We start from the raw sequence: 57,671 nt of genomic DNA, 5'->3' as shown, positions 1-57,671 counted from the left end.
TGCTGTCGGGCAACAGCCACGCGCGCGCCTATGCGCGCGCGATCGGCACCGAGGCGGGACTCGTCGGGCCGGATCGCGCACAATTTCCGTTCGTCGACATCAAGACCGGGCAGCGCTGGCAGATCGATCTCGGCGATGGCCGATGGCCGACCTGGGTGCTCGACGAGAGCCGCCGCGTGCCCGACACCGGCCTCACCGATTATCTCAAGCTGGCGCCGCTGGTCTGGGCGTCGGAGGAGACGCTGGTCAGCAAGTCCATCCCGACCGAAGGCATCCTCTACCAGCGCCTTGTGCAGCCGCTGCTGCTCGCGGCGCTCAACGTCGATCCGCCCGAGGGATCGGCCGGGCTTGCCGGTGCGATCGTGCGCGAGACGCTGCTTGCGGGCGGGCAGGCCTGCCGTCCCCTGATCGCGCGCGACGGTCTCAGCGCCGTGCTGATCGAGCCGGCGGTGAAGTTCTTGGCTGAGCGTGGCCACACCGTTCAGCTCGGCCATGAGCTGCGTTCGTTCGTCAACACCGACGGCAAGGTGACCGCGCTGAACTTCGGCGGCGAGGATGTGATCCAGCTCGGTGCAGGTGACGTGATCGTGATGGCAGTGCCGCCGCGCGCGGCCGCGAGCCTGCTGCCGGGCCTGAAGACGCCGACCGAATTCCGCGCCATCGTGAATGCGCATTTCCGTTTTGAGCCGCCGCCGGGCTCGGCGCCGATCCTCGGCGTGATCGGCGGCGTCGTGGAATGGCTGTTCGCGTTCCCGAACCGGCTCTCGGTGACCATCAGCAACGGCGACCGTCTCGTCGACATGCCGCGCGAGGAACTCGCGCAGGCGATCTGGAGCGACGTCTGCAAGGCCGGCGGGGTTTCCGGCGAATTGCCTCCTTGGCAGATCGTGCGTGAGCGCCGTGCCACATTTGCGGCGACGCCCGCTCAGAATGCCTTGCGTCCGGGGCCGGTCACCGCGCTGAAAAACCTGTTCCTCGCCGGCGACTGGACTGCTACGGGATTGCCGGCAACCATCGAGGGATCGGTCCGGTCGGGTGACCGCGCCGCCGATCTGGTTCTGGCCGCCAAAGGATCCTGAAAAGCGGCCCTGACGGGCAATGTCCCGGTCAACTTTCAATCGACTATCGGAGCAATCGAGCGACATGGATTCCGTGAACGCGACCAGCCGCGAAGCTTTGGAATCGAGCATTGCGTCGGCGACGCAAGGCGTCCTCGGCTTCCAGCAATCCGACGGCCATTGGGTGTTCGAGCTCGAGGCCGACTGCACGATTCCGGCCGAGTACATCCTGCTGCGCCATTATCTCGCCGAGCCCGTCGACACCGTGCTCGAGGCCAAGATCGGCAATTATCTGCGTCGCGTGCAGGGCGCCCATGGTGGCTGGCCGCTCGTGCATGACGGCGAGTTCGACATGAGCGCCAGCGTGAAGGCGTACTTCGCGCTGAAGATGATCGGCGACTCCGTCGACGCCCCGCACATGGTGCGCGCGCGCGAGGCGATCCACGCCCGCGGCGGCGCGGTCAACAGCAACGTCTTCACCCGCTTCCTGCTCGCGACCTTCGGCGTCGTGAGCTGGCGCGCGGTGCCGGTGCTGCCGATCGAGATCGTGCTGCTGCCGTTCTGGTCGCCGTTCCATCTCAACAAGATCTCCTACTGGGCGCGCACCACCATGGTGCCGCTGATGGTGATCGCCGCGCTGAAGCCGCGCGCGAGGAATCCGAAGGGCGTCGGCATCGACGAATTGTTCCTGCAGGATCCGCGCTCGATCGGCATGACCGCGAAGGCGCCGCATCAGAGCATGGCCTGGTTCCTGCTGTTCCGTTCGCTCGATGCGATCCTGCGCGTGATCGAGCCGCTGTTTCCGAAGAGCCTACGCAAGCGCGCGATCGACGCGGCGCTCGCCTTCACCGAGGAGCGCCTCAACGGCGAGGACGGCATGGGCGCGATCTATCCGCCGATGGCCAACATCGTCATGATGTACGACGCGCTCGGCAAGGACGAGAACTTCCCGCCGCGCGCGATCACGCGCCGGGGCATCGACAAGCTGCTCGTGATCAAGGGCGAGGAGGCCTATTGCCAGCCCTGCGTCTCGCCGGTGTGGGACACGACGCTGACCGCGCACGCGCTGCTGGAAGCCGGCGGCGACAAGGCGGTGCCTGCGGCCAAGCAGGGCCTCGACTGGCTGATCCCGAGGCAGGAGCTCGAGGTGAAGGGCGACTGGGCGGCGAAGCGGCCCGACGTCCGCCCCGGCGGCTGGGCCTTTCAATACAACAACGCGCATTACCCCGACCTCGACGACACCGCCGTGGTGGTGATGTCGATGGACCGCATGCGCCGCGAGCACGGTGCGACCGGCTATGATGCCGCGATCGCCCGCGGCCGGGAGTGGATCGAGGGCATGCAGAGCGACGACGGCGGCTGGGCCGCCTTCGACGTCAACAACCTCGAATATTACCTCAACAACATCCCGTTCTCGGACCATGGCGCGCTGCTCGATCCGCCGACCGAGGACGTGACCGCGCGCTGCATCTCGATGCTGGCCCAGCTCGGCGAGACCGAGAAGACCAGCAAGCACGTCGCCGACGGCGTTGCCTACCTCAGGAAGACCCAGCACCCGGAAGGGTCCTGGTACGGCCGCTGGGGCATGAACTTCATCTATGGAACCTGGTCGGTGCTCTGCGCCCTCAACATGGCCGGCGTCCGCCACGATGACCCCATGATCCGGAAAGCCGCGGACTGGCTGGCCTCGATCCAGAACGACGACGGCGGCTGGGGCGAGGACGCTGTCAGCTACCGCCTGGACTACAAGGGATGGGAGGCCGCCCCCTCGACCGCCTCGCAAACGGCATGGGCCTTGCTTGCCCTGATGGCGGCAGGCGAGGTTGATCACCCGGCCGTCGCCCGCGGGGTGGAGTACCTGATTGCAACACAGAACGAAAAAGGACTGTGGGACGAGCAGCGGTATACCGCCACAGGCTTCCCCCGCGTGTTCTATCTACGGTATCATGGTTACCCAAAGTTCTTTCCGCTGTGGGCGTTGGCGCGGTATCGGAACTTGCGGAATACCAACAGCAGGGTGGTAGGGGTCGGAATGTGACTTTGGGGACGGGGGACTATATTACCGCGGGTAATGCCATCGACCCGCGGCCGATACTGATCGTGACCGGATTGGTGCAGGAGGCCCGAATTGCGGCCGGTCCTGGCATGGCGGTCATCTGTTCGTCGAGCAGCCCGACCCAGTTGCGGGCGCTGCTGACGGTGGTGGACCCTGAGACGATTCGCGGCGTGATCTCGTTCGGCGTGGCCGGCGGGCTCGACCCGACGCTGCGCTCCGGCGACGTCGTGCTGGCAACCGAGGTGCTGTCCGGCGACACCCGCTGGGCCGCCGGTCTGTCGCTCGGCGACGACCTGATCGAACGCCTGACCTCGGGCCGCCGCCGCGTGGTGCGCGGCAGCCTCGCCGGCGCCGAGGAGGTGGTCACGAAGCGGTCCTGCAAGGCGGCGTTGCACTCCGAAACCGGAGCCTCCGCCGTCGATATGGAAAGCCACATCGCGGCGGCCTACGCCGCCGAGGCCGGGCTGCCCTTCGCCGCGGTCCGCGTCATCAGCGATCCCGCCCACCGCGCGCTGCCCGCGCTCGCCCGTGCCGCGATCAAGCCGAACGGCCAGATCGACCTCGGAGCCGTGCTGCGCGGCATCGTGCGCAACCCGGCGACGCTGCATGCGCTGGTCTCGACCGGCATCGACTTCAACCGCGCGCTGCGCTCACTGCGTGGTTGCCGTGACTATCTGATCGGCACCGAGATCGTCGACAGCGAGGCTTTGGTCTCCAAGGCGGCCTGATCTCTTGATGCGATGAAACAAAAGGCCCGGTCATCATTGGCGACCGGGCCTTTTGCGTTTTGGTGCATGCTCACTCGGTCGCCTCCATGCGGTTTCGGTCTACGACCCACAGGGTCCGTCGCACCATGCCCTCGACGATTGCCGCCGACTCGCTTGGACGCAGATAGATCGCCGTGGACTTGAGCAGCCACGGCAAGACCGCTTGCTCGAGCCGCTCCTCATAGGCGCGGCGCATCATGTCAAATGCCTGCAGGCCGGGTCCCGCCAGGATCACATGGTGTGGGCGCAGCACGGATATCGTTGCCGCGACCGCCTCGGCAAGCGCGCGACCTGCCTGCTGGAATACGTGCTCGAGACGGGGATCGCCGCTCCGCGCTCGCTCGCGCAGCAGGGCCATCTGCGCCTCGGAAGGCTGTTGCGCCGCCGCCGGCGGCAAGTCGAGAAAGGTGCGGGCGTCGCGGTAGAGCGCATAGTCGGCGAGATGGGCCTCGATGCAGCCGCGCTGGCCGCAGCGACATTGCGGCCCGTTCGATCCCAATTTGATATGGCCAATCTCGCTGCCGGCGCCGGCGCCCCAGCGCGCTTCACCGTCGACAACGACGCCCATGCCGACGCCGTGGCCGACCATGATCGTGGCCGAGAGACCCTGCGCCAGGGACGGCTCCGCGGCGGTGAGGGCGAGGGCAACCGCGACAGCGTCATTCGCCATCACGACTTCGGCGTCGAAAGCCTGGCGCACCGGCTTCACCAGATCGACATCGGTGATCGACAGGGCCGGACTCCAAAGATGCCGACCGGTGTCCGCGTTCACGATGCCTTGGAGGGCAATCCCTATTCCCAACAGGCGATGGCGCGGTGTGGCCGTCGCCTCGAGCATCGCATCGATCTGCGCAATCACGAGATCGCATAACGCACCCGCATCGAGAGCCCGGGTCGCGATTTCGAGCCGCGATTGCGCCAGGCTGGAGCCGCTGAAATCCGCGATCAGCGTTTCGATCAGATTCATGCGCAGCGAGACCGCAATGATGCGGCCGAACTCCGGGTTCAGGGTCAGCAGCACGGCGGGCCGGCCACGGCGGCGGCCGTTCAGCCCGTCCGCATCGTCTTCGTCCGTGTCGTCGGACCATGAGGTTGCCGCCGTCTCGGTCTCGCACAGCAACTCTTCCGCGATCAGCCTCGATGTCAGGCCGGACACGGCGGGGAAGCTCAATCCCGTGCTCCGGGCGAGCTCCACACGCGGCAACGGTCCCTGGCGTCGCAAAACCTCCACGAGGCGGCCGCGATTCGAGCCGCGGGCGGTGCTGGAAATGCGTCTCGGCTGCTCAATTTGGTCAACCATGCTGTCTCTTTAATTCACAAAGTGAAATTAATGTGGAGCGGAAGGGTGGTGTGATCGGAAAAGCACAGCCACAAAAGGTCGTTTGGGAGTCATATTTACTAATATCATACCTCATGTACTATTTCCGCTTGAAGAAGGAGCCAGTACATCCTGTTTTTGGTGTTTTTGCTCTGCGACATTTCTTCGCTGCGTAAATAAAATAGGGCGCAAAAGCGTCGAGAAGCCCCTCGTCCGGGGTGACCAAAGGGAGGTGCAAATGAACCGATCGATGAAGAAATTGCTAGTGCCGCTGCTGGCGACCGCCGCGCTCGGGATGGCAACGGGTGTGGCGCAGGCCCAGCAGAAGAAGACCATCGCGCTGGTCACCAATGTTGCGGCCGACTTCTGGACCATCGCCGGCCGTGGGCTCGAAAAGGCACAGAAGGAGCACCCCGACTACAACATCGAATTGATCGTCACCAACGAAGGGACGGCGGCGGGCCAGCGGCGCGAGCTGGACGACCTGCTGGTGCGCGGCGTCGCCGGCATCTCCATCTCGGTCGACGATGCGCCGCATGCGACCGAGCAGCTCAACAAGGTTGCGGCCAAGACCGTATTGATCACGACGGACAGCGACGCGCCGCAGAGCAATCGTCTCGCCTATATCGGCACCGACAACGTCGCGGCCGGGCGACAAGCAGGCGAGGAGATCAAGAAGGCGCTGCCGAACGGCGGCAAGATCGCGCTGTTCGTCGGCACGATGGACGCGGACAACGCCCGCGAGCGGGTGCAGGGAATCAAGGACGCGATCGCCGGCACCAAGGTCGAACTGGTCGACGTGTTCACCGATCAGGTGGACTTCGCCAAGGCCAAGGCGAATATGGAGAACGTGCTCGTCAAATATCCCGACATTGCGCTTTTGTCCGGTCTTTGGAGCTACGAGACACCGCTGATCTATGACGCGGTCAAGGCGGCGGGCAAGGCCGGCAAGGTGAAGATCGTCGGCTTCGACGAGGACCAGCGCACGCTGCGGGGAATATCCGACGGCACAATCGAATCCACGGTCGTGCAGCAGCCGTACGAGTTCGGCTATCTCTCCGCCACCAACATCATCAAGACGCTGAACGGCGACAAGTCCTGGATCCCGTCTGACGGCAAGCTGATCGTGCCGACCCAAGTGATCAGCAAGTCCAACGTCGCGGAATTCACCGCAAATCTGAAGGGACTGCTGAAGAAGTGACTTTCAGCGCCTTTCGACGCCCGGCTGGTACAGCCGGGCGTCGTGCGGGAGGAAATGAATGGCGGAAATCCTGTTCGAACTCGCCGGGATCAGCAAGTCCTATCCCGGCGTCATGGCCCTCGACGATGTCAGCCTGCGTGTGTACCGCGGCGAAGTGTTGGGCCTGATCGGCGAGAACGGCGCCGGCAAATCGACGCTGATGCGCGTGCTGGGTGGCGTGATTGCGCCGAGCGAGGGCGTGATCCGCATCGGCGGCACCGAGCACGTCCGTATGACGGTGAACGAGGCGACGCAGGCCGGCATCGCCTTCGTGCATCAGGAATTGAACCTTTTCGAAAATCTCGACGTCGCCGCGAACGTCTTCATCGGACGCGAGAGACTTGTCGGCGGCCCGCTGAAGCTGGTGGACGATGCGGAGATGCGCGCCCGCGTGACGCCGCTGCTGGAGCGGCTGGGCGCCGATTTCGCCCCGGACACGCTGGTCGACAATTTATCGATCGCCGAGCGTCAGTTGGTGGAGATCGCCAAGGCGCTCTCGATCGACGCCCGCGTGATCATCATGGACGAGCCGACCTCCAGCCTGACGATTTCGGAAACTGAACGGCTGCTGGAGGTGATTGCCGATCTGAAGGCGCACGGCATCTCGGTGATCTACATCTCTCACCGGCTCAGCGAGATCATGACCTGTGCCGACCGCGTCGTGGTGCTCCGCGACGGGCGCACGGTGGGAGAGCTGGCGCGGGACCGGCTGAGCCACGCCGCCATGATCCGGCTGATGATCGGTCGCGACCTGAAAGCGCTGCATACGCCGCCGAAGCGGCCGCCGCTGCCGGGCGGCTGCGACATCGTCGGTCTCGTGACATCGGCCTTTCCCGACCGGCAGGTCGATCTTTCCGTGCGGCATGGCGAGATACTCGGGCTGGCAGGGCTCGTGGGCGCCGGTCGCACCTCCCTGGCTCGCGCGGCCTTCGGCATTGACCCGCTGCTGGGCGGCGAGATCAGGATCGACAACGCGGCGATCGATGTCGCATCGCCGCGGGACGCGATCAGGCAAGGCATCTATCTGATGCCGGAGGACCGCAAGAAATCCGGGCTCGTGCTGGAGCTGCCGATCCGGGAGAACGTGACGCTGGCCAGCCTGCTGAATTATGCGCGGATGTGGCTGGTCAGCGGCCCGGCCGAGCGCAAGGTCGCGACAGAGCAGGTGAGGCGCCTCTCCATCAAGGTGCCGAGCATCGACATGGAGGCCGTGACGCTCTCCGGCGGCAACCAGCAAAAGGTCGTGCTGGGCAAGTGGCTTTCGATGCAGCCGCGCGTGATGTTCTTCGACGAGCCGACCCGTGGCGTCGATGTCGGCGCCAAGAGCGAGATCTACGCGCTGATGCGCGAGCTCGCCGACCAGGGCGTCGCGATCGTGATGATTTCTTCGGACATGGAGGAGGTCATTGGCGTCTCCGACCGGATCGCGGTGATGCATGAAGGCAGCATCAGCGGCGTGCTGGAGCGAGCGCAGTTCAGCGAATACAACGTATTGCAGCTTGCAATCGGCCAGGCGCCGGAAACCGTCGAAGCGGCTGCGCCATGAACAAGAAAGAACTCGGCCTGGGCCTGCTGCTCCTGGTGATTGCCGCCATCACCGGCGCGATCAATCCGGCCTTCCTGTCGCTGGTGAACTTGCTGAACATGGCCAACCTGATCGGCCTCTTCGGTGTGTTTGCGCTCGGCGAGGGGCTCGTGATCATCACAGGCGGCATCGACCTCTCGCTTGGCTCGATGTTCGCGCTGCTTGGCGTCGTCTTCATCGACCTTCTGACGACCTATCAGGTTCCCTGGCCCTTGGCGCTGCTGGCCGTCTTGCTCGGCGGGACGGTGCTCGGAGCAATTCAGGGGTTCCTCGTCACCCGATTGAAGATGCAGCCCTTCATCGTGACGCTGTGCGGGCTCCTGATCTATCGCGGCGCCGCCCGCTACTATACGTCCGACTCGACACGCGGCTTCGGCTACGGCGACGAGGCCGCGACGTTGAGCAGCATTGCCTCCGGCAATGTGGCGGGCATCCCGAACACCTTCATCCTTCTGATCATCCTTGCGCTCGTCCTCGGCGTGGTGCTGCACCGCTCGGTCTACGGGCGCTGGCTTTATGCCGTCGGCAAGAACGAGGAAGCGGCGCGCTTCTCGGGCATCAACACGAATCTCGTGATCGCAACCGCCTACATCATCAGCGGTTTGCTCGCCGGCGTTTCAACAGTCCTGTTCGTGTTCTACACCAACTCGGTGTCTCCGAGCTCCTTCGGCAATTTCTATGAGCTCTACGCGATCGCGGCTGCCGTCCTCGGCGGGTGCAGCCTGCGCGGCGGCGAAGGCTCGATCCTCGGCATCGTGCTGGGGACTGCGCTGCTGCAGGTGCTGCAGAACCTCGTGAATATCCTGGGCATCCCCAATTCCCTGAACTTCGCGGTGATGGGGACGGTGATTCTGATCGGCGTGTTGGCGGATCAACAACTGCAGGCCCGACGGCGGCGCCAGATGGCGCTGGCCGGCATTGCCCGCACGGCGCCGAGATCGACTCTTGAAGGACGGCAGGGCGCAGCACCGCGCGGCGTGGACGCGCTGCCGGCGAGAACGGGCGACCAGGCATGACGGATCCAGGCTCCAGTTGACACAAGGCGGCTGCGTGGGCGCGCGGCTGTGACGGTGTGTGCTGGGGAAGGAGCGCGTTCCAGGCTCGAGGGCTTGGCCGGAACGTGAGGCAAGAATGACAAAGCCTGAGACGGCGGGAGGACGAGAGAAATGTTGCGCAGGTTTGTGAACACCGCGTGTGCGTGCGGTGTGGGGATCGTTTTGTCATCGCTGTTGGGCGGTGGGGTGCATGCGGCGGATATGGTGACGAAAGCCGCGCCCGTTCCTTATGCTGAAACCGATGATTTCTGGACGAGGCCATACCTGTTCGGCGATCTCGGCAGGACACAGCTGAAGGAGCGGGGCATCGAGCTAGGCCTGACGCTGGGTAACGAATCCGTCGGCAACGTTACGGGCGGAAGCAAGAACACAGCGGCGAACGCCGGTCAGTTGTGGTTCGGCGCGAAGCTCGACATGGGGAAGCTTGCCGGCATCCAGGGCGGCACCGTCGGCCTGACGCTGGTCGATCGCTTCGGCCGCAACCTGAATGATCAGGCGGGCATTCCCGCCTTGCAGCTGACCAACGAAGTGTTCGGCCGCGGCAATATTCTGCGCCTGACGCAGCTCTATTACTCGCAGAAGCTTCTCGATGATCGGCTCGAGCTCAAGGGCGGCCGTCTGCCGGTCGGCTCCGACTTCTTCTTCGGCCTGTGCGAGTTCATCAACCTGACCTTCTGCGGCGGCCAGCCCGGCAACATCCAGGGTGGCTACATCTATAACTGGCCGGTGAGCCAGTGGGCCGGCGTCGTCCACTACAAGATCGCGCCGGAATTCACGATTTCGGTCGGCGTCTACGACGCCAATCCGAATTATCTGACGACGTCAGATCCGACCGTCTATTTCTTGCCGGGCGTCCCTCACTCGACCCCCGCCAGCGGCGTGTTGGTCCCGGTGGAGTTGGTGTGGGCGCCGTCCGGTCCCTTGAACGGGACCTGGAGAGTTGGCGGCTGGTACGACAGCGCATCGACCATTGATGGTGGCCTTCCCGGTATCGTGTCCACCATCCCCGGCGTTGGAGGCGTCCCGGATCAAAATCTCGGAAGTCAAAGGGGCCGCTACGGCGTCTACGAGTCGATCCTGCAACGGCTGACCGTCGACGGCCCCGGTGCGGTGGGTTGGTATACCTTCCTCAATACGACCGTTGCCGATCACCGGACGTCGTACCAGGACTACCAGATCGCCCTCGGCTTCCGGCATACCGGAACGTTCTCCTGGCGTCCCCAGGACGAAGTCGGCTTCGCGGTGGGCACGACCCACGTGAACTCGGCGGCCTTCGGCCCCAACGCCGGCGGCAACGAGGTTCCGCTCGAAGTCTGGTACGGATGGCAGGCGACCGGCTGGATGAACCTCAAGTTCGACGCGCAATATGTGATCAATCCCGGCGGGCGCGGCTATAACGGCGCGGGCGTGAAGACCGACAATGCCGTGGTTCTCGGCATGCGCACCGAGGTCCATTTCTGATGTGACGCCAACACGTCTGATGCGTAAGCCGGGGCATGCCCGTCGACGGGCATGCCAGGAAGCATCGGAGCGTAAGCAACATGCGGCGGCCCCCCCTTGGCGGAGCCGCCCTGCAAGTGAGACTTCAGTCGTCCCGACGTTGTCGCTGCTCGCCGCAACCCACGCTGCGAACGCGACGCCGAACAAAAGAAAAAGCCCGGTCGCGATAGCGACCGGGCTTTTGCATTTCGATGTTCGTAGCCCGCGCTTACGCCGCCGTCGAAGCCTTCCGTGCAGCCTTCTCCTGCGCTGCGGCAGCTTCGTCCTTGCGGATCTCGGAGAGCTTCTTCTGGACCTGCTCCGAGAAGATGTACTGCGCCGGGCGCTGCTTGGACATGTCGATCTCCGGCACCATCGGGCCAGTGGTCTTGATGCCGCGCAGCGACACCCACATCGCCTTCAGCGGGTTGTTGAGGGCTGCGGTTGCCGCGGTCGGCTCGTAGCCGCAATGGGCCATACAGTCGGCGCACTTCTCGTACTTGCCGGTGCCGTAGGTCTCCCAGTCGGTGGTGTCCATCAGCTCCTTGAAGGTTTTTGCGTAGCCTTCACCGAGCAGGTAGCAGGGCTTCTGCCAACCGAAGATGTTGCGGGCGGGCATGCCCCAGGGCGTGCACTCGTATTCCTGGTTGCCGGCGAGGAAGTCCAGGAACAGGCCGGAATGCATGAAATTCCACTTCTTGCCCTTGCCCATGGCGAAGACGTCGCGGAACAGCTTCTTGGTCTTGGTGCGGTTGAGGAAGTGCTCCTGGTCCGGCGCGCGCTCATAGGCGTAGCCCGGCGACATCGAGACGCCGACCCCGAGCTCGACGGTGAGATCCAGGAACTTCGCGATCTCCTCGGCCGGGTGGCCGTCGAAGATGGTGGCGTTGACGTTCACGGTGAAGCCGCGCGCCTTGGCCGCCTTGATCGCGGAGACCGCGCGGTCGAACACGCCCTTCTGCGACACCGCCTTGTCGTGGTGATCGCGCAGGCCGTCGAGATGCACCGAGAAGAACAGGTACGGCGAGGGCTCGAACAGATCGAGCTTCTTCTCCAGCAGCAGCGCGTTGGTGCAGAGCGAGACGAACTTCTTGCGCGCGACGAGGCCGCGCACGATCTCGCCGATCTCCTTGTGGATCAGCGGCTCGCCGCCGGGAATGGCGACCATCGGCGCGCCGCACTCGTCGGCGGCGTCCCAGCACTCCTGCGCCGTCATGCGGCGGTTGAGGATCGCATCGGGATAATCGATCTTGCCGCAGCCGACGCAGGCGAGGTTGCAGCGGAACAGCGGCTCCAGCATCAGCACGAGCGGGTAGCGCTTGCGGCCAAGCAGTTTCTGCTTGAGCAAATAGCCGCCGATACGCATTTCCTTGAAGAAGGGGATTGCCATTACACGTTTCTTTCTGGGCTTGAAATTCTAGGTGGGTCAGCTCGCGGCCAGTTGGGCCGGAAGCCGGAATTCGATGTTTTCCTCGCGACCGGGGAGCACCTGGACCTTGACCGGTCCGATCCGCCGCATCGCTTCGATCACGTCATCCACGAGTACCTCAGGCGCCGAAGCGCCGGCCGTCACGCCGACAGTCCTGGCATCTTTCAACCACTCCGGATTGAGCTCGCTGCCGTCGGCAATCAAATAACTCGCGACGCCGGCTTCAGTGCCGATTTCGCGGAGCCGGTTCGAGTTCGAGCTGTTGGCAGCGCCCACCACCAAGATCACGTCGACCAGCTTGCTCAAGTCCCTTACCGCAGATTGGCGGTTCTGTGTCGCATAGCAGATATCCCGGATATCCGGGCCTTGAATATCTGTAAAGCGGGCCTGGAGGGCCGCGATGATGTCCCTTGTGTCGTCGACCGACAGGGTGGTCTGGGTGATGTAGGCCACTGGGCTATCCGCCGGCAGCGTCAGGGCGTTAACCTCTTCAACGCTTTGGACAAGTAGCACCGGCCCCGGGACCTGGCCCATCGTGCCCTCGACTTCGGGGTGGCCGGCATGGCCGATCAGGATCAGGGTGCGGCCCTTGGTGATGTAGCGCTTCCCCTGATTGTGAACTTTCGTGACCAGCGGGCAGGTGGCATTGAGCACCGGAAGGTCGCGCGCGGCGGCCTCTTCCTCGACGCTGCGGGCGACGCCATGGGCGCTGAAGACCGTGACCGATTTCGGCGGAACCTCGGACAGCTCCTCGACGAAAATGGCGCCTTTGTTCTTCAGGCTCTCCACCACGTATTTGTTATGCACGATCTCGTGGCGCACGTAGACGGGCGGGCCGTATTTCTCCAGGGCCCGCTCCACGATCTCGATTGCACGCACCACACCCGCACAGAAGCCGCGCGGCTGCGCCAGATAAACTTCCATAGGACGCCCATCACGCAAGTTGCACCAATCCGCTTCCTTGTCCCCAGCGGCACCCAAACCTGACCAATGGGTTGCAATAAACGCACCATTGGCCTCGCGCACACGGTAACCGCCCACCCCAGCTGGGCCCGGCGCATGGAGGCACAGCACTTTGTGTCAAAAAATCGGCAGAAAGGAAAGCTCAGATGAAACCATAGTTCCCCGCCGGCTGGGTTTTGCGGTAGCATAGTATAGGAAGTGCCGTGAGCAAAATGGCGACATTTGTGCTCACCCCTTCGTCACTTTCCCGCCTCAACTGCACGGCTATACCGACCGCCCCGCATGATTTTGCCACGGTCTTCCGCCGTTTACCTCGAACCTTCTTGCGGCGAGAACCACTCAAAACAGCAATAGGTTTCGCCCGGGAACTCCGATAAACAGCGGGCGTTTCCGGCAAGCTGTTAACCGCAGAAAGAAAAGAAGTGCTGCAAAGCGTAGTCGTTGCCATCGTCAGGGCCTGCACCCGGCTTGCCTCCCTCGTCGTCGTTCTTGGGCTCCTGCTGTCGGTGGCCGCGGGCTATTACGCTGCGCGCCATTTCGCCATCAACACCGACATCAATTCGCTGATTGCCAAAAATCTCGACTGGCGGCAGCGCGACCAGCAGTTCGACCGCGCCTTCGACCGCGATGCGACGATTCTGGCGGTCGTCGAGGCCAGGACGCCGGAGATGGCGACCGCCGCGGCGGATGCGCTCTACGCGAAGCTGAAAGACGACAAGACCAATTTCGTGTCGATGCAGCAGCTCGGCACCGGCGAGTTCTTCGAGCGGAATGGCCTGTTGTTCTTGCCGACCGAAGAGGTTGCCAAGGCGACCAGTCAATTCGAATCCGCAGCGCCCCTGATCGAGATCATGGCGGGCGATCCCTCGATCCGCGGCCTGACCGGCGCGCTCGAGACCGGGCTTGCCGGCGTCAAGCGGGGGCAGGTGAAGCTCGACGGCACCGCGCGGCCCTTCAACCAGATCGCGCAGACCGTCGAGACCGTGCTCAACAAGGGCAATGCGAGCTTCTCCTGGCGCGAACTGGTCAGCGACGAGCCGCTGTCGGATTCGGACAAGCGGGCCTTCATCGAGTTCAAGCCGATCCTCGACTACAACGCGCTGGAGCCCGGCAAGGACGCCACCGACGCAATCCGCAAGGCGGCCGCCGATCTCGATTTCCCGACCAAATTCCAGGCGCGGGTGCGCCTGACCGGTCCGGTCCCGATTGCGAACGAGGAATACGCGACCGTTCAGGAAGGCGCCGTCGTCAACGGCGTCGGCACCGTTCTCGTCGTGCTGCTGATCCTGTGGCTGGCGCTGCATTCGGCGAAGATCATCTTCGCCGTGTTCGTCAATCTCTTCGTCGGCCTCGCGATCACGACGGCAGCCGGCCTGATGATGGTCGGATCATTCAATCTGCTGTCGATCGCGTTCGCGGTGCTGTTCGTCGGCCTCGGCGTCGATTTCGGCATCCAGTACAGCGTCCGCTATCGCTCGGAGCGCTACAAGCACAACGACCTCTCCGGTGCGCTGGTGCTGGCTGCGAAACGCTCGGCGGTGCCGCTGTCGCTCGCGGCGATGGCGACCGCGGCCGGCTTCCTTTGCTTCATGCCGACTGACTACCAGGGCATCGCGGAGCTGGGACAGATCGCCGGCGTCGGCATGCTGGTGGCCTTCCTCTCCTCGATCACCGTTCTGCCGGCGCTGCTGAAGCTTCTGAACCCGCCCGGCGAGATGGAGCCGGTCGGCTACGCCTTCCTGGCGCCACTCGACCACTTCCTGGAGAAGCATCGCGTCCTGGTCGTCGGGGGCACGCTGCTGCTCGCGCTCGCCGGCCTGCCGCTGCTCTACTTCATGAAGTTCGACTTCAACCCGATGAACCTGCGCAATCCGCACGCCGAGTCGATCGCGACCTTCCTCGACCTGCGCAAGGATCCCAACACCGGCGCCAATGCCATCAACGTGATGACCACGTCGGAGGAGCAGGCAAGACAGGTCCAGGCGAAGCTGGAGAAGGTGCCCGAGGTGCTCCGGGTGATGTCGCTCGACAGCTTCGTGCCGCAGGACCAGCAGCCGAAGCTGAAGCTGATCGCGCAGGGCGCCAAGGTGCTGAACCCCGCGCTCAATCCTGATCAGATCGATGCGGCGCCGACGGACCAGGAGAACGTGGAATCGCTGAAATCGTCGGTCGACAATCTGCGCCGGACCGCCGGTGACGCGAAGGGCCCGGGCGCGGTCGCCTCGCGCCGGCTCGCCGATGCGCTCGAGAAGCTCGCCAATGGCGACGAGGCTACGCGCAACAAGGCCCAGGACGTCTTCGTCACGCCGATGAAGATCGTGTTCGACCAGCTCAGGAACGCGTTGCAGGCAGGCCCCGTCACCTTGAGCTCACTGCCGCCCGATCTCGTCAGCGCCTGGAAGAGCAAGGACGGCATCATCCGCGTCGAGGCGCTGCCCAAGGGCGATCCCAACGACAACGACACGCTGCGCAAATTTGCGGCGGCGGTGCTCAAGGCCGAGCCGACCGCGATCGGCGGGCCGGTCTCGATCCTGAAGTCCGGCGATACCGTGGTGAAGGCGTTCATCCACGCCGGCATCTACGCGCTGCTCGTGATCGGCCTCTTGCTGTGGATCACGCTGCGCCGGTTCGTGGACGTGCTGATGACGCTGGTGCCGCTTCTGGTTGCCGGCGCTGTGACGCTCGAAATCTGCGTGTTGATCGGTCTGCCGCTCAACTTCGCCAACATCGTCGCGTTCCCGCTGCTGCTCGGCGTCGGCGTCGCGTTCAAGATCTATTATGTCGTGGCCTGGCGCTCCGGCAGAACAAACCTGCTTCAGACCAGCCTGACGCGCGCGATCTTCTTCAGCGCGCTGACGACGGCGACCGCGTTCGGCAGCCTGTGGCTGTCGAGCCATCCCGGCACGTCGAGCATGGGCAAGCTGCTGGCGCTCTCGCTGGTGACGACGCTCGCCGCGGTGCTGCTGTTCCAGCCGGCCCTAATGGGCAAGCCCCGCAATGTCAGGGAGTAGGCAGATGTCGCCGACGGGATCGGCGGCGCCCTTCTGACCGGGCTTGGTCGCGGCGGTCTTCGCGGCCGGCGCAGACGCTGTGGCGCCCGTCGTGGCTTGGGGGGGCTGGGCTGCTTGTTGCGCTGCCTGTTGTGCTCCCTGTTGTGTTCCCTGGGCTTTCGGCGCCGCGCCGGCGGACTTCGGCGCGCCCTTGGCCATGGCATTGGCGGGGCTCAAGGGGATCGGCGGCCCGACTCGGGTCCAGGTCTCGCCACCACAGAGGAAGCCCATCACGCAGCCCTTGATTTCGAGCTGGTCGGTGCCGACAGGTGTGATGGTCGCACTGTAGGTCTGGCCGTCTTGCGCGTTATAGACCTGTCCTTCCCACTGATCGGCGCCGGGCTTCTTCTTCATGTCGATCAGGGTCGGCATGCCGAGCGTCGGCCTGTTCTTTTTCGAGACATCCGGGTTGTTCTCGTCGCGGCCGCCGGGCTTCTTTTCCCAGGAAACCGCGCCCCACATGCTGCCATTGCACTGGGCGACGCGGATGTTGGCGACGCCGTCGGCGACCCGCCAGTCGCCGGTGGGATCGGCGGCGAGGGCCGGGGTCAGGCAGGCGTAACCGCCAGCCAGTATAATTCCGGTGTAAAGGGCCAAACGCATGAGTGTTCCTTGGCAGTGCAACATGATCTAAAAGCTGTGCTTGCGAAGATGGTCCGAAAAAGGGCAAAAGGCCGCACAGACCGTTTACAGTAACGGTCCGTTTTCCAGTTGACGAGACGGCCCTCAACCGAAGTATGTAGCGGATGCACAGTCCAAATCCAGACATGTCTCAGCTGTTCGCGGACCGGCAGGCCCAGCGCAGCGCCCTGCATAATCGGTATCTGAACGAGCAATTCGTCCGGGTCCTGAAGACCATCGGCTACGATGTCGGCTTTCAGAAGGGGCAGGGGCAGTACCTCTACGACCGCGAGGGTGCGCGCTACCTAGACCTGTTGTCCGGCTTTGGCGTGTTTGCGATCGGGCGCAATCATCCGGTCATGCGCGAGGCGCTCAAGAGCGTGCTCGATGCCGACCTGCCCAACCTCGTCCAGTTCGACGTCTCGACGCTCGCCGGCGTGCTGGCCGAGCGCCTGCTGAAATACGTCCCCTATCTCGACAAGGTGTTCTTTGCCAATTCCGGCGCGGAATGCGTCGAGGCCGCGATCAAGTTCGCGCGGGGGGCGACGGGGCGCCCCGGCATCGTCTATTGCGCCCACGGCTACCACGGCCTGACCTATGGCGCGCTGTCGCTGACCGGTGATTCGAACTTCCGCACCGGTTTCGAGCCGCTGTTGCCGGGCTGCACCCCGGTCCCGTTCAACGATCTGGCCGCGCTCGAAAAGGCGCTGGCCTCGCGCGAGGTTGCCGCCTTCGTCGTGGAGCCGATCCAGGGCAAGGGCGTCAACATGCCCAGCGATGAGTTCCTGCCCGGCGCCGCCGCGCTCTGCAAGAAATACGGCACGCTGTTCGTCGCCGACGAGATCCAGACCGGCATGGGCCGCACCGGCCGCTTCCTCGCGGTCGAGCACTGGAACGTCGAGCCCGACATGGTGCTGCTGTCGAAATCGCTCTCGGGCGGCCACGTGCCGGTTGGCGCGGTGCTGACGCGCAAGAGCATCTTCGACAAGATCTTCAATCAGATGGACCGCGCGGTCGTGCACGGCTCCACCTTCTCCAAGAACGACCTCGCCATGGCCGCGGGCATCGCCACGCTCGACGTGATGGAATCGGAGAAGCTCATCGATGCGGCCGCCAAGCGCGGCGCCGAGCTGCGCCTGGCGCTGACGCGCATGGTGCCCGGCTACGAGCTGCTGAAGGAAGTCCGTGGCAAGGGCCTGATGATCGGCATCGAGTTCGGCCCGCCGAAATCGCTGCGCCTGCGGGCTTCGTGGAACGTGCTGGAGACCGCCAACAAGGGCCTGTTCTGCCAGCTCATCACCGTGCCGCTGTTCAAGGATCACAAGATCCTCACGCAAGTCGCCGGCCACGGCAGCCACACCATCAAGCTGCTGCCGCCGCTCACCATCACCGAGGAAGACTGCAGCTGGATCGAGAAGGCGTTCGACGACGTCATTGCCGGCAGCCACAAGGTCCCCGGTGCGATCTGGTCGCTCGGCAAGACGCTCGTGGACAACGCGGTGCGGCGGTCGGCCTGAGGCTCCGCCGCGGCCTGATGTCGCGACATGCGACCTGCTGAAGCAGCCCGCCTCCTGAAACTCCAAATCGGCCCTTACCTTCCCGGCATTGACCTGACCGGGAGAGGAGTGAGCCATGCCTGTGACTGGCGGCTGTCATTGCGGTGCGATTCGCTATGAAGTGAGCGGCGACACGATGGTGCACGCACTCTGCCATTGCGTCGATTGCCGCCGCCATTCCGGGGCACCGATGGTCGGCTGGGCGATGTATTCGCTCGACGCAGTCAAGGTCGTCCGCGGACAGCCCAAGATCTATCATTCCTCCGAGCATGGACGCCGGCACTTCTGCGCCGATTGTGGCACGGGGCTGTTCTACATCAACGAGAACCTGATGCCTGGCGTCATCGACATCCAGAGCGGCACCTACGACGACCCCGACGCCGTTCCGGCGACGATGCACATCCAGGTCGCCGAGCGGATCGGCTGGATGGAGCGCGCCCACGAACTGCCCGTGTTCGAGCGGTTTCCTCCGCTCGAATGATGGCGTGAGCAGACGCGCTACCCCTCCACATTCGCCTTCATCGCCGCCTCGAACTTGTCGACGAACTCGGCGAGCTCGTCGGCGCCGAGATCGCTGACGGCCCAGAAGTTCAGGCCGCGGCCGCCCCAGCGGCGGCAGTTGAAGCCTTGCATGGTCTGGGTCTTCGGCGGCCGGTGCTCGGTGCTCGCGGTTTGCGACACGAACAAATTGATCACGTGTTGCCGGCGCCGGTAGACCACGGCGCCGATGGCGCGGGCGTCGATATAGTCGAGCCGGCCGCCGACCAGCGTAAAACCTTGCGCGGTGAGGTCGATCACGGGCGGGGCGACGTCGAGCTTGCCGTTGAACCAGGGCTTGACGGTGTGCTGGTCGGTCGAGACCACGTCGGTGAGGTGGCCGGCCTGGAGCGAGCGCAGATGCGCGGATACGACCTCCGACAGGATGCGCTGCTGGTCATCCTGGCGCAGCACCACGGCGACGACGCCGGAGGCGGCGAGCGCGGAGACCGCCGAGCCCATCGCAAAGCCGCGCAGCACGGAGCGGCGGCTCGGTTGCAGGCGCTGCGGCTGCGGCAGCGCCGCCTCGATGCGGGCGCGCAAGTCCGCCGGCGCGGTGTAGCGCAGATCGGTATCGGCGAGCACGCGTCGCATCTCGCGCTGCGCGGCAAGCTCGGCGGCGCAGTTCGGACAGCTCGCGATATGAGCTTCGACCTCGCGCGCGTGGCCGGCGTCGAGCTCGTTGTCGAGCAGCGCGTGAAGCAGGATCCTTGCTTCGTCGCAGGTCATTTCGCTTGCTCCTCTTCCGCCGTCCAGGCCGCCCGCAACATGGCGCGGGCGCGGGCGAGGCGGGACATCACGGTGCCGACGGGGACGCCGACGGCCTCGGCGATTTCACGATAGGACAGGTTGTTGATCTCACGCAGCACGAAGGTTTCCTTGAATGGCTCGGCGAGTGCGTCGATCAGCTTGCGGATCGCGCCGGCATCGCGGCTGCGCAGTACTTCGGTCTCGGGGCTCGCCTCGGTCTCCTGCCAGAGCGGCGTCTGCTCGGCGGCGCCGGGCGTGTCCTCGATCGCGCTGGGCCGGTGCGCGCGGCGCGCGTATTCTGCGTTGCAGACATTGCGCAGGATCGCGAACAGCCAGGGCTTCATCGCCGGCCCGCGGTAGCTGTCAAAATGCTTCAGGGCGCGCAGATAGCATTCCTGCACCGCGTCCTCGGCGTCGGAGGCATCGCGCAGCAGGTAGCGTGCGAGCGTGTAGACGTCGTCGAGATAGGGTAGCGCCGCCTCGCGGAAGCGCCGTGCCTTCTGCATATCGTCGGTGGCGGGCATCGCTCCTCGCTTTGCCTCTGCGTCTTCTCTTGCCGTGACTGAGGGCACACGAGCCCGGCCGGCGTGGGACCACCGGCCGGGCAGGACGTTGATGCCTTGGTTGAAGACGTTACTCAACCTTGATCATCCCCGTCATGTGCGGGTGCAACGAACAAAAATATTTGTAGTCGCCCGCGTTGGTGAAGGTGAAGGAGAACTTGTCGTCGGTGTCCAAGGTCTTGGACCGGAATTTGCCGGCGGACACGATGGTGTGCGGAATGTCGTCCCGGTTGGTCCAGGTCACGGTGGTGCCGGCCTTGATCCTGAGCTCGGCCGGCTGGAACACGAAATTGTCGATGTGCACGTCCATGTCGTCGGCGCGGGCTTTTGTTGCGGGCAACAGGATGGCCGCGGCCAGAGCGAGACCGAGGTCGACACCGAAGTCGCGGCGATTGAGTGTCTTCATTGTCAGCTTCCGTTCAGCCTTAGCCCTGCAGCGGCGTGTCGATGATCGCGAGCCGCTGCTCGTTCTGCTTGAAGTTGATGCTGGCGACGCCGAGCATGGAGCGGAGCCGTGCGTCCTCGACCTTCATCGGGCCGGGCGAGGGCGCGGCTCCCGGCGCCGGCTGCGGGAAGGCGGTCGAGCGCGCGGTGTGGAAGGTGACGTTGCCCTCGACCTTCTGCATCACCTGGTGGATGTGCCCGTTCAGCACGGTGACCGAGCCGAAACCCTTGACGTATTCCAGTGCGCGGTCGCCGTCCTCGGTGCCCCAGCCCCATTCGGGATAGACGGTCCAGAGCGGGATGTGGGCGAACAGCACGATCGGCGTCGATTTCGACTTGCCGCGCAGATCGTCCTCGAGCCAGGCGAGCTGCTCGGCGCCGAGATTGCCGAGACCGCCGGCCTTGAGGTCGACGACGTTGACGAGGCCGACGAAGTGCACGCCGCCGGCGTCGAACGAATACCAGCCGTGTCCCTTGGTGCCGCGACCGTAGCGCTCGCGATAGAGTTTCACCTCCTCATCGATGAAGTCGTGCTCGCCGGGGACGTAGTGCACGTCGAGCTTGGTCTGCGAGATGATGCGCTCGGCATTGTCGAACTCGGCGGCTTTCGACAGATGCGTGATGTCGCCGGTGTGGATCATGAACGCCGGCTTTGCCGGCATCGCGTTGATCTTGTTCACGGCCTCCTCCAGCGTGCCGAGCGCGTTGGGATTGGCCGGCTTGTCGAAGCCGACATGGCTGTCGCTGATCTGGAGGAAGCTCATGCCGGGCGCGGCCGCAGTCGCGGCCTCCGCGGAATCGATGATACCGAGCGAGCGCGGCACGCCGCCCGTGACGGTCCAGAGCACCCCGGTGCCGGCCCAGGTCATGCACTCGAGCACCTTGCGTCGGCTGACGCCGTCGTCCCCGTGATCGTGTCCGCTCATCGCATCTCTCCACGCTGCCCGGAATTGGGCTACGGGGAGGTGATTGGGGGAGCGGGGGACTTATTCCCGGATGCGATGACGATTTCGTGAGGGCAGAGTCTCGTGGCCCGGACGCGGTGCAGCGTGTAACGCTGCTCCGCAGAGCCGGGACCGAGAAAGCCGCACGGTATGCGGGGAGATGGGCCCCGGCTCAGCAGCGCACCACTGCGTGCTGCGCTGCGTCCGGGGCACGAGACCTATTTCGCGAACTCTTTCACGGCTTCCACCACCGCCGCCGGCACTTCCTGCGCCACACAGTGTCCGGCGTCTTCAAAGACCAGCGTGCTGACCCGCGGAATCAGCGACGCAGCGCGCTGCGCCATCTCCTTGTAGATCGGCCCCGACTTCGCGGCGGTCGTGATGCGCACGGGGCAATCGATCTCAGTGAGCGAGGCAAACGGATTGCCGCGGGCATCGCCAACGTAAACCTGCGTCATCGCCTCGTAGATCGGACGCAGCATCGCGAACTCAATCTCGGGCGTGCAGGAAAGTCGTACACGGCCATCATCGAGGGGCACGAAGCCGTGTTGCACATAGGCGCGCAGCGAGGCCTCTGTCCAATCCGCAAATGCCGGTGCCGCGCGGTAGCGGTTGAAGACGGCATCGGGGCTGTCGAATTCTGCCTGACGGCGCAGCGCGCCTTGCACGCGGGACAGGGAGTCTTCGTCCAATCCGCCGGAGCGTGCCGCGCGCGGGTCCATGATGGTCGGCTCCATCACGAACAGGCGTGTGAAACGCCCGGGCAATAGCGTTGCCGCCAGCAGAAGATCGGTCGCGCCGGCGCTGTGGCCGATGCCGTAGATGTCGCGCAGCCCGAGCGCATCGATGACCCGACAGACGTCATCGGCAAAGTCCAGGAAGTGGTAGGCTCCAGGCTTGTGGCTAGCGCCGTGGCCGCGGCGATCGAGTGCATAGACGGTATAGGTCGATGCAAGCTCGTGCGCGACCTCGTCCCAGACATCGGCGACGAAACCGGTGCCGTGCACGAGCAGAGCAGGCGGTTTCGCGCTCTCGCCCCATTGCAACACGGCGATCTCTGCGCCGGCGGGGCCGACTGAAAAGCGCTGGCTGACCATGGGGACGGATGCTACTTCGCATCCTCCAGGATCATGGTCGCGCCTTTCTCCGCAATCATCGCCGTCGGCGTGTTGGTGTTGCCCGAGGTGATGGTCGGCATGATCGAGGCATCGACGATGCGCAAATTGCCAAGGCCGTAGAAGCGCAGGCGTTCATCGACCACGGCCATCGGATCGTTCGCCGTGCCCATCTTCGCCGTGCCGACGGGGTGGAAGATGGTGGTGCCGATATCGCCGGCGGCCTTTGCCAGGGAGGCGTCGTCGTCGCCGACGGAGGGGCCGGGCAGATATTCGCTCGGGCGATATTTTGCGAGCGCCTTCTGTTGCATGAGGCGACGCGTGGTGCGGATGGCGTCGGCGCCGACCTGGCGGTCGTCGTCCGTCGAGAGATAATTCGGTGCGATGATCGGCTTCTCGTCCGGGCTCGCCGAACGCAGCCGCACGGTGCCGCGCGAGGTCGGCTGCAGATTGCAGGCGCTGACCGTGACGGCGGGGAAGCGGTGCAGGGGATCGCCGAACTTGTCGAGCGACAATGGCTGCACGTGGAACTGGATGTTGGCACGGGCGCGCGTCGCATCGGAGCGCGTGAAGATGCCGAGCTGCGACGGCGCCATGGTGAGGGGACCGCGGCGGCGGAAGGCGTAGTCCAGCCCCATCAGGCCGCGGCGGAACAGATTGTAATAGGTCTCGTTCAGCGTGCGTACGCCTTCGACCTTGTAGATCGCGCGCTGCTGCAGATGATCCTGCAGATTGCGTCCCACGCCCGGCTTGTCCATGACGATGTCGATGCCGAGCGGCGACAGCCAGTCGGCAGGGCCGATGCCGGAGCGATGCAGCACCTGCACCGAGCCGATGGAGCCTGCCGAGAGCACCACCTCGCGTCTCGCGCGCGCCTCGATGATCTCGCCGTTCTGGATGAAGCGCACGCCGACGGCGCGGCCCTGCTCGATGATGAGACGGTCGACCAGCACGTGCTTCTCGAGCCGCAAATTGGGGCGGTTCAGCGCGGGCTTGAGGAAGCCGCGCGCCGAGGACCAGCGCCGTCCGCGCTTCTGGTTGACGTGGAAATAGCTGGTGCCTTCGTTGTCGCCGGTGTTGAAATCCGGGATGCGCTTGATGCCCATTTCTTCTGCGGCGTCCCCGACGGCATCGAGAACGGCCCAGGACAGCCGCGGCGCCTCGATGCGCCAGCCGCCGCCGGCGCCGTGATGTTCGCTTGCACCGAGGAAGTGGTCTTCCAGCCGCTTGAACAGTGGGAGAACGTCATCATAGCCCCAGCCGGTCATGCCGAGCTGACGCCAGTGATCGTAGTCGGCGGCCTGGCCGCGCATCGAGATCATGGCGTTGATCGCCGAGCAGCCGCCGATCACCTTGCCGCGGGGATAGGCCAGCGCGCGGCCGTTCAGGCCCGGTTCGGCCTCGGTCTTGAACATCCAGTCCGAGCGCGGATTGCCGATCGCGAAGAGGTAGCCGACGGGAATGTGGAACCAGATCCAGTTGTCGTCGCCGCCCGCTTCAAGAATCAGCACCCGGTTGCGGGAATCTGCCGAGAGCCGGTTGGCGATGACGCAGCCGGCCGTGCCAGCTCCGACGACAATGTAGTCAAATTCACCTTCAAGCCGTCTCGGCATTCTGCTTCCACCCGGATGGTCACTTTAACGTTCCGTCCTAATAGGCAGACCCGCCGGACCGGGACAAGCCCGGCCATGTCTGTTCGTCAGGGCCAGACCCCGATCCCGGGGAGTTGGGTGGACTGACGCTTGCATGGTAGACAGTCCTGTATTCCTAACAAAGCTTGAGATCCTCCATGCCCATCGTGAACCGTGTCGCCGACCTTCAACCCGATATTCAGGCCTGGCGCCGGGACATCCACCAGCATCCCGAACTGCTGTATGACGTCCACCGCACCGCAGCATTCGTGGCGGACCGGCTACGCGAATTCGGCTGCGACGAGGTCGTGACCGGCCTCGGCCAGACCGGGGTGGTCGGCGTGATCAAGGGCAGCAAGCCGGCCGGCGAGGGGCTCAAGGTGATCGGCCTGCGCGCCGACATGGATGCGCTGCCGGTCGAGGAGCAGACCAACCTGCCTTACGCCTCGAAGAACCCGGGCAAGATGCACGCCTGTGGCCATGACGGCCACACCGCGATGCTGCTCGGGGCGGCCCGCTATCTCGCCGAGACCCGCAACTTCGCCGGCGATGCGATCGTGATCTTCCAGCCCGCCGAGGAGGGCGGCGCCGGCGGCGCGGCCATGGTCAAGGACGGCCTGATGGAACGCTTCGGCATCGAGCAGGTCTACGGCATGCACAACGGCCCGGGCATTCCGGTCGGCTCGTTCGCGATCCGGCCGGGCCCGATCATGGCGGCGACCGACGAGGTCGACATCATGATCGAGGGCCTCGGCGGTCATGCCGCGCGTCCGCATAAATGCATCGATTCCGTGCTGGTCGGTGCGCAGGTGATCACGGCGCTGCAGTCGATCGTGGCGCGCAGCGTCGATCCGCTGGAATCGGCCGTGATCTCGATCTGCGAATTCCACGCCGGCAACGCCCGCAACGTCATTCCACAGACGGCGACACTGCGGGGCACCATTCGGACGCTGTCGCCGGAGATACGCAAGCTGGTCGAGAAGCGCGTGCACGAGGTGGTGGCGGGCGTGGCGCAGATCACCGGCGCCAAGATCGACCTGCACTACAAGCGCAATTATCCCGTCGTGAACAACCACGCCGCGGAGACCGAGGTGGCGCGGCACATTGCCAAGCAAGTCGCGGGCGATGCCAACGTGCACGAGATGCCGCCGCTGATGGGCGGCGAGGATTTCGCCTACATGCTGGAAGCGCGCCCCGGCGCCTTCATCTTCTGCGGCAACGGCGACAGCGCCGGCCTGCATCACCCCGCCTACAATTTCAACGACGAGGCGATCGTGTTCGGCACGTCCTACTGGGTGAAGCTGGTCGAGGAACAGCTCGCGGCGTCGTAAGGCCGATTTCTTCGCACAAACGAAAAGGGCCCGTGCATCGCACGGGCCCTTTGTTCTTGAGTGATGCGGTGGCTCAGAAGATCCGCGAGAAGATCACGTAGAGCGTGGCCGACAGCATGATCGCGCAGGGCAGCGTCAGCACCCAGGCCATCAGCAGGTTGCGGATCGTCGACCATTGCAGGCCCGAACCGTTCGCGGCCATGGTCCCCGCGACGCCCGAGGACAGCACGTGGGTGGTCGAGACCGGCAGGCCGAACACGTCGGCGGCACCGATCGTGGCGGCGGCCACGAGCTCGGCCGAGGCGCCCTGCGCATAGGTGAGATGGGACTTGCCGATCTTCTCACCGACCGTGATCACGATGCGCTTCCAGCCGATCATGGTGCCGAGGCCGAGCGCGATGGCGACCGCGATCTTCACCCAGTTCGGGATGAACTTCGTGGCGGCATCGAGCGAGCCCTTGTAGGCGTTGAGGGTCGCGATCTCCTCCTTGTTGAGATCGTTCTCCTTGTCCTTCATCAGGAAGCGGATCGCTTCCGACGTCATGTACATGTCGTTGCGGGTGTTGCCGACGGCTTCCGCCGGGACCTTATTCAGCGAACCGTACTTGGCAACCTGGTCGCCGACGTCCTTCACCAGCACGGCGAGCGAGGGATAGGTGCCCTCGTTGATGTGGCGCAGCGTGATGTACTGCGTCACCGCCGGGCGGGGATCGCCGATGATGCTGTGGCCGGCGCCTTTCGCCGAGATCACTTTCGAGGCGGCTTCCGAGGTCTTCTGGAACTGGGCGACCTGGGATTCCGGCAGCGCGCGGTTGAGTGCGTAGGCGGTCGGCACGGTGCCGATCAGGATCAGCATGATCAGGCCCATGCCCTTCTGGCCGTCGTTCGAGCCGTGCGCGAAGCTGACGCCGGTGCAGGTGGCGATCAGCAGCCCGCGGATCCAGAGCGGCGGGGCCTTGTTGCCCTCGGGCGCAGAGTACAGGGCCGGGTTGCGCACGATGAACTTGAGCAGCAGCAGCAGCACGGCGGCGCAGATGAAGCCGAACAGCGGCGACAGCAGCAGCGCGTAGCCGATCTCGGTGGCCTTGGTCCAATCCACGCCCGAGGTGCCGTCGCGGCCGCGCATGACGGCGTTGGCGATGCCGACGCCGATGATCGAGCCGATCAGCGTGTGCGAGGAGGAGGCGGGCAGGCCGAAGAACCAGGTGCCGAGATTCCACAGGATCGCCGCGATCAGCAGCGCGAACACCATGGCGAAGCCGGCGCTGGAGCCGACCTGGAGGATCAGCTCGACCGGCAGCAGCGAGACGATGCCGAAAGCGACGGCGCCGGAGGACAGGAGCACGCCGAGGAAGTTGAAGAAGCCCGACCACATCACGGCGACTTCGGCCGGCAGCGAATGGGTGTAGATCACGGTCGCCACCGCGTTGGCGGTGTCGTGGAAGCCGTTGACGAATTCGAAGCCGAGCGCGATCAGCAGCGCGACGAACAACAGGATGTAGGGCAGGAAGGTCGTGACCCGCGTGCCGGTCGCGTTGACGTCGATATAGATGCTGTAGGCGACGAACAGCAGGCCCGCGGCGAGGATGCCGAAGAACAGGATCATCGTCAGCGGATTGAAGCCCTTGTCGAGATTTGGCCGCGAGGCCGGCTGGATCGGCGCGGGATCAGCTACCGCGCGGTCGAATGCTACATCGGTCATGTGGACGCCCCTTAACTTTCAGGTAAGGGTATTGTCCGCGATGGATTTGAAGCCTGGATGACAAGCGCTGGTTGAAAAGCGTTTTCCCGCCAGTATTTAGGCGGCGCGCGCGGATTTCCTCTGCAGGCTGGCGGCGATCTTCAGGTCTTCGACAAAGCGCTGATATTCCAGCACCTTGGCCTCCGGATCGGGCAGCCGCAGCAGATAGGACGGGTGCACCGTCACCAGCGCCTTGCGGCCATCGGGAAGGTCGATCAGCCGGCCGCGGTTCTTGCCGATAGGCGTGATCTTGCCGAACACGCTCTGCGCGGCGGTCGCGCCCATCGCGACGATGAGATCGGGCTGGATTGCCGAAACTTCCCGCTCATACCATTGCCGGCACGCCCGGATCTCCGGCGTATTCGGCTTCTGGTGCAGCCGGATCTTTCCGCGCGGCACGAATTTGAAGTGCTTCACGGCGTTGGTGACATAGACCTTCTTGCGGTCGACGCCGGCCTCCTCCAGCGCACGATCGAGCATCTGGCCGGCCGGGCCGACGAAGGGGTGGCCGGCGAGGTCTTCCTTGTCGCCGGGCTGCTCGCCGACCAGCATGATGTTGGCGTTCTTCGGGCCCTCGCCGAACACGGTCTGCGTCGCGTCCTTGTAGAGATGGCAGGCGCGGCAATGGGCGGCTTCCTCGCGGAGCGCTTCGAGATCGTCGGCAGTAGTCTTGCGTGTCATCGGAGCCTCCGGCCGCTTCTGAGGCTTGTGCGGATCGGTTGCGGCATTGGCGATCATGGCGCCGGTCATGCGCTCGGCGTCCTCGATCAAGGGCTTAATGATCGAAGCCTCGGGCAGGTTCCTCCAGTATTTCTTGGGCATCTCGGCCTGCATCGCCTTCACCTTGAGCCGGGCCGGATTGAAGATGCTGGCATAATAGGGGCGCCAGGTTTCCTCCAGCCGGTCTTCGCCGGGCGCTTCGCTCTTGCTGACACCTGATGTGAATGAGAGCGCGTGGCCATCCCAATGCGCGCAAAGATTTGGCGTCAGGATCGACCAGGGCATGTCGGCAAAGCGCTTGGCGAAGAACGGGGCTGCGAGCTCGACGATGTGATGCTCCGGTTCGAACCAGGCGACGTAATGTGCTGCGCGTTCACGGCCGATCTCGCGGAAGCGCACGAAGGCATGCATCTTGTGCTCGTCGCGATGGACGGCTCTTGCCATCGCCGTGACCTGCGCGACGTCAGGATCGGTGGCGACCTCGATGAGGTCGTGGTTGTCCTTCAGCCGGAACAGCACGCGATAGAGGATGGCAAAGCGTTGGGGATCGCGATGCAGGATCGCGGCCTTCGCCAGCTCGACGAATTTTGCCGATACGTTGAAGGTGCCGTCGTTCACCTCAAGGATCGGAGACGGCGCGGGCGGTGCAAACAACTCCGCTTCGCCGCCCCGCACGGCCCAGGTGATATCGCGCGGCTCCACATGATGAAGCACGAGCGTACGCGCGGCTTGGCGCCAGCCGTCGAAATCGGTTTCGGTGTCGAGGGTGATGTACTGCATCAGAAGCCAAATCCCAGTTGCGTTGCTTTCGGCTTGAACCGCTCGATCAGCCCGGCAGCGTCGAGCCGATGCGGTGACGGACGGTGATCGCTGAGGACGATGAAGGGCAGCGCCTTGGTGCGGGGCACATGCAGCCGCGCGAGATCGGCGAGGCGGATGGTGGTGGTGCGCCGTGCCGCGATGATACGCTCTACGGCCTTGGTGCCGAAGCCCGGCACGCGCAGCAGCTCCTCGCGGCTGGCGCGGTTGACGTCGAGCGGGAAGCGATCGCGATGGCGCAGCGCCCAGGCGAGTTTTGGATCGATGTCCAGCGGCAGCATGGCGCTGTCGTCGACGATCTCGCCGACGTCAAAACCGTAGAACCGCATCAGCCAGTCGGCCTGGTAGAGCCGGTGCTCGCGCAGCAGCGGTGGCTGCACCAGAGGCAGCGCGCGGCTCGCGTCGGGGATCGGGCTGAAGGCGGAGTAGTAGACGCGCCTCAATTTGTATGAGCTGTAGAGATTGGCGCTGGTGTGGAGAATGGTGTGATCGGAGGCGCTATCGGCACCGACGATCATCTGCGTGCTCTGTCCTGCCGGCGCGAAGCGCTGCGGTTTTGCCTTCGTCTTCGCGCTGCGATCTTCCTCGGCTTCGTCGAGCTTCAGCCGCAGCCGGCCCATGGTGCGGCGGATCGCGCGGACGTCCTTCTCGGGCGCGAATTGCTTAAGGCTCGTCTCCTGCGGCATCTCGATATTGATGGAGAGACGGTCGGCATATTTGCCGGCTTCCGCGATCAGGCCGTCGTCGGCCTCGGGAATGGTCTTGAGGTGGATATAGCCGCGGAAGTGATGCTCCTCGCGCAGCTTTCGCGCGACGCTGACCACCTGCTCCATGGTGTAGTCGGGACTGCGGATGATGCCGGAAGAGAGGAACAGGCCCTCGATGTAATTGCGCCGGTAGAAGTCGAGCGTCAGCTTGACCACCTCCTCGATGGTGAAGCGGGCGCGCGGCACGTTGGAGGAGGCGCGGTTGACGCAATAGAGGCAATCGTAATTGCAGGCGTTGGTCAGCAGCACCTTGAGCAAGGAGATGCAGCGTCCGTCCGGCGCGTAGGAATGGCAGATGCCCATGCCGGGCGCGGTCGAGCCCATGCCCTTGCCGTCGCTGGAATCCCGCTTCTCGGTGCCGCTGGAGGCGCAGGACGCGTCGTATTTGGCGGCATCCGCCAGAATCTCCAGCTTGCGTTGTACGTCCATCCTGGAATCCCTTTGATTCAGCTCATGAATCCCTGGCCCGCCAATTCGATTGACTCTTCGGCCGCCGTTAGCTTTATATTAGAACATATCATGAACAAATGAGCCAGCCGTTGGTTCTTCTTTTGAAGACCACGGCATCAAATTCCTGAGGAGCGGCGAGCATGAGCGGCGCCCGTAAAAGCGCGCTTGCGACCTTGCGCGGCCAGATCGAGCGCATCGAGACGGCGGAGGTCGTGCATCAGCAAGACCGCGTCGCGCTCGGCCACGGCGAAATCGATCGCGCGTTGAAGGGCGGGCTCGCGCGCGCGGCGATCCATGAGGTGTTTTGCGAAGGGCGCCAGGGCGCGGCCGCGACCGGCTTCGTCATGGGGCTTGCCGGGCGTGTCTCGGCGCGCCGGCCGCTGCTGTGGGTGCGGCAGGATTTTTCGGAGATTGAAACCGGCGCGCTGTCGATGAGCGGGCTATCCGAGCTCGGCCTCGATCCGCGCCGCGTGGTGATGGTGCGCGCCGCCGATGTCGAGAGCGCGCTGCGCACCTCGGCCGATGCGCTCGCCTGCGATGCGCTCGGCGCCGTCGTGCTCGAGCTCTGGGGCGATGTCAGGCAGTTCGATCTCGTGGCGAGCCGCAAGCTGACGCTGGCTGCGCAAGGCTCGGGCGTCACCGGTCTGATGCTGCGCATGGCCGCGCAGCCGCTGCCTTCGACCGCGGAGACGCGATGGATGCTGCGCGCGGCGCATTCGCCGCCGGGCTCAGCTTCAATGCCTGCGGCGCCTTGGAGCGCCTGGGGCGCGCCGCGCTTCGATGCCGAGCTCTTGCGCAATCGTCATGGCCCGTGCGGCCGGTGGATCATGGAATGGAATTGTGATGAGTGCCAGTTCAGTGAACCCTCGACGTATTCTCAGCCTGTGGCTGCCGCGCTTGCCCATCGACCGGATTCAGCGGTTCTTCAACAACGCCGGGCTGGGTAAGGCCAATCATGAGCCGAGCATTGTCGTCATCAAGGAGAACAATGCGCTGGTGATCCATGCGGTCGACGAAACCGCCGAGCGTCTCGGCCTGTACATCGGCCAGCCCCTGGCCAATGCGCGGGCGATGTGTCCGGATCTGAAAGTGTTCGACGCCGATGTCGTGGCCGATGCCAAGACGCTCAGCGACATCGCCGACTGGTGCGACCGCTTCACGCCGCTGGTGGCGCTCGATCCGCCGCACGGGCTGTTTCTCGATATCACCGGTTGCGCGCATCTGTTCGGCGGCGAGGCGGCCCTGTTGCAGACGCTGGTTCGCGCCCTCGCACGTCAGGGCTTTGCCGTCAGCGCGGCGATCGCCGGCACGTCGGTCTGCGCGCGCACGCTGACGCGGCAGGCGACAGGCACCATCGTGGCCGATGGCGGGGAGGCGGAGGCGATCAGTCCATTTCCAGTCTCAGCGCTCGGCGCGGGCGAGGCCATCGCCACCGGCCTGCGCCGCGCCGGGCTGAAGACCATCGGCGATGTCGCCTCGCGCAACCCCTCCGAGATCACGGCACGGTTCGGTGCGCGGTTTTCGACCCTGCTCGCGCATGCGCTGGGGCAGGGCGATGCGCCGATCAATCCGCGCAAGCCGCTGCCCGACTACATCGTCGAGAAGCGCTTTGCCGAGCCGATCGCGACCGACACGATGATTGCGATGACGCTGTCGCGGCTTGCGGACACGTTGATCGCGTCCATGGAGAAGCAGGGCAAGGGCGCGCGGCGGCTGGAAGCCGCCTTCTTCCGCACCGACGGCGTGGTGCGCGCGATCATGGTCGAGACCGGGCGTCCCGTGACGCGTAGCGCGGTGGTCGACCGCCTGTTCCGCGAGCGCCTCGATGCGCTCGCCGATCCGCTCGATCCCGGTTTCGGCTTCGACATGGTGCGGCTGTCGGCGAGCCGCACCGAGATCGTTGTGCAGGAGCAGCGCGACCTCGACGCCCATGTCCACGACAATGACGAGCTCGCCGCTTTGATCGACCGCATCGCCGCGCGCATCGGGGGAAAACGCGTCGTCGTGCACCTGCCGCAGGACACCCATATCCCCGAAAGCGCGGTGCTGGCCGCGCCTGCGCAGCATCATCTCACGTCTGCCATGCAGGCCGAATGGCCTGTTCGCACCGAGAGCGAGCCGCCGCTGCGCCCGTTGCGGTTGTTCGACAAGCCGGAGCCGATCAAGGTGCCGTTCGCGACCGTGCCTGATGGCCCGCCGCATCAATTCACCTGGCGCCGTGCGCTGCACGCGGTGGTGCGGGTGGAAGGGCCCGAGCGCATCGCCATGGAATGGTGGCGGCAGGACGGCAAGCAGCTGACGCGGGACTATTTCCGCATCGAGGATGCCGAGGGCCTGCGCTTCTGGATCTTTCGCGACGGTCTCTACGAGGGGGAGGTATTCGACGGCGACGGCAAGCCCGCGTCTCCCGGCTGGTATGTTCACGGTCTCTTCGCATGAATACGCCCGCCTATGCCGAGATCGGCATCACCACGAATTTCTCCTTCCTGCGCGGCGGCTCGGATCCGCGCGCCTATGTGCATCAGGCGAGCATTCTGGGCCTCCCCGCGATCGGCATTGCCGATCACAACACGCTCGCCGGTGTGGTGCGGGCCTACAAGGAACTCGACAATGACAAGGTGCTGCACAAGCCGAAGCTTTTGATCGGCGCCCGCATCGTCTTCATCGACGGTACGCCCGACATCCTGGTCTATCCGCGCGATCGTGCGGCCTATGGCCGGCTGTGTCAGCTCCTGACCCGGGGCAAGCGCGGCGACGACATCACGCGGATCGAGAAGGGCGAGTGTCATCTGAGGTTTGCCGATCTCCTGGAGTTTTCGCAAGGCCAGCTCCTGGTGTTGGCGCTGCCCCATCGTTTCGAGCCGGCGCAGGCTTTGGATATCCTCGCAAAACTTAAAGACACCCGCGCCGAGGGCGTGTGGCTGGCGGCGAGCCTGATCTATCGCGGTGACGACCGGCGGCGCCTCTCGCGGCTCGACGATCTGGCGGCCAAAGCAAAGGTGCCGCTGCTCGCGACCAACGAGGTGCTCTATCACGATCCCGGCCGCCGTCCGCTGCAGGACGTGCTGACCTGCATCCGGGAGAAGACCACGATCGAGGCGGTCGGGCGGAAGCTCGAGGCCAATGCCGAGCGATTTTTGAAAACGCCACGCGAGATGTCGCGGCTGTTCCGCGATTTTCCCGACGCCATCGCGGAGACCATGCGCTTTGCGAACGCAATCGACTTCTCGCTCGACCAGCTCAAATACCAGTACCCGGACGAGCCGGTGCCGCCGGGCAAGACCGCGCAAGGACATCTGGAGGATCTCACCTGGGCAGGCGTGCAAAAGTATTTCGGCGGCGAGATCGACGACAAGCTGCGCGCCACCCTGAGGAAAGAGCTCGCGCTCATCGCCGAGCTGAAATACGCGCACTATTTCCTCACCGTGCACGACATCGTCCACTACGCGCGCAGCCAGAACATCCTGTGCCAGGGGCGCGGCTCGGCGGCGAACTCAGCCGTCTGTTACGTGCTCGGCATCACCTCGGTCGACCCGACCAAGGTCGACCTGCTGTTCGAGCGCTTCATCTCCAAGGAGCGGCTGGAGCCGCCCGACATCGACGTCGATTTCGAGCATTCGCGGCGCGAGGAGGTGATGCAATATGTCTATCGCCGCTATGGCCGCCACCGCGCCGCGATCATCGCCACCGTCATCCACTACCGCCCGCGCAGTGCCATCCGCGACGTCGGCAAGGCGCTCGGCCTCACCGAGGACGTCACCGCCGCGCTCGCCGACACCGTCTGGGGCAGCTGGGGCAAGGGCCTCAACGACATGCAGGTCAGGCAGGCCGGGCTCGATCCGCAAAACCCGATGATCAACCTCGCGGTCGAGCTTGCGACCGAATTGATCGAATTCCCGCGCCATCTCTCCCAGCATGTCGGCGGTTATGTGCTGACCCAGGACCGGCTCGACACCTATGTGCCGATCGGCAATGCCGCGATGGACGACCGCACCTTCATCGAATGGGACAAGGACGACGTCGATGCGCTTCATATGATGAAGGTCGACGTGCTCGCACTGGGTATGCTGACCTGCATCAGGAAATGTTTCGACTTGATCGACCAGCACAAGGGCAAACGTTATGTGCTGGCGAGTGTCCCGCAGGATGACCCCAGGGTTTACGACATGCTGTGCGCCGGGGAATCGCTCGGCGTGTTCCAGGTCGAGAGCCGCGCCCAGATGAACATGCTGCCGCGCCTGAAGCCGCGGACCTTCTACGATCTCGTCATCGAAGTTGCGATCGTGCGTCCCGGGCCGATCCAGGGCGACATGGTGCATCCTTACCTGCGGCGGCGGAACGGGCTCGAGAAGGTGAGCTATCCGTCTCCGTCGCCGGATCATGGCGACAAGGACGAGCTTTACAATGTGCTGCACAAGACGCTCGGCGTTCCGCTGTTCCAGGAGCAGGCGATGCGGATCGCGATCGAGGCCGCACATTTTACGTCCGAGGAAGCCAACGGCCTGCGCCGCTCGATGGCGACCTTCCGCAATGTCGGCACCATCGGTCAATACGAGGAGAAGCTGATCGGAAACATGGTGGCGCGCGGCTACGACCCCAACTTCGCCAGAAGCTGCTTTGACCAGATCAAGGGTTTTGGCTCCTACGGTTTTCCGGAGAGCCATGCCGCAAGCTTCGCGCAACTGGTCTACATTTCGTCGTGGCTGAAGTACTACCATCCCGACGCCTTCTGCTGCGGCCTCCTGAACTCGCAGCCGATGGGATTTTACGCCCCGGCGCAGATCGTCGGCGATGCCCGCAAGAATGGTGTCGAGGTCCGTGACATCGACGTGTCCTTCAGCTTTGCGCAGAACACGCTGGAGCAGGGAAGTGGCAAATACTGCGCCGTGCGCCTCGGCCTCCGCCAGATCGACGGCTTCCATTGGCTCGATGAGGATGAGGAGCGGCTGAAACGCTCCCAACTGTCATTCCGGGGCGCGCCGAAAGGCGCGAGCCCGGAATCCATCGAGCCGCATACGCCTTTCGGAATGGATTCTCAGATGCGCAATTGCGCATCAGAGCTCGTCGCTGACGCGACGCTCCAGAATGACAAGAGAGAAGACTGGGCCGACCGCATTATCGCGGCCCGCAACCGCCGTCCCTTCACCTCGCTGGAGGATTTCGCCCGCGACACCGGCCTGCCCAAGCGCGCGCTGATCCTGCTGGCCGATGCCGATGCATTCCGCTCGCTCGGGCTCGACCGCCGCGAGGCGCTGTGGCAGGTGCGGCGGCTGCCCGACGACGTGCCGCTGCCGCTGTTCGAGGCTGCGACCGCACGCGAGCAGCCGGACGAACACGCACAACCGCTGCCCGTGATGCCGCGCTCCGAGCAGGTGGTCGCGGACTACCAGACCATCCGGCTGTCGCTGAAGGGCCATCCGATGGAATTCTTGCGCGAGATGTTTACCCGCGAGCGCGTCGTCGCCTGCAAGGAGATCAGCCATGAGAACGAGCGGCGCCGCGTCCGCTGCGCCGGCGTGGTCCTGGTGCGGCAACGGCCGGGCAGCGCCAGCGGTGTCGTGTTCATGACGCTGGAGGACGAAACCGGCATCGCCAATGTCGTGGTCTGGCCAAAGATCATGGAGCAGTACCGCAAAGAGGTGATGGGCGCGCGCCTCATCGAGGTTCAGGGCTACATCCAGAGCAGCCCCGAAAAGGTGACGCATCTCATCGCCCAGCGCATGGTCGACCGCTCGCACGATCTGGTCGGCCTCGCCAACGATGCGCTCAGCAGCAGGCATCCGGTGCCGTCAGGTGCCACCGTGGTCGAGCCACTCAACGAGGACCCCCGCGCCCTCGCGGACATGCCCGCGCAAAAAATCCGCCACCCCCGCAACGTCCGCATCCTGCCGCCGTCGCGGGATTTTCATTGAGGTTTTGGCGCGGGATGCCGCCACGCCGTCATTGCGAGCGCAGCGAAGCAATCCAGACTGTCACCGCCGAAAGATCTGGATTGCCTCGCTGCGCTCGCAATGACGAGATTGTCGAGGCGATCGCGCGCCACACTCTCAGTCGTCATACCCCGCGAAAGCGGGGTATCCAGTACGCTGCGGCCTCTCGGCTCAATCACAGCCGCCTCTGGAATACTGGATCGCCCGGTCAAAGCCGGGCGATGACAGTGTACCCCTTAAAAATTCACCCGGTTCGAGATCGCGCCATCCACGACGAGATTGGACCCCGTCGTGAACCCCGACACCGGGCTCGCCAGAAACACCGCCGCGCTCGCGATCTCCTGCGGCGTCGCCATCCGGCCGGTCGGGTTGCGCTTCATCGCGTCGTTGTAACGCTCGGGCATGTTCTTCTCGACCATCTCCCAGACGCCGCCCTTGAAATAGACAGTGCCGGGCGACACGACGTTCACGCGGATATTCTTCTTCGCATACTGCCGCGCCAGTCCCTTGGCCATGTGGATCAGCGCGGCCTTGATCGGCCCGTAGGAGCTGGCCGTGTCCGCCTGCGCCGCGGAGATCGACGAGATGATCACGAAGGCCGCATCGCCGCTGCGGGCGCCGCTTGTCTCGAGGAAGGGCCGGGCGGCGTCGAACGCATGCACGGCGCCGAGCACGTCGAGCCGGAAATTCTGCTCCCAGGACGCGGGATCGCCGCCCTGCGCCATTGCGCCGGCATTGGAGAACAGCATGTCGATGCCGCCGAGCTCTTTTGCGGCACCCTCGATCCAGCTTTTCAGCGCCGCGCCGTCGGTCACATCGACCGGGCTGCCGGAGGCACGGATTCCGCTCGCCTTCAACTCCGCGACGGTTGCCGCGACCTGATCCGCATTGCGCGCGCAGACCGCGACGTTGGCTCCTTCACCGGCCAGCGTCGCCGCAATCGCCCGCCCGATGCCGCGCGTGCCGCCGAGGACGATAGCGTTCTTGCCTTTGAGACCGAGATCCATTGTTGGTTTTCCTTGTTGTTGGTGCAATGAGTGTAACTGTTTCAGAAGACCCGCAGAAGCCTCCACATCGTCATTGCGAGCGCAGCGAAGCAATCCAGAAATGCATCTGCGGAAACAGTCTGGATTGCTTCGTCGCAAGGGCTCCTCGCAATGACGTGGAGAGAGGCGGGGCCCCCTCACTCCGGCGACGCCCCAACTGGCGGGCCGCCGGGCGGGCGGTGCAGGAAGGTCAGCGAGGCGTAGGCGCCGGCCCATGAGCCGATCGCAGCGAAAGCGACATAGAACGGGTTCTCGGTGTAGCTGATCACGGCGTAGGAGGAGAGCATGTACCAGACGGCGCTCCAGTTCGCCGCTGACATGCGCTTGCGCGCGATCACGGCCGAGGTGAACATGACATACACCGCGTCTGTGGCCGCCGTTGCGATGAACACGGCACCTGCGGTGAGAGGGTCGATGGCGGCCATTGCATTTCCTTGTGTGCTAATAGGGTGCTGAAGGCTAAAGGGAGAGAAGGGTCATGCAAAGCCCCGCCGACATTCTTAGGGATATCTGGACCTCTGCCGGTGGTGACGCGGCTGCGCTCGAACGCGTGCAACTGACCGGCGAGGAGCCGCAAATCCCGTCCTCTTTTCGGGTCGCTGTTGCCGGCCAAACCACGATCGCTGCCGCAGGCCTTGCCGCCGCCGAGATCTGGCGGCTGCGCAGCGGCCAGATGCAGGACGTCACCGTCGACCTGCGCCACGCCGTCGCCGAATGCCGTTCCGAGCGCTATTTGCGCCTCGACGACAAGCCGCCGCCACCGGCCTGGGATGCCATCGCCGGCGTCTACAGGACGGGCGATGGCCGCTTCGTCCGCTGCCACACCAATTTCCCGCATCACCGCGAGGCTGTCTGCGAGGTGCTCGGCTGCGAAGCGGAGCGCGAGAAGGTGCAGGCTGCGCTGATGGGGTGGAAGGCCGAGGATTTTGAGACTGCGGCTTACGCCGCGGGCGGCGTTGTCGCGCTGATGCGCTCTCACGACGAATGGTCGGCGCTGCCGCAGGCGCGTGCGCTCGCGGAGTTACCTCTGCTCTCGATCGAGAAGATCGGCGAGGCCCCGCCAAGGCCGTGGCCGAAAGGCGATCGTCCGCTCGCCGGCATTCGCGTGCTCGATCTCTCCCGCGTCATCGCGGGCCCCGTCGCCGGCCGCACGCTCGCCGCACACGGTGCCGATGTGCTCTTGGTATCAGGGCCCGAGCTGCCCGCCATTCCCTGGCTCACCATCGACACCGGCCGCGGCAAGCTCACCACCTTCATCGAGCTCAAGAGCGCGGCGGGCAGGGCGCAATTGCGCGAGCTGCTCACTGACGCCGATATCTTCTCGCAAGGCTATCGCCCGCGCGCGCTCGCCGCGCTCGGCTTTGCGCCTGAAGAGGTCGCCACGATCAGTCCCGGCATCGTCTATGTCACGTTGTCGGCCTATGGCCATGCCGGCCCCTGGGCCGAGCGGCGCGGTTTCGACTCGCTGGTGCAGACCACGACCGGCTTCAACCATGCCGAGGGACAGGCCGCCGGCGTCGACGGTCCAAAGGAATTGCCGGCACAGATGCTCGACCACGCCACCGGCTATCTGATGGCGTTCGGCGCGATGATGGCCAAGACACGCCAAGCGCGCGAAGGCGGCAGCTGGCACGTCCGCGTGTCGCTGGCGCAGACCGGCCGCTGGCTGTGGAATCTCGGCCGGCTCGACGGCGGACTGAACACCCCGGATCTTACGGGGGAAGCTGTACATGCCGCGTTCATCGAGCGCGTGCCATCTGGCTTCGGCACGTTGAAGGCGGTGCAGCATTCCGCACTGCTGTCGAAGACGCCGGCGCAATGGAGCCGTCCGGCGATGCCGCTCGGCAGTCATCCGGCACAGTGGCCGGCTCGAAGCTGACGCGGAGCTGACGCGTCGCAAAATTTTAACGCAAACGGAAAGGCGCGAAGCGTTTTTTAGGTTGTTTGAAATCCCAATTCGGCACTATTAGCGCGACCGATGAGGCTATCGTTTGCCGGCATCGTCGCAGACAAGACCGGGCCCTATGGTAGTTGAAAATACCAAGCGATTGCAGGTGCTTACAAAACAGCGGGTGATCACATCCGTAGTTTTACTAGCTCTTGCCGGCGGTGGGGCCTACGGCTTTCTCCGCGCGGGCGCCAAGGAGAAGAGCCACTCCGAGATTTCCAGCCAGTCGCGCAGGAATGCGCAGAATTTCACGCCGACGCCGTCCGAGTGGGCCACGCTGACGATCGAGCCGGTCAAGGCCAAGACCTTCCGGGCCGAATATGTTACCGAGGGCAAGGTCGCGGTCGACGAGGATCGCTCGACGCCGGTGTTCTCGCCTTATGCGGGCAGGGTCACCAAGCTGCTCGCCAAGCCCGGCGAGACCCTGACGCAAGGTCAACCGCTGTTCACAATCGAGGCCGCCGACACCGTGCAGGCCCAGAACGATTTCATCGCCGCGATGACCGCGCAGAACAAGGCGAAGTCTGCGATCGATCTCGCCGACATCCAGTTCAAGCGCGCCAAGGACCTCTATGAGGGCCACGCCATCCCGCTGAAGGACTATCAGCAGGCGGAAGCGACCCAGGTCCAGGCGCAGAACGACATGCGCTCCTCGATCACGGCACTGGAGGCTGCGCGCAACAAGCTGCGCATCCTCGGCTTCACCGACGAGACCATCAAGGCGTTCCAGGACAAGGGCACGATCAATCGGGAGATCACGATCTACTCGCCGATCTCCGGCACGGTCGTGCAGCGCAAGATCGGCCCGGGCCAGTACGTCAATTCCGGCGCCAGCGATCCGGTGTTCGTGATCGGCGATCTCTCGACGGTCTGGCTCACCGCCTTCGTGCGCGAGAGCGATGCGGCCGCGGTGTGCATCGGCCAGGACATCAGCGTCAACGTGATGGCGCTGCCGGGCCGCCCGCTCACCGCGAAGATCAACTACGTGGCCGCGGCGATCGATCCGACCACCCGTCGCCTCTTGGTCCGCGCCACCATCGACAACAAGGACGGCCTGCTCAAGCCGGAGATGTTCGCCAACGTCACGATCTATTCGGCCGGTGACCGTGCCGCACCGGCGGTACCCAAGCAGGCCCTGATCTACGAAGCCGACAAGGTCCGTCTCTGGGTCGCGCGCGAAGACAAGTCGGTCGAGCTGCGCGAGATCAAGATCGGCCTCATCAACGGCAATCTCGTCGAGGTCACCAGCAACCTGAAACCCGGCGAGCAGATCGTCGTCAAGGGCAGCCTGTTCATCGACCGCGCGGCGTCCGGCAGCTGATCGACGACCAAGAAACAAGACAAGCTGAAGACCTGAATGGATCGCCTCGTCGCCCTTGCCGTCAACCGGCGCTTCCTGATGGTCGGCATGTTCGTGGCCGTGCTGATCGGCGGCCTGATCGCGTTCAACCAGCTCAACATCGAGGCCTATCCCGATCCGACCCCGCCGATGGTCGATATCGTGACGCAGAGCCCGGGCCTGTCGGCCGAAGAAATCGAGCGTTACATTACGATCCCGATCGAGACCCAGGTTGCCGGTCTGAAGAACATCACGACCATCCGCACCATCTCGCTCTACGGCCTCTCCGACGTCAAAATCCAATTCTCCTTCGCCTATACTTACGAAGAGGCCCTCCAACAGGTCCTGAACCGCCTGGCGCAGCTTGCGCCGCTGCCGGGCAACGTGCAGCCGCAGATCTCGCCGCTCAGCCCGATCGGCGAAATCTTCCGCTATCGCCTGGTCGGCCCGCCGAACTACAGCGTGCTCGATCTCAAGACCATCCAGGACTGGATTCTGCAGCGCCGCTTCCGTGCCGTGCCCGGCGTGATCGACGTCACCGGATGGGGCGGCAAGAGCAAGACCTACGAGCTCCAGGTCGATTTCAACAAGCTGGTCGCCAATGGCCTGACGCTGCCGCAACTGCTCCAGGCGGTCGGCAATTCCAACGTCAATGTCGGCGGCAACACCGTCAATATCGGCCAGCAGTCGGCCGTGGTGCGCGGCGTCGGCCTGATCCGCTCGATCGACGATCTCGCCAACACCATGGTCTCGCAGACCAACGGCAACCCGGTGCTGGTCAAGGACGTCGCCACCGTCACCGTGGGGCAACGGCCCCGTCTCGGCATCGCCGGCCTCGATGATTCCGACGACATCGTGCAGGGTATCGTCCTGATGCGCCGCGGCGAGCAGAGCTCGCCGACCATCAAGCGCGTCCACCAGCTCGTCCAGACCATCAACGAATCCAGCATCCTGCCGCCCGGTGTGCGCATCGAGCGCATTTACGATCGCGGCGACCTGATCGAGCTCACCACTCACACCGTGCTGCACAACATGGTGGTCGGCATCCTGCTGATCGTGCTGTTGCAATGGATCTTCCTCGGTGACCTCCGCAGCGCGCTGATCGTCGGCGCCACCATTCCGTTCGCGCTGTTCTTCGCCGTGATCATCCTGGTGCTGCGCGGGGAATCGGCGAACCTGCTGTCGGTCGGCGCGATCGATTTCGGCCTGATCGTCGATGCCACCGTCATCATGGTGGAGGCGATCTTCCGCCGCCTGACGCAGACGACGCCGATGTCGGAAACCGAGCACATGTCGAACGAGACGCTGTTCGGCATGAAGAGCCACGCCATCCTCAGCGCGGCCGCCGACGTCTCGCGCTCGATCTTCTTTGCCGCCGCGATCATCATCGCGGCCTTCCTGCCGCTGTTCACGCTGTCCGGCGTCGAGGGCAACATCTTCGGGCCGATGGCGCGCACCTATGCCTATGCGCTGGCCGGCGGCCTGCTTGCCACCTTCACCGTTACGCCTGCGCTGTCCGCGATCATCCTGCCCGCGCATGTCGAGGAGACCGAGACCAAGGTGATGCAGATCCTGCACCGGCTCTACATGCCGGTGCTGAACTGGGCCGTGGCCAACCGCAGCATCGTGCTCGGCGGCGCGATCGGTCTCGTGGTGATGACGGTAGCGCTGGGCCGGCTGCTCGGCCTCGAATTCCTGCCGAAGCTGGAAGAGGGCAATCTCTGGATCCGCGCCACGCTGCCGCCGACCATCTCGCTCCAGGAAGGCAACAGCTACGTCAACGAGATGCGCAAGGTGATCCGGGCCCGGCCCGAGGTGGAATCCGTGGTGTCGCAGCACGGCCGCCCCGACGACGGCACCGACGCCGCCGGCTTCTTCAATGCCGAATTCTTCGCGCCGCTCAAGCCCGTCAGCCAATGGCCCGGCACGCGTGACAAGGAAGAGCTGACCGCGGAACTGCTCAAGCAGCTCGACGACCGCTTCCCCGGCGTCGAGTTCAACTTCTCGCAATATCTGCAGGACAACGTCTCCGAAGCCGTCTCCGGCGTGAAGGGCGAGAACTCGATCAAGCTGTTCGGCAGCGACCTGCAGGCGCTCACCGATACCGCCAACAAGATCAAGCAGGTGCTGTCGACCGTGCAGGGCGTCACCGACCTTGCGGTGTTCACCTCGCTTGGCCAGCCGACCGTCCAGATCGACATCGACCGCGCCAAGGCGGCGCGCTACGGGCTCGCGCCCGGCGACATCAACGCCACCATCAAGGTCGCGATCGGCGGTGACACCGCGGGCGATCTGTACGAGCCAGGAAGCGACCGCCACTTCCCGATCATCGTCCGCCTTGCCCCAGAATTCCGCCGGAGTGCCGAGGCGATCCAGAATTTGCGCATCGGCGCGCCCGGGCCGAACGGCACCGTCACGCAGATCCCGCTCAGCGAGGTCGCCACCATCAGCCTCGTCTCGGGTGCCGCCTACATCTATCGCGAGCAGCAGGAACGCTATCTGCCGATCAAGTTCTCGGTGCGCGAGCGCGACCTCGGCAGTGCGATCCGCGAGGCGCAGCAGAAGATCGCCGCCCAGGTGCAGTTGCCGCCGGGCTCGCACATGGAATGGGTCGGCGAGTTCGGCAATCTGCAGGACGCGATCCGGCGGCTGTCGATCGTGGTCCCGATCTCTCTGGCGCTGATCGGTGTCCTGCTCTGGTTCAATTTCGGCTCGATGACCGACACGCTGCTCGCGATGAGCGTGATCCCGATGGCGATCTTCGGCGGCGTGCTGGGGCTGTTGATCACCGGCACTGCGTTCAGCGTGTCCGCGGCGATCGGATTCATCGCGCTGTTCGGCATCGCCGTGATGGACGGCATCATCATCCTGTCGCAGTTCAACCAGCTCATCGAAGAGGGCATGGACCGCATGAGCGCAGTGATCCGCACCGGCGAGCTGCAGCTCCGCCCCGTGCTGATGACCTGCGTCGTCGCGGGCGTCGGCCTGCTGCCGGCAGCGCTGTCCGAAGGCATCGGCTCCCAGGTGCAGAAGCCGCTCGCGGTCGTCGTCGTCACCGGCATGATGCTGGCGCCGGTCGTGATCCTGGTGACGCTGCCGGTGCTGATCTCCTTCTTCTCCCGCCGCGCGCGCTGACGTCAGAAACCGTAGAGTCGCGCCGGATTGTCGACCAAGATCTTCTTGCGCACATCCGCCTCCGGCGCCCACACCGGAAGCTGATTGAGCAGGCGCCCGTCGTCGATCTGGTAAAGCGGGGCAATGTCGGTGGCTTTGCGTCCCTCGACACGGCTCGAATCCGGATGCGGCCAGTCGGTGCCCCAGACGATGCGATCCGGGTTGGCCGCGATCAGCGCCTGCGCGAACGGCACCATGTCCTGATAGTCCGGCGCGAGCTTCGACGAGCGATAGGCGCCGGAGATCTTCACATAGGCCTTGCCGGATTTCACCAGCGCAGCGAGATCAGAGAAACCCGGCTGCTCCAGGCCGAGCGAAGCTTCCAGCCCGCCGAAATGGTCGAACACGACAGGTACCGGCGCCGTCTCGACGAGGTCCTTGATCGCCGAGATCATGGGAAGCGTGGTGTAGAGCTGCACGTGCCAGCCGCGCGCCCTCATGCGCTCGACGGCGGTGGTGAAGCGTGACCTGCCGACGTTGGGGTCGTTGACGCCACCGGTTGCGAGATTGAGGCGCATGCCGCGGAAACCGTCCGCCTGCATCGCATCGAGCTGCGCCTCGGTCGTCTTGTCGTCGATCACGGCGACGCCGCGCGCATTGGCGCCGCGCGCCTTCATGCCGAACAAGGTCGACGAATTGTCGGTACCGTAGACGCTGGGGGTGACGATCACCACGCGCTCGACATGCAGCGCCTTGTGCAGTGCAGCCATTTCTTCGGGGCTTGCCGGCTCGGGCGTGTAGACGCGCCCGGCGAAGAACGGAAACTTCTCGACATCGCCATGAATGTGAGTGTGGCAGTCGCAGGCATGCGCGGGGACGTCGAAATTGACCGGCGTCGCGGGCTGCGCCGCGCGGGCGTGGGCTCTGTTGGTCATGGCTACTCCGGCGGCAAGGGAGGCAAGCAGGACGCTGCGTCGGTTGAGCACGGTTTCTCTCCCTGGTTGTTTTATTTGGCAGTGTGCCGGGAGGGTATCACATCAGCCGGATCGAAGCTGCGCTTCGTTGCATAGCTGCTCGACAAGGTCCGCAAGCAGACGTGAGCCGTCGACGCGCACGACGGGACAGGCTAGCCCCGCGAGCCAAGCCTCATCTTTTGCGAGACTGCGGCCATCGCGATCGCCGGCTTCGTAGCGCGAGGCCCATTCGACGAACGACTCCGTCTCCTCATGACGCCAGCCGCCCCGTGCGACGGCATCAGCCCCGAAATGTGCAGCCTCGCGGCCACGTAGGCGCTGCAAGCGAAGCTCGCTCGGCGTCATCACAAAGACGACGAGATCGAAGAGCGGGACGAGTTCGTTGCCCCAGCCGGTGACGGTTCCGCTCAGCACCCAATCGAGACGCGGCAGAAACATCTCGCGCATCAGGCGCAGGCGATCGGCGGTGGGTCGCGTCGTCTGGTAGGGCGGCACGGTCGGCAGCCAGAAATAATCGTCGGTGTCGTGATGCGGCAGCGCCAGCCGGCCCGCCAGCGCGCGACCGAGCGTCGTCACTCCGGAGCCCGAAGCTCCCATGAGATGGATGCGGCGGCTTTTCATCGGCACCGACCCAAGAGATCTGAGGCTACTGCCCCGATGGCGTGCGCAGGCCGTGCCAGGCGTCGCGGACCTGCTGGTAGTGCACTTCGGGCAGATAGTCCGGCGTGTTCAGGCTCAAGGTCTTGACGTCGAGATGACCGACGGCGCTGAGCAGCGTGTAGGAGGCGATCACGCGGTCGCGCAGTGCGCCGATCAGACGCGCCTTGGCCTGGATCAGATCGGCCTGCGAGTTCAGCACGTCCACCGTCGTGCGCTGTCCGCCGGCGGCCTCGCGCTGCACGCCCTGGAGCGCGACGGTTGCCGCCTTCACCTCGGATTCCGAGGCCGAGACCGCGATCTTGGCGCCTTCATTGGCGACCCAGGCGCTGACGGCCGCCGTGCGCGCCTGGTTCCGCACCTGGTCGAGCACAAGCCGGCTCTGTGCTGTGACCTCCTTGGCCTGCCGGGTCTGCGCGGCGGCCTGGCCGCCGTCATAGATCGGCACGGTGACATTGGCGACGATCGAGGCCTGGTCCTCGGCGAAGGTTCCGAGCGTCGGGTCGTTGTTGCGGCTCTTGCTGGCGCTGCCCTGGACGCTGGCGCTCGGCAGCAGCGCGCCCTCGGCGACGCGGATGTTGGTGGAGGCGACGTCGACGTCGAAACCTGCGGCCATCACCGCCGGATGCTGGCGGATCGCCATCGAGAGCGCATCCTCGCGGCTCTTCGGCAGATAGCGGTCGACGACCTCGGCGGGCTTGAGCTGCGACGGCGCGTTGCCGATCACCTGGGCATAGGTCGCCTGGCTGACCGCAAGCGCGACCTCGGCAGCATTGAGGTCGGCGAGACCGCGGTTGAGGCGGGCCTCGGCTTGCGCGCTGTCGGTCGGCGTGACGTCGCCGGCATTGAGGCGGCGCTGGGTGACCGCGAGGGTCTCGCGCAGGAAGGCGACGTTGGAGCGCTGCGCCTCGACCAGCGACTGGTTTGCCAGCACGTTGGTATAGGCGGTGACGGCGTCGAGCAGCACGCCCTGACCGACATTGCGCAGCGCCTCGCGGCCCGACTGCACCTGGAGTTCGGCGGCCCGCACATTGTTGGCGGTGCGGAAGCCGTTGAACAGGGTCTGCGTCACCGTGACGCCGATGATCCACGGCTTCAGATCGGCGGTCTGGATGGTGTTGTTGGGCAAGAGGTTGCGCACCGATTGCAGGCCGGCGCTGAGGCTCGCCACCAGCTGCGGCCGGTAGCCGGCGAGCGCCTGCGGTACGTTCTCGTCGGTCGCGCGCTGGCGCGCACGCTCGGCATTGAGTTGTGGGTTGGTCTGGTAGGCTTTTGCCAATGCCTCCGGCAGGGCCTCGGCAGATGCGGCCGAGGGCAGGGCGCACGAGAGCGCCAGCGTGGTCCATGTCGCAAGCACAGGACCCACGCCCGATCGACGCCGCGTCATCACGCGACCAGCTCTGGCGGCACGCCCAATCATGTAATCCCGCTAAACCCCGGCTGTCCGCCCCCGCCGACGGTGGCCTCTTAACTGTTTAACCAGCCGGGGTCGCGCAGGCAAACTGCCGCGGGGAAAACTCCCATCTATTCCGTGCTTGTTGCAGGTGCGTCACAGCATTTTTGCGAAAAGACGCCAGAGGCTTACACCAGCCTGACCGCTCGCTCGCGTCACCGGTTCTTGTTCACCGGCTTGCGCTTCTCGATGAACGCCGCCATGCCCTCGGAGCGGTCTTCGAGTGCGAAGGTCGAGTGGAACAGGTTGCGCTCGACGCTCATGCCCTCGGCAAGCGTCGTCTCGAAGGCGCGGTTGACCGCTTCCTTGGCCATCGCGGCTGCCGGGCGCGACATCGAGGCGATCTTCTCGGCGGCGGCCATGACCTCGTCCATCAGCTTGTCGGCCGGCACGATGCGGCTGACGAGGCCGCTGCGCTCGGCTTCCGCCGCATCCATCATGCGGCCGGTGAGGCAGAGGTCCATCGCCTTGGACTTGCCGATGGCGCGGGTCAGGCGCTGGGTGCCGCCGATGCCGGGAATGGTGCCGAGGGTGATTTCGGGTTGGCCGAACTTGGCGGTGTCGGCGGCGATGATGAAGTCGCACATCATGGCGAGCTCGCAGCCGCCGCCGAGCGCGTAACCCGCGACCGCGGCGATGGTCGGCTTGCGGCAGCGCGCGACGCGGTCGCCGCCGATCGCGGCGAAGTCTTCGGAGAACATGTCGATGAAGCCCTTCGGCTGCATCTCCTTGATGTCGGCGCCGGCGGCAAAGGCCTTCTCGCTGCCGGTCACCACGATGCAGCCGATGGCATCATCGGCCTCGAGATCGTCGACGGCCGCGGCGATCTCGCGGAAGACGCCGAAGGAGAGCGCATTGAGCATCTTCGGCCGGTTCAGCTTGATGATGCCGACCGCGCCTTTGCTCTCGACGATGATGTGTTCGAACGTGCTCATGCTCCACCCACGCTTTTGATTGGGCGGGCAATGTGCCTGCTGGCGCGGTGGGCTTCAAGAGCCCAAGGAAGCCTTCGGAACAAGGCGGCCCGGAACACGCTGCAAGTCGCGCGTTCCAGGCCAGGCCGGGAAACTTAGGCCAGCAAACTTAGGCCAGAAACTCAGGCCGGGAAACTTAGGCCATGAACATGCGCGCGGCGGACGCCAAGGTCAGCAGCGTGCCCACGCCGATGAAGATCTTGCCGATCAGGGAGCTCTGGTCCCAGGCCGAGCTCTGATGGCTGCTGGCCATCACCGGCGCGGGACGCGGCTGCGCCTCGGTTGCGGCAAGCACCGCCTTCTGGGCGGGTGGGTTGTCCTGTTGCGCGGCGCGGTCGAGATCGTTCGGCTGGTCGGGAGCGACGATCTGGCTTTCGGCATTCGGGGCCGCGGTATTATCGGCCGCCGCCTGGACGTTGTCGTTGGCGCGGCCGGTCATGGCGGAGGCCGCAGCCGCGGGCGGCGTATCGGCGGCGGCAAACTGCGCATTGGCGTTGGCGACCTCCTGCGGCATCCGGCTCCAGGCGGGCAGGCCGCTATCGGCCTTGTCGCCAGTCTTGTCGGCAGTCTTGGCCTCGCCGGCCTTGGCCGTGGTGTCCTTGCTGTCGGCCTTGTCGCCGGAGGACTTCTGCGCCGTCTTGCTGCTGGTGCGGCGAGAAGACTGGTGCCGATGCTTGCCCGGCTTGACCGCGTCGGCCTGTTTGCCCGCGCTGTCCGATTGGCTGCTCGTGGTCGAGGCTGGCGCCGCCTGTGCAGCGCCTCCGAACAGCAGGAAAAGCCCGGCAAGAAGAATCAGGGCAGCGCGCCCGCTGGTATTCATCATGTGACGATCTCCCCAATTCACCCCTCCCCGGGACCGAACAGAGACGCCGCGAGGTGACGACAGCGGGGCAGAAAAGGGGAATCTTCGGGCAACACTGGGCAAAAGCGGGGCAAGCCGTCCCCTCGCGGCCGGCCGCCGGGTGCGGACGGGACCGATCGGTGTTATGAGCCGTCGCGAGTTTTTGCGGCCGCATCGGAGCACCGGTTCCCAGGTTGATCACGAGTTCGTGATCGCGCGGGGCCGGCGTAACAAATTGAAAGAGCGGCCGAATTGCATGGTGAGGGGCGCGCGTGCGCGGACGTGAGGACGAATGGACCGGCCTGATGCGGTCGGCCATGGCAGGCGATGATGCGGCGTATCATCGCCTGCTGAAGGCGGTCACGCCGGTGCTGCGCGCTGCCGCGAGGCGCGGCCTGGCGCGGGCCGGGCAGCCTCCCGACCAGGCCGAGGATATCGTGCAGGAGATTTTGTTGGCGGTGCACCTGAAGCGGCACACTTGGGACAGCGAAGCGCCCTTCGCGCCCTGGCTGTTCGCGATCGCCCGCAACAAGCTGATCGATGCGCTCAGGCGCCGCGGCAGGCGCGTCTTCGTCAACATCGACGATTTCGCCGAGACGCTGCCGGGCGAGGCGCCGCAGGAGACGGCTTCCGCGGGCGAGGTTGCGGCGCAGCTGGGCGCGCTGCCGCAGCGCCAGCGCGACGTGCTGCAGTCGATCGCGGTCGAGGCCGCCTCGATCAAGGACACGGCGGCGAAGTTTTCGATGAGCGAAGGTGCCGTGCGGGTCGCGCTGCATCGCGGCCTTGCCGCACTGACTGCCAAACTGCGGGACCACTAGTCATGGATACCGATCAACTCATTCGCTCGCTTGCGGCCGACAACGCCCATCGCGCGCCGCGCGTCGGCGCCGTGCTGACGATGGCGCTGCTGGTGGCCGCGCCGCTGTCGATCCTGATCTTCGCGACCTTCCTCGGTATGCGCGCCGACGTGATGAGCGCGATGGGCAATCCGTTCTTCGACATGAAGTTCGCGGTGACGCTGTCGCTCGCGATTCCCGCGATCATCGTCAGCCTGCATCTGTCGCGGCCCGAAGCCCTGCTGCGCGGCTGGGGCTGGCTGTTGCTGCTTCCCGTCGGCCTGCTTGCAGTTGCGATCGGCAGCGAGGCGATGATGGCGCCGGCCATGCCGATGACGATGCGGCTGATGGGCAAGAACTCGAGGACTTGCCTGATGGCGATCCCCGCGATGTCGCTGCCGCTGCTTGCGGGGGCGCTGATCGGCCTTCGCCACGGCGCGCCGTCGCGCCCTGCGCTTGCCGGTGCACTCGCCGGCCTGGTCTCGGCCGGACTTGCCGCGACGCTCTATGCCTCGCACTGCACCGACGATTCACCGCTGTTCGTCGCGACCTGGTACACGATCGCGACCGCGGTGGTGACCGTGATCGGGGCGGCTGTGGGATCGAGGGTGTTGCGGTATTAGAGCGTTTTCGAGCGAAGTGGATACCGGTTCGCGTAAAGAAAACGCGTCAAAACAAGAACCGACCCGGCGGCTTCACGCCGCCGGCGTCGCGCCCTGCATGCGGTGGAAGCGCAGCACCTGCTGCGCGGTGGAGCTGCGCAGGGCCTCGTAGGTGTCGCGCAGCGCCAGCATGTCCGCCGTCGCGCCGCCTGACAGTTTCTCGCGCATCGCGATAATCGCGCGCACGCTCGACCATTGCATGCCCGCGACCTTGGCGAGGATCATCACGCCCTCGGTGCGGCTTTCGATCATCATGGTCTCGGCGGTCTCGACCGCAACGCCCGCGAGCGCGGCGAGCCCGGCATTGGTCTCGTCGAACTTGCCCTGTTCGGCGAAGGTGGTGACCTGGAATTCGTTGAGGCGGCCGTCCTCGTGCAGCGACTTCACCAGCGCGCGCGCCATTTCCGTTTGCCTGGTCATGGCGGCGGCGCGGACCCGCTGAGCCGCCTCCTGCACCACGCTCGACACCTCGTCCGCGAGCTCGGGATGCGCAGCCTCCAGCTTCCTGCGCACGCTCAGGGACGCCTTCGCAACCAGCTTCAGGTAGTGATGGCGCGGCAGGCTGGGCCGCAGGCCGATGCAGGTGGCGAGGCCGTCGTCGCGCCCGGCGCGCGTGACGAGGTCGGTGAGACTTTCCTCGGAGAGCCGCGCGCCCGGATTGCTGACTGTTGATTGCACGACGTCCTCGTTGCCCCGCGTCACCAGCACGTCGGTCAGCGCTTCCGACAGCACCCGCCGCAGCGAGATCGCCTTCAGATGGGCCTGGCCCCGCGTGCGCGCGATCTGGATCAGCGTCGCCTCGTCCAGCCGTTCCGATTTCGTCAGCACGGGTCCTGCGACCTCGATGACCTCGTCGAGCGCCAGCGTGCGGATGATCTTCGGCGGCGCGGCCGCGATCGGGGCGAGGCGATCGGCAAGCAGCGCCCTCGCCGACGTCTCGATCTGCTCGATCAGGCATTCGAACACGTCGTCGAACACGCGGATGTGGTCGTCGGAATAGTCCACCGCGTTGCCCACGAAGAGATCGGTGACGCGGCGCAATGTCTCGACTCGCCGCGCGACGGTGCCGTGCGAGAGTGCGGCCTGCAATTCTTCAAGCAAATTCTCGGATGATTTCTCGGATTTGGATCTCATTGCCCTGTCCTGGAGCGTTCGGTCCGGTGGAGCCTCTGGCGCCCCGGGAGAAAATGGATTGGTCAGTTCGTTACGATGCGGTTGCGCCCTTGCGCCTTGGCGGAATAAAGCGCGCTGTCGGCGCGCGCGAGAAACGTGTCGGCAGTATCATTGTCGCGAAGCGTCATGACGCCCGCTGAAATCGTCACGTGCATGCCCGGAGAAAATGCGCTCCAGTCGAGCTCGGCGACGACGCGGCGCAGGCGCTCGAGCATGCGCGAGGCGGCGTCGCCTTCGGTATCCGGCAGCAGCAGCAGGAACTCCTCGCCGCCGTAGCGACCGAAACTGTCGGCCGGACGGATGTTGGCGAAAATCGTGATCGCGAAGGTGCGCAGCACCTCGTCGCCGACGGGATGGCCGTGGGCGTCGTTGATGCGCTTGAACCAGTCGAGGTCGATCAGCGCGATCGCGCAAGGCCTCGATGCGCGCCGCGACGTTTCGATCTCGGCGTCGAGCAGACGCATGATGCAGCCGCGGTTGTAGGAGCCGGTCAGCTCGTCGAGCTCGGCCAGTTCCTCGATGCGCTGATAGGCGGCCTTCAGCTCGATGCTGCGCTGATACAGAATCTTGCGCAGCGTGGCGCCGAACAGCCCGAGGAAGGCGCACTGGCCGATCACCAGCACGAAGCACAGCATCGAGGCGGTCCGCTGGAGCTTCGTCGCGACGGGCATGCCGATCGGCAGGTCGGAGGCGAGGAACACGGCGGCAAGGCCGACGGTCGCAAGCGCCCAGGTCAGCATCGCCTGGGTCGAGGCCATGCGCAGCGTGCCGAAGGCGAAGATCAGGAACAGCACGCTGATGAAGGCGATGCCGATGGTCGGGGCCGACAGCAGGAATACGAATTGCAGCGCCATATGCGCCGAGATCTGGAAAACGGTGAGATAATGGTCGGTGAATTTGTCGCCGATGCCGGCCTCCGACAGCACGGTGAAGGTGCCGATGATCAGCAGGCCGCCGACCCAGAACAGCGAGGCAATGTCGATCGAGATCACGCCGTCATAGGCGTAGAGCAGCAGGACGGAGGCGCCGAGCGAGTAGCTTGCCACCTGGCCGATATACATCTGGCGGCGCTGCCAGGCCCGGCGCGCCCGGACCTCCGGCGCCGCCGCCACGGGCGTGAGGACGAAATCCGCGACCTCAGCGGCATTCCTCTCGGGAAGCGACGTCGCGGCCGTGTTCATGGTCCCGCCAATGGTGGATGTCAGCCCAAAAATCTACGTGGCAAGCCTTTAGGTTTGGTATCCTTGGAAATCGAATCCGAAGCGTGCAGCGCGGAACAGGATGACCTTGGCCGGACGGGGGAATTTGCCGGCGGTTAGGCATCGTTTGCGATGCGGTCGAGCCAAAGCGGGGGTTCGTGAGACATACGTCGTGCAGGACTGCTATGGAACCGGACTTGATCGGCCCGCCCGTGCCGGGCAGGCAATCCGCAGGAAAGTGTTTCAGTATTATGTTACCGATCTGGATTGAGGCGGGCGCCCGCCGCAGGTGGGGCAAGAAAAGCGCATGTATGTGGGGCAGATCACACGGGTCCCCGTACGATCGCGGTAGGTTGAACAATTTTGCACCGCCCGTCGAACCCTCCGCCACATCGACCCGACCAACCTTGCGAGACGAGCTTTGAGCGTGACACAGGCGGCTTCGGACGAGGTCCTGATCGCCAGGATCGCTCAGGGCGACCGGCTCGCCATGCAGGTGCTGTACGGGCGGCACCATGTCAGGGTCTACAGGTTCGGGCTGAGGCTCGTGCGGGACGAGCAGGCGGCGGAAGACCTCATCAGCGAGGTGTTTCTCGACGTCTGGCGTCAAGCCGGCAAGTTCGAAGGCCGATCCGCCGTATCTACCTGGCTGCTGGCAATCACCCGATTCAAGGCCCTCTCGGCGCTCCGGCGCAGGAAGGATTTTGAACTGGACGAAGACGCCGCGAACGCGATCGAGGACCAGTCCGATGATCCGGAAACGGTGGTGCAGAAAAAGGATACCAGTGCAGCGTTACGGGAGTGCCTGACGGGCCTCTCGCCGGAACATCGGGAAATCGTCGATCTCGTCTACTACCACGAGAAGTCCGTGGAAGAAGTCGCCGAAATCGTCGGGATCCCGGAGAACACTGTGAAGACGCGCTTGTTCTATGCGCGCAAGAAACTGGCCGAACTGCTAAAGGCAGCCGGCGTTGAGCGAGGCTGGCCATGATGGCTTTGAGCAAGAAGATGCTGGAGCAAGAGCCCAGTGAAATTGAACTGCTGCTGCCCTGGCACGCCGCCGGCACGCTGAACGCGCGCGATGCCCGCCGCGTCGAGGACGCGCTGGCGCGCGATCCGGAGCTCGCCAAGCAGTATGCCGCGATCCGCGGCGAGTACGAAGAGACCATCCATCTGAACGAGAGCCTGGGTGCTCCGTCGGCGCGCGCGATGCAGAAGCTGTTCACCGCGATCGATGCCGAGCCGGCGCGTGCTGTCGGTTCGCTGCCGCTGTCGGCGCGCATTGCGACCTTCTTCGCGAGCCTGTCGCCGCGGACGCTGGCCTGGTCGGCGAGCCTGGGCGCCATCGCGCTGCTGCTGCAGGCTGGCATCATCGGCGCGGTGCTGATGAAGACCCAGACCGCGACCTTCCAGACCGCCTCGCTGTCGACCGGCGCGCCGATCACGCGCGAACTCGGTGCATCCTCAGCACCGGCTCGCGCCCTGGTGCGCTTCACGCCCGAGGCGCGTGTCGCCGACATCACGGCATTGCTCGACAGCTACCAGGCGTCGATCATCGGCGATGCCAAGGGCGGCATGTTCCGCCTCCAGTTCGACAAGGCGATGAGCCAGGACGAGCTCGCCGCGCTGCTCGCCAGGATGCAGCGCGAGAAGTTCGTCAACCTCGCCGTTGCGGCGCCGTAGGGCGCCTCTGAACCGATGACGCGCAAGTCCGAGAGTAAGTTGCGAGCCGCGGCCTACGCCTCGTCGGTCGGGGCCGCGCTGTTGCTCGCCGCCTGCCTCGGCGTCGAGGTCGCGCAGGCGCAGGCGATCATGCGCACGCCCACCATCAGCGTTCCCTCGCGCACGCCCACGATCTCTCCCAGCATCGCCGCGCGGGCGGTGAGCATCGGCCGCGGCCCGGGCCCGATCACGACGACCGCCCGGATCCCTTCGACGCGGATCGGGACGCCGGTGCTGCCCTATGCGCGCTATTCGCCTAATCTCTACTCCAGCTGCACGGCGCCCTATCGCGATGCCGACGGCGAATGCCTGGCGCAGCCGAATGCGGGCGGCGAGGGCAACGGAAAATCGGGCAAGAAGGCTGCCAGCAAGGGACGCGGCAACAACACGCCGGTTGCGGTGAACCAGCGCATCTTCGCCGGCGAATTCGTCGCCGAGATTGACGGCGCCCTGTCGGTGACGGAGGCCGACGAGCTCGCGCGTCGCCACGGCCTCGCGCGCGTCGCATCCGAGAATTTTCCGCTGATCGGGGCGACGTTCGGCCTGTTCCGCATCACCGATGGCCGGCCCACCGAGACGGTGCGGCGCGAATTCGCCGCGGATGGCAGTGTGCGCTCGGTTCAGCCGAACTTCCGCTACGCGCTCCAGGACCAGAAACCCGCCGTGCCGGTCGAGGGCGACCCGGCGCAATACGCGCTGGCAAAGCTTCGCCTGCCGCAGGCGCACACGCTGGCGCATGGCGCCAATGTGACGGTTGCGGTGATCGACTCCGGGATCGATGCCAAGCACCCCGAGCTCGCCAATTCCATCTCCGATAATTTCGACGCGCTCGGCAGCGCCGAGGGCCCGCATGTTCACGGCACCGGCATTGCGGGCGCCATCGTGGCGCATGCCAAGCTGATGGGCAGTGCGCCCGAGGCGCGCATCATCGCCATCCGCGCCTTCGGCGGCACCACGGGCGGCGCCGAGAGCTCGTCCTATATCATCCTGCGTTCGCTGAATTATGCCGCAGAACACGGCGCGCAGATCGTCAATATGAGCTTTGCAGGTCCCAAGGACGCTGTGATCGAGCGCGCCATCGCGGCGACCGCGGCGCGCGGCCTCGTGCTGATCGCGGCGGCCGGCAATGCCGGCGCGAAATCGCCCCCGCTCTATCCCGCCGCCAACCCCAACGTGATCGCGGTCAGCGCGACCGATCAGCAGGACAAGCTGTTCTCGGCCTCCAACCGCGGCAATTACATCGCGCTGGCTGCGCCCGGCGTCGACATCTTCCTGCCGGCGCCCGAGGGCAAATACCAGATGACGTCGGGAACCTCGTTCTCGGCCGCCTATGTCTCCGGCGTCGCGGCACTGCTGCTCGAGCGCAACTACGCACTCAAGCCGGAAGCGCTGCGCATGACGCTTGCGAAGACCGCGCGCGATCTCGGCTCACCCGGACGTGATGATCTGTTCGGCGACGGCGAAGCCGACGCGTTTGCCGCGGTGATGGCCATTCCCGCCAACAGTGCGACGCCGGTTGCGGCTGCGTCCGGTACAACAAAACGTGAAGATGCCGACAAGCGTCGCGATGAGCCGGGGATCCGCGCGATCGAGCAACCCTCGCTGTCGAGCGCAGGCGATAAAGCCGCGATTTCTCAGGCGGATAGGCCGGCGACGCGATAGCTTCTGCGACAACTTTGCGCGCACGCCGAAGGCTAAAAAATCAAACGCCGAATTTGAACGTTCAGCCCGCTAGCACGACCAAATTATGTGGGAGCGGTCATCCCTCCCCATCAGTCATATCAGGCGCGAGCGCCCATCCACCCCAAGCGCCCATATGGCTCGACCCGTCCGGTTGTCCCCCCGGACGGGTCTTTTCTTTTTTTGCATCCGATTCCTTGAAGCGATATTCGGAATCAGCTTCCGGTTGAGCGATCACGGTGGCGCCGAGCGCCAGCGTCGATCAAGTGCCGCGCACGTCCGTCATGCTTGTGCGAAGCTTGACTCGAAATCACAGCAATTCTCCGCGCGACTACGGTCTTTCATGACGGACGGCGCGTCGTTGCTGGACAAGTCAAAACTTTTCCACAAAATATTCATGTCGCGTCTAAATTGATTCGTGTGCGTTGCGTCCCCCGCGTCCGTGTTTTCTCCCAACGGGCTGGTTCATGACACATCGCCAAGAGTCTGGTTACGCGCCCTTCCGCGCGGAGGCTTGCAGTCGCGAAGTTGCGGCGCGCTGGTGCACTCTCGCCGAACAGCGGTTGGAACATCTCTCCGAGACGTTCGAGACCGGCCGCTGGCGCCGCTATCACTCCGAGCTCGCCTTTCTCGAGAACATCCAGGAAGCCAAGCGCGCCGTCCAGACCTGGCGCGCCATCGCCACCGGCGGGGACGTCGCTGCGGCAGCCGCGAGCGTCACCTCCGCATTCGGCTGGTCGCCGGCGACGATGCCTCGCGTGTTTCCGCGCGATCAGCAGGCGCAGACCGTGCAGCCCAAGACCGTGCAGCCCAAGACCGTGCAGCCAAAGACCGTCCACATCACCCCCGAGACCGCCGAGCCGGTCAGGCTCGATCCCAAGCCGGATGTTCTCGCCGAAGTCCCCGAAGCCCCGCTTGTGCCGCTGGCTGCGCCCGTGGCGATAGCCTCGTTCACCGCGCCTGCCGCGCTGTCGCCGCTCAGGGCTCCCGCTGCGAGGGCGGCGTCAACCGCACCCGTTGTGAGGCCGCCGGTGGCTCTGCCCGCTGCGATGGCCCCGCGCACCACGCCTGCGGTGTGGCCACCGGTTGCCGCGCCTGCCGCAATGGCGTCACCCACAGCGCCCGCGGTGAAGCCGCCGGTCGCGACGCCTGCTGCAATGGCAACCCTCCTGCCACAGTTCGCTCCGCCGGCCGCCGAAATCGTCGCAGCCCCCGAGCGCGTCGTCGAATTCACCCTCAGCCTCGACGGCATCGAGGCGAAGTACCCGCTGCTCAGGAACGCGTTCTAGCGGATCACTCGATGGCGGCCGCGCCTTCTCCCACCCCGTCATCCTGAGGCGCGAGCCATGGGACGCAACGCGTCCTACGGCAAGCCTCGAAGGATGAACGGCCCGGCTGTGGCCGCGCCGCGCTATTTGTTCGGCTTGGGCTGTCCCGCGCGCCGTCGCGCAAGCTGGCTTACCGACTTCCAGTCCGAACGAATAAGCGCTTCCTTCTTGGCACGACTCCAGCCCTTGAGCTGCCGCTCGGCAGCGATGCCGTCCGTGATGCGATCGAAGTACTCGGACCAAACCAGGACGACGGGGCGCCTCGAATAGGTATATCCAGGATAAGCACCGGCATTATGCTCGTCGACCCGCTTGGACGTGTCCTCGCCGGTGGCGCTGCCAATGTAGAAAGAGCCGTCCGCGCATCTCAGCATGTAGACATAGACGCCCACAACATCATCCTTCGAGGCTCCCCGTACGGCGCTGCGCACCGTACGGCTCGCACCTCAGGATGACGGCAGCGTTTTGGTTGTCAAGTTTTTGTGAAACAACCTCAGGCTATTCCGTCATCCTGAGGCGCGAGGCATGGGACGCAGCGCGTCCCTTGGAGAGCCTCGAAGGATGAACGGCCCGGCTGTGGCGGCGCACCTACCGCCGCACCGCGTTCCCGCCGATCACCACCTGCGCAAACCGCTGGGCGCCGTCGGCCGACAGGTCCGCCGTCACCGCGCGCGCGTGGTCGAGGCCGACCACGGCGCCGCGCGGGGTTTCCGAGATCATGTTGTTGTTGACGAGCGCGGTGCCGGCGCCGGGCACCACGGAGACGCCGACGCCGGCCAGCGCCTTGCGGATCACATTGCCCGTGA

Annotated in this window: 47 protein-coding genes (2 of these 47 only partly in view); 23 read left to right on the top strand and 24 right to left on the bottom strand. The window is 65.1% G+C overall.

Going from position 1 to position 57,671, the window contains the following annotated elements; translation table 11 throughout:
- The 3 genes from hpnE to QA649_RS31765 form a co-directional block, all read left to right on the top strand.
- A protein-coding gene (gene hpnE, locus QA649_RS31775; RefSeq protein WP_283020656.1) for a hydroxysqualene dehydroxylase HpnE crosses the window boundary here: on the top strand, nucleotides 1-1,079 show its 3' portion. 178 nt of this gene lie to the left of the window's left edge; 1,079 of the gene's 1,257 nt are visible here — the last part of the coding sequence; its start codon lies off the left edge, out of view; the stop codon is at nucleotides 1,077-1,079.
- Between the two features lie 64 nt (nucleotides 1,080-1,143).
- Nucleotides 1,144-3,096 carry a squalene--hopene cyclase gene (gene shc / locus QA649_RS31770; RefSeq protein WP_283020655.1) on the top strand — a complete coding sequence of 651 codons (1,953 nt, stop codon included), beginning with the start codon at nucleotides 1,144-1,146 and terminating at the stop codon, nucleotides 3,094-3,096.
- Nucleotides 3,093-3,842, top strand: coding sequence for a phosphorylase (locus QA649_RS31765; protein WP_283020654.1), 750 nt, complete (start codon nucleotides 3,093-3,095; stop codon nucleotides 3,840-3,842). The genes shc and QA649_RS31765 overlap by 4 nt, the downstream gene beginning before the upstream one ends.
- A gap of 70 nt (nucleotides 3,843-3,912) precedes the next feature.
- Here the strand turns inward: QA649_RS31765 and QA649_RS31760 are convergent, their stop codons facing one another.
- Nucleotides 3,913-5,181: an ROK family protein gene (locus QA649_RS31760; RefSeq protein WP_283020653.1), complete on the bottom strand. Its 1,269-nt coding sequence runs from the start codon at nucleotides 5,179-5,181 to the stop codon at nucleotides 3,913-3,915.
- Between the two features lie 256 nt (nucleotides 5,182-5,437).
- On the opposite strand from QA649_RS31760, the gene QA649_RS31755 reads away from it, so the two are divergent.
- The 4 genes from QA649_RS31755 to QA649_RS31740 all read left to right on the top strand — a co-directional run bounded on the left by QA649_RS31755 (nucleotide 5,438) and on the right by QA649_RS31740 (nucleotide 10,540).
- Nucleotides 5,438-6,400, top strand: a complete 963-nt coding sequence (locus tag QA649_RS31755; protein WP_283020652.1) for a sugar-binding protein — start codon at nucleotides 5,438-5,440, stop codon at nucleotides 6,398-6,400.
- 58 nt (nucleotides 6,401-6,458) lie between these two features.
- Nucleotides 6,459-7,985 carry a sugar ABC transporter ATP-binding protein gene (locus QA649_RS31750; protein WP_283020651.1) on the top strand — a complete coding sequence of 509 codons (1,527 nt, stop codon included), beginning with the start codon at nucleotides 6,459-6,461 and terminating at the stop codon, nucleotides 7,983-7,985.
- On the top strand, nucleotides 7,982-9,040 hold the full coding sequence (locus QA649_RS31745) for an ABC transporter permease (protein WP_283020650.1): 1,059 nt from the start codon (nucleotides 7,982-7,984) through the stop codon (nucleotides 9,038-9,040). The genes QA649_RS31750 and QA649_RS31745 overlap by 4 nt, the downstream gene beginning before the upstream one ends.
- 150 nt (nucleotides 9,041-9,190) lie before the next feature.
- Complete coding sequence (locus QA649_RS31740) at nucleotides 9,191-10,540, top strand: carbohydrate porin (protein ID WP_283020649.1); 1,350 nt, start codon at nucleotides 9,191-9,193, stop codon at nucleotides 10,538-10,540.
- Between the two features lie 247 nt (nucleotides 10,541-10,787).
- Here the strand turns inward: QA649_RS31740 and hpnH are convergent, their stop codons facing one another.
- Both hpnH and ispH read right to left on the bottom strand, forming a co-directional pair.
- Entirely contained in the window at nucleotides 10,788-11,948 is a 1,161-nt protein-coding gene (gene hpnH, locus QA649_RS31735) for an adenosyl-hopene transferase HpnH (protein WP_260385108.1), read from the bottom strand.
- Between the two features lie 36 nt (nucleotides 11,949-11,984).
- The gene (gene ispH / locus QA649_RS31730) at nucleotides 11,985-12,911 is read right to left on the bottom strand and encodes a 4-hydroxy-3-methylbut-2-enyl diphosphate reductase (RefSeq protein WP_018648008.1); all 927 of its coding nucleotides are present in this window, start codon (nucleotides 12,909-12,911) and stop codon (nucleotides 11,985-11,987) included.
- Nucleotides 12,912-13,372: 461 nt separating this feature from the next.
- On the opposite strand from ispH, the gene QA649_RS31725 reads away from it, so the two are divergent.
- On the top strand, nucleotides 13,373-15,961 hold the full coding sequence (locus tag QA649_RS31725; protein WP_145831297.1) for an MMPL family transporter: 2,589 nt from the start codon (nucleotides 13,373-13,375) through the stop codon (nucleotides 15,959-15,961).
- Here the strand turns inward: QA649_RS31725 and QA649_RS31720 are convergent.
- Nucleotides 15,929-16,603, bottom strand: coding sequence for a DUF2147 domain-containing protein (locus tag QA649_RS31720; protein WP_283020648.1), 675 nt, complete (start codon nucleotides 16,601-16,603; stop codon nucleotides 15,929-15,931). The genes QA649_RS31725 and QA649_RS31720 overlap by 33 nt on opposite strands.
- 143 nt (nucleotides 16,604-16,746) lie before the next feature.
- On the opposite strand from QA649_RS31720, the gene hpnO reads away from it, so the two are divergent.
- Together hpnO and QA649_RS31710 are read left to right on the top strand one after the other, a co-directional pair.
- Entirely contained in the window at nucleotides 16,747-18,138 is a 1,392-nt protein-coding gene (gene hpnO, locus QA649_RS31715) for an aminobacteriohopanetriol synthase HpnO (RefSeq protein ID WP_283020647.1), read from the top strand.
- Nucleotides 18,139-18,253: 115 nt separating this feature from the next.
- Nucleotides 18,254-18,658: a GFA family protein gene (locus QA649_RS31710; RefSeq protein WP_283020646.1), complete on the top strand. Its 405-nt coding sequence runs from the start codon at nucleotides 18,254-18,256 to the stop codon at nucleotides 18,656-18,658.
- A gap of 17 nt (nucleotides 18,659-18,675) precedes the next feature.
- On the opposite strand, the gene QA649_RS31705 is transcribed toward QA649_RS31710, so the two are convergent.
- The 6 genes from QA649_RS31705 to QA649_RS31680 form a co-directional block, all read right to left on the bottom strand.
- Complete coding sequence (locus QA649_RS31705; protein ID WP_283020645.1) at nucleotides 18,676-19,443, bottom strand: anti-sigma factor; 768 nt, start codon at nucleotides 19,441-19,443, stop codon at nucleotides 18,676-18,678.
- Nucleotides 19,440-19,988 carry a sigma-70 family RNA polymerase sigma factor gene (locus QA649_RS31700; RefSeq protein ID WP_283020644.1) on the bottom strand — a complete coding sequence of 183 codons (549 nt, stop codon included), beginning with the start codon at nucleotides 19,986-19,988 and terminating at the stop codon, nucleotides 19,440-19,442. The genes QA649_RS31705 and QA649_RS31700 overlap by 4 nt, the downstream gene beginning before the upstream one ends.
- 109 nt (nucleotides 19,989-20,097) lie before the next feature.
- Entirely contained in the window at nucleotides 20,098-20,433 is a 336-nt protein-coding gene (locus QA649_RS31695) for a cupredoxin family copper-binding protein (protein WP_283020643.1), read from the bottom strand.
- 19 nt (nucleotides 20,434-20,452) lie between these two features.
- Nucleotides 20,453-21,397 carry a metallophosphoesterase gene (locus QA649_RS31690; RefSeq protein WP_283020642.1) on the bottom strand — a complete coding sequence of 315 codons (945 nt, stop codon included), beginning with the start codon at nucleotides 21,395-21,397 and terminating at the stop codon, nucleotides 20,453-20,455.
- Nucleotides 21,398-21,633: 236 nt separating this feature from the next.
- Nucleotides 21,634-22,512, bottom strand: coding sequence for an alpha/beta hydrolase (locus QA649_RS31685; protein WP_283020641.1), 879 nt, complete (start codon nucleotides 22,510-22,512; stop codon nucleotides 21,634-21,636).
- A gap of 11 nt (nucleotides 22,513-22,523) precedes the next feature.
- A complete protein-coding gene (locus QA649_RS31680) occupies nucleotides 22,524-24,143 on the bottom strand; it encodes a GMC family oxidoreductase N-terminal domain-containing protein (RefSeq protein WP_283020640.1) in 1,620 nt (539 codons plus the stop codon).
- Between the two features lie 176 nt (nucleotides 24,144-24,319).
- Here QA649_RS31680 and QA649_RS31675 point away from each other — a divergent pair, with 176 nt between their 5' ends.
- Entirely contained in the window at nucleotides 24,320-25,492 is a 1,173-nt protein-coding gene (locus QA649_RS31675) for a M20 aminoacylase family protein (RefSeq protein ID WP_283020639.1), read from the top strand.
- A 73-nt stretch (nucleotides 25,493-25,565) separates the two neighbouring features.
- Here QA649_RS31675 and QA649_RS31670 read toward each other — a convergent pair whose 3' ends face one another.
- The 3 genes from QA649_RS31670 to QA649_RS31660 form a co-directional block, all read right to left on the bottom strand.
- Complete coding sequence (locus QA649_RS31670; protein WP_283020638.1) at nucleotides 25,566-27,194, bottom strand: inorganic phosphate transporter; 1,629 nt, start codon at nucleotides 27,192-27,194, stop codon at nucleotides 25,566-25,568.
- A gap of 96 nt (nucleotides 27,195-27,290) precedes the next feature.
- Nucleotides 27,291-28,733, bottom strand: coding sequence for a UdgX family uracil-DNA binding protein (locus QA649_RS31665; protein WP_283020637.1), 1,443 nt, complete (start codon nucleotides 28,731-28,733; stop codon nucleotides 27,291-27,293).
- A complete protein-coding gene (locus QA649_RS31660; RefSeq protein WP_283020636.1) occupies nucleotides 28,733-29,968 on the bottom strand; it encodes a putative DNA modification/repair radical SAM protein in 1,236 nt (411 codons plus the stop codon). The genes QA649_RS31665 and QA649_RS31660 overlap by 1 nt, the downstream gene beginning before the upstream one ends.
- Before the next feature lie 161 nt (nucleotides 29,969-30,129).
- Between QA649_RS31660 and QA649_RS31655 the strand changes: the two genes are divergently transcribed.
- From QA649_RS31655 to QA649_RS31645, 3 genes are read left to right on the top strand one after another with little or no spacing between them, the layout of a single operon-like run.
- On the top strand, nucleotides 30,130-30,936 hold the full coding sequence (locus QA649_RS31655) for a DNA repair protein (RefSeq protein ID WP_283020635.1): 807 nt from the start codon (nucleotides 30,130-30,132) through the stop codon (nucleotides 30,934-30,936).
- Entirely contained in the window at nucleotides 30,833-32,428 is a 1,596-nt protein-coding gene (locus tag QA649_RS31650; protein WP_283020634.1) for a DNA polymerase Y family protein, read from the top strand. The genes QA649_RS31655 and QA649_RS31650 overlap by 104 nt, the downstream gene beginning before the upstream one ends.
- Nucleotides 32,425-35,901 (top strand): error-prone DNA polymerase, encoded by a 3,477-nt coding sequence (locus QA649_RS31645; protein WP_283020633.1) that lies wholly within the window; start codon nucleotides 32,425-32,427, stop codon nucleotides 35,899-35,901. The genes QA649_RS31650 and QA649_RS31645 overlap by 4 nt, the downstream gene beginning before the upstream one ends.
- 254 nt (nucleotides 35,902-36,155) lie before the next feature.
- Here QA649_RS31645 and QA649_RS31640 read toward each other — a convergent pair whose 3' ends face one another.
- Both QA649_RS31640 and QA649_RS31635 read right to left on the bottom strand, forming a co-directional pair.
- Nucleotides 36,156-36,926, bottom strand: coding sequence for an SDR family oxidoreductase (locus tag QA649_RS31640; protein WP_283020632.1), 771 nt, complete (start codon nucleotides 36,924-36,926; stop codon nucleotides 36,156-36,158).
- 176 nt (nucleotides 36,927-37,102) lie between these two features.
- Nucleotides 37,103-37,390 (bottom strand): hypothetical protein, encoded by a 288-nt coding sequence (locus tag QA649_RS31635; protein ID WP_018647989.1) that lies wholly within the window; start codon nucleotides 37,388-37,390, stop codon nucleotides 37,103-37,105.
- A gap of 53 nt (nucleotides 37,391-37,443) precedes the next feature.
- On the opposite strand from QA649_RS31635, the gene QA649_RS31630 reads away from it, so the two are divergent.
- From QA649_RS31630 to QA649_RS31620, 3 genes are all read left to right on the top strand, one after another.
- Nucleotides 37,444-38,844, top strand: coding sequence for a CoA transferase (locus tag QA649_RS31630; protein WP_283020631.1), 1,401 nt, complete (start codon nucleotides 37,444-37,446; stop codon nucleotides 38,842-38,844).
- A gap of 145 nt (nucleotides 38,845-38,989) precedes the next feature.
- The gene (locus QA649_RS31625; protein ID WP_283020630.1) at nucleotides 38,990-40,234 is read left to right on the top strand and encodes an efflux RND transporter periplasmic adaptor subunit; all 1,245 of its coding nucleotides are present in this window, start codon (nucleotides 38,990-38,992) and stop codon (nucleotides 40,232-40,234) included.
- A gap of 36 nt (nucleotides 40,235-40,270) precedes the next feature.
- Complete coding sequence (locus QA649_RS31620; protein WP_283020629.1) at nucleotides 40,271-43,387, top strand: CusA/CzcA family heavy metal efflux RND transporter; 3,117 nt, start codon at nucleotides 40,271-40,273, stop codon at nucleotides 43,385-43,387.
- 2 nt (nucleotides 43,388-43,389) lie between these two features.
- Here QA649_RS31620 and QA649_RS31615 read toward each other — a convergent pair whose 3' ends face one another.
- From QA649_RS31615 to QA649_RS31595, 5 genes are all read right to left on the bottom strand, one after another.
- Complete coding sequence (locus QA649_RS31615) at nucleotides 43,390-44,352, bottom strand: amidohydrolase family protein (RefSeq protein ID WP_283020628.1); 963 nt, start codon at nucleotides 44,350-44,352, stop codon at nucleotides 43,390-43,392.
- Between the two features lie 51 nt (nucleotides 44,353-44,403).
- A complete protein-coding gene (locus QA649_RS31610; protein ID WP_283020627.1) occupies nucleotides 44,404-44,961 on the bottom strand; it encodes a hypothetical protein in 558 nt (185 codons plus the stop codon).
- 25 nt (nucleotides 44,962-44,986) lie between these two features.
- Nucleotides 44,987-46,417: a TolC family outer membrane protein gene (locus QA649_RS31605; RefSeq protein ID WP_283020626.1), complete on the bottom strand. Its 1,431-nt coding sequence runs from the start codon at nucleotides 46,415-46,417 to the stop codon at nucleotides 44,987-44,989.
- Between the two features lie 188 nt (nucleotides 46,418-46,605).
- The gene (locus QA649_RS31600) at nucleotides 46,606-47,385 is read right to left on the bottom strand and encodes an enoyl-CoA hydratase (protein ID WP_283020625.1); all 780 of its coding nucleotides are present in this window, start codon (nucleotides 47,383-47,385) and stop codon (nucleotides 46,606-46,608) included.
- 175 nt (nucleotides 47,386-47,560) lie between these two features.
- Nucleotides 47,561-48,247 carry a hypothetical protein gene (locus QA649_RS31595; RefSeq protein ID WP_283020624.1) on the bottom strand — a complete coding sequence of 229 codons (687 nt, stop codon included), beginning with the start codon at nucleotides 48,245-48,247 and terminating at the stop codon, nucleotides 47,561-47,563.
- 290 nt (nucleotides 48,248-48,537) lie between these two features.
- On the opposite strand from QA649_RS31595, the gene QA649_RS31590 reads away from it, so the two are divergent.
- Together QA649_RS31590 and QA649_RS31585 are read left to right on the top strand one after the other, a co-directional pair.
- Nucleotides 48,538-49,083 carry a sigma-70 family RNA polymerase sigma factor gene (locus QA649_RS31590; protein WP_018647978.1) on the top strand — a complete coding sequence of 182 codons (546 nt, stop codon included), beginning with the start codon at nucleotides 48,538-48,540 and terminating at the stop codon, nucleotides 49,081-49,083.
- A gap of 2 nt (nucleotides 49,084-49,085) precedes the next feature.
- On the top strand, nucleotides 49,086-49,724 hold the full coding sequence (locus tag QA649_RS31585; RefSeq protein WP_283020623.1) for a DUF1109 domain-containing protein: 639 nt from the start codon (nucleotides 49,086-49,088) through the stop codon (nucleotides 49,722-49,724).
- 72 nt (nucleotides 49,725-49,796) lie between these two features.
- Here the strand turns inward: QA649_RS31585 and QA649_RS31580 are convergent, their stop codons facing one another.
- Nucleotides 49,797-50,897: a DUF2336 domain-containing protein gene (locus tag QA649_RS31580; RefSeq protein ID WP_283020622.1), complete on the bottom strand. Its 1,101-nt coding sequence runs from the start codon at nucleotides 50,895-50,897 to the stop codon at nucleotides 49,797-49,799.
- A 62-nt stretch (nucleotides 50,898-50,959) separates the two neighbouring features.
- Nucleotides 50,960-52,117: a GGDEF domain-containing protein gene (locus QA649_RS31575; protein ID WP_283020621.1), complete on the bottom strand. Its 1,158-nt coding sequence runs from the start codon at nucleotides 52,115-52,117 to the stop codon at nucleotides 50,960-50,962.
- Nucleotides 52,118-52,556: 439 nt separating this feature from the next.
- Here QA649_RS31575 and QA649_RS31570 point away from each other — a divergent pair, with 439 nt between their 5' ends.
- The 4 genes from QA649_RS31570 (at nucleotide 52,557) to QA649_RS31555 (ending at nucleotide 56,826) form a co-directional block, all read left to right on the top strand.
- Nucleotides 52,557-53,126, top strand: a complete 570-nt coding sequence (locus QA649_RS31570; protein WP_018647974.1) for a sigma-70 family RNA polymerase sigma factor — start codon at nucleotides 52,557-52,559, stop codon at nucleotides 53,124-53,126.
- On the top strand, nucleotides 53,123-53,818 hold the full coding sequence (locus QA649_RS31565) for a hypothetical protein (protein ID WP_283020620.1): 696 nt from the start codon (nucleotides 53,123-53,125) through the stop codon (nucleotides 53,816-53,818). Before QA649_RS31570 ends, QA649_RS31565 begins: the two co-directional genes overlap by 4 nt.
- 15 nt (nucleotides 53,819-53,833) lie before the next feature.
- Nucleotides 53,834-55,519, top strand: coding sequence for a S8 family serine peptidase (locus QA649_RS31560; RefSeq protein WP_283020619.1), 1,686 nt, complete (start codon nucleotides 53,834-53,836; stop codon nucleotides 55,517-55,519).
- A 485-nt stretch (nucleotides 55,520-56,004) separates the two neighbouring features.
- The gene (locus tag QA649_RS31555; RefSeq protein WP_283020618.1) at nucleotides 56,005-56,826 is read left to right on the top strand and encodes a TIGR03809 family protein; all 822 of its coding nucleotides are present in this window, start codon (nucleotides 56,005-56,007) and stop codon (nucleotides 56,824-56,826) included.
- A 122-nt stretch (nucleotides 56,827-56,948) separates the two neighbouring features.
- Here QA649_RS31555 and QA649_RS31550 read toward each other — a convergent pair whose 3' ends face one another.
- Nucleotides 56,949-57,257 (bottom strand): GIY-YIG nuclease family protein, encoded by a 309-nt coding sequence (locus QA649_RS31550; RefSeq protein ID WP_283020617.1) that lies wholly within the window; start codon nucleotides 57,255-57,257, stop codon nucleotides 56,949-56,951.
- A gap of 196 nt (nucleotides 57,258-57,453) precedes the next feature.
- Nucleotides 57,454-57,671, bottom strand: partial view of a TIGR03808 family TAT-translocated repetitive protein gene (locus tag QA649_RS31545; RefSeq protein WP_283020616.1) — the final stretch only. The gene runs 1,153 nt beyond the window's last position; the window shows 218 of its 1,371 coding nt (coding positions 1,154-1,371); its start codon lies off the right edge, out of view; the stop codon is at nucleotides 57,454-57,456.

It is taken from the genome of Bradyrhizobium sp. CB1717 (genome assembly GCF_029714325.1).
Taxonomy (GTDB): domain Bacteria; phylum Pseudomonadota; class Alphaproteobacteria; order Rhizobiales; family Xanthobacteraceae; genus Bradyrhizobium.
Note: the sequence above shows the minus strand (reverse complement) of the source record. Positions and strands in the feature narration are given on the sequence as shown.

Bases quoted from the DNA above. Each gene is read 5' to 3' on its own strand.
- QA649_RS31675 (WP_283020639.1), top strand. From the start codon at position 24,320: ATGCCCATCGTGAACCGTGTCGCCGACCTTCAACCCGATATTCAGGCC.
- QA649_RS31555 (WP_283020618.1), top strand. From the start codon at position 56,005: ATGACACATCGCCAAGAGTCTGGTTACGCGCCCTTCCGCGCGGAGGCT.
- QA649_RS31630 (WP_283020631.1), top strand. From the start codon at position 37,444: ATGCAAAGCCCCGCCGACATTCTTAGGGATATCTGGACCTCTGCCGGT.
- QA649_RS31580 (WP_283020622.1), bottom strand. From the start codon at position 50,897: ATGAGATCCAAATCCGAGAAATCATCCGAGAATTTGCTTGAAGAATTG.
- QA649_RS31610 (WP_283020627.1), bottom strand. From the start codon at position 44,961: ATGAAAAGCCGCCGCATCCATCTCATGGGAGCTTCGGGCTCCGGAGTG.
- QA649_RS31605 (WP_283020626.1), bottom strand. From the start codon at position 46,417: ATGATTGGGCGTGCCGCCAGAGCTGGTCGCGTGATGACGCGGCGTCGA.
- QA649_RS31595 (WP_283020624.1), bottom strand. From the start codon at position 48,247: ATGATGAATACCAGCGGGCGCGCTGCCCTGATTCTTCTTGCCGGGCTT.
- QA649_RS31575 (WP_283020621.1), bottom strand. From the start codon at position 52,117: ATGAACACGGCCGCGACGTCGCTTCCCGAGAGGAATGCCGCTGAGGTC.
- QA649_RS31665 (WP_283020637.1), bottom strand. From the start codon at position 28,733: ATGCAGTACATCACCCTCGACACCGAAACCGATTTCGACGGCTGGCGC.
- hpnH (WP_260385108.1), bottom strand. From the start codon at position 11,948: ATGGCAATCCCCTTCTTCAAGGAAATGCGTATCGGCGGCTATTTGCTC.
- QA649_RS31685 (WP_283020641.1), bottom strand. From the start codon at position 22,512: ATGGTCAGCCAGCGCTTTTCAGTCGGCCCCGCCGGCGCAGAGATCGCC.
- QA649_RS31585 (WP_283020623.1), top strand. From the start codon at position 49,086: ATGGATACCGATCAACTCATTCGCTCGCTTGCGGCCGACAACGCCCAT.
- QA649_RS31695 (WP_283020643.1), bottom strand. From the start codon at position 20,433: ATGAAGACACTCAATCGCCGCGACTTCGGTGTCGACCTCGGTCTCGCT.
- QA649_RS31680 (WP_283020640.1), bottom strand. From the start codon at position 24,143: ATGCCGAGACGGCTTGAAGGTGAATTTGACTACATTGTCGTCGGAGCT.
- QA649_RS31565 (WP_283020620.1), top strand. From the start codon at position 53,123: ATGATGGCTTTGAGCAAGAAGATGCTGGAGCAAGAGCCCAGTGAAATT.
- ispH (WP_018648008.1), bottom strand. From the start codon at position 12,911: ATGGAAGTTTATCTGGCGCAGCCGCGCGGCTTCTGTGCGGGTGTGGTG.
- QA649_RS31720 (WP_283020648.1), bottom strand. From the start codon at position 16,603: ATGCGTTTGGCCCTTTACACCGGAATTATACTGGCTGGCGGTTACGCC.
- QA649_RS31745 (WP_283020650.1), top strand. From the start codon at position 7,982: ATGAACAAGAAAGAACTCGGCCTGGGCCTGCTGCTCCTGGTGATTGCC.
- QA649_RS31645 (WP_283020633.1), top strand. From the start codon at position 32,425: ATGAATACGCCCGCCTATGCCGAGATCGGCATCACCACGAATTTCTCC.
- QA649_RS31760 (WP_283020653.1), bottom strand. From the start codon at position 5,181: ATGGTTGACCAAATTGAGCAGCCGAGACGCATTTCCAGCACCGCCCGC.
- QA649_RS31705 (WP_283020645.1), bottom strand. From the start codon at position 19,443: ATGACCTGCGACGAAGCAAGGATCCTGCTTCACGCGCTGCTCGACAAC.
- QA649_RS31620 (WP_283020629.1), top strand. From the start codon at position 40,271: ATGGATCGCCTCGTCGCCCTTGCCGTCAACCGGCGCTTCCTGATGGTC.
- QA649_RS31750 (WP_283020651.1), top strand. From the start codon at position 6,459: ATGGCGGAAATCCTGTTCGAACTCGCCGGGATCAGCAAGTCCTATCCC.
- QA649_RS31625 (WP_283020630.1), top strand. From the start codon at position 38,990: ATGGTAGTTGAAAATACCAAGCGATTGCAGGTGCTTACAAAACAGCGG.
- shc (WP_283020655.1), top strand. From the start codon at position 1,144: ATGGATTCCGTGAACGCGACCAGCCGCGAAGCTTTGGAATCGAGCATT.
- QA649_RS31600 (WP_283020625.1), bottom strand. From the start codon at position 47,385: ATGAGCACGTTCGAACACATCATCGTCGAGAGCAAAGGCGCGGTCGGC.
- QA649_RS31700 (WP_283020644.1), bottom strand. From the start codon at position 19,988: ATGCCCGCCACCGACGATATGCAGAAGGCACGGCGCTTCCGCGAGGCG.
- QA649_RS31660 (WP_283020636.1), bottom strand. From the start codon at position 29,968: ATGGACGTACAACGCAAGCTGGAGATTCTGGCGGATGCCGCCAAATAC.
- QA649_RS31655 (WP_283020635.1), top strand. From the start codon at position 30,130: ATGAGCGGCGCCCGTAAAAGCGCGCTTGCGACCTTGCGCGGCCAGATC.
- QA649_RS31650 (WP_283020634.1), top strand. From the start codon at position 30,833: ATGAGTGCCAGTTCAGTGAACCCTCGACGTATTCTCAGCCTGTGGCTG.
- QA649_RS31740 (WP_283020649.1), top strand. From the start codon at position 9,191: ATGTTGCGCAGGTTTGTGAACACCGCGTGTGCGTGCGGTGTGGGGATC.
- QA649_RS31690 (WP_283020642.1), bottom strand. From the start codon at position 21,397: ATGAGCGGACACGATCACGGGGACGACGGCGTCAGCCGACGCAAGGTG.
- QA649_RS31670 (WP_283020638.1), bottom strand. From the start codon at position 27,194: ATGACCGATGTAGCATTCGACCGCGCGGTAGCTGATCCCGCGCCGATC.
- QA649_RS31755 (WP_283020652.1), top strand. From the start codon at position 5,438: ATGAACCGATCGATGAAGAAATTGCTAGTGCCGCTGCTGGCGACCGCC.
- QA649_RS31635 (WP_018647989.1), bottom strand. From the start codon at position 37,390: ATGGCCGCCATCGACCCTCTCACCGCAGGTGCCGTGTTCATCGCAACG.
- hpnO (WP_283020647.1), top strand. From the start codon at position 16,747: ATGCACAGTCCAAATCCAGACATGTCTCAGCTGTTCGCGGACCGGCAG.
- QA649_RS31640 (WP_283020632.1), bottom strand. From the start codon at position 36,926: ATGGATCTCGGTCTCAAAGGCAAGAACGCTATCGTCCTCGGCGGCACG.
- QA649_RS31710 (WP_283020646.1), top strand. From the start codon at position 18,254: ATGCCTGTGACTGGCGGCTGTCATTGCGGTGCGATTCGCTATGAAGTG.
- QA649_RS31560 (WP_283020619.1), top strand. From the start codon at position 53,834: ATGACGCGCAAGTCCGAGAGTAAGTTGCGAGCCGCGGCCTACGCCTCG.